64 protein-coding genes, 9 tRNA genes, 3 rRNA genes and 1 other annotated feature (2 of these 77 running past the window's edge) are annotated in these 56,007 nt (G+C 44.4%); of the genes, 73 read left to right on the forward strand and 3 right to left on the reverse strand.

Annotated features, from left to right (window positions below; all coding sequences use genetic code 11):
- The 52 genes from rplK to KH172YL63_RS00930 form a co-directional block, all read left to right on the forward strand.
- A protein-coding gene (gene rplK / locus KH172YL63_RS00675) for a 50S ribosomal protein L11 (protein WP_032085258.1) crosses the window boundary here: on the forward strand, positions 1-52 show its 3' portion. 374 nt of this gene lie to the left of the window's left edge; only the last 52 of its 426 coding nucleotides appear in the window; the start codon falls outside the window, past its left edge; it ends in the stop codon at positions 50-52.
- 126 nt (positions 53-178) lie between these two features.
- Complete coding sequence (rplA, locus tag KH172YL63_RS00680) at positions 179-880, forward strand: 50S ribosomal protein L1 (protein WP_173104347.1); 702 nt, start codon at positions 179-181, stop codon at positions 878-880.
- A gap of 51 nt (positions 881-931) precedes the next feature.
- Positions 932-1,076, forward strand: a sequence feature (ribosomal protein L10 leader region).
- A gap of 42 nt (positions 1,077-1,118) precedes the next feature.
- Positions 1,119-1,619: a 50S ribosomal protein L10 gene (rplJ, locus tag KH172YL63_RS00685; protein ID WP_173104348.1), complete on the forward strand. Its 501-nt coding sequence runs from the start codon at positions 1,119-1,121 to the stop codon at positions 1,617-1,619.
- A 58-nt stretch (positions 1,620-1,677) separates the two neighbouring features.
- Positions 1,678-2,037: a 50S ribosomal protein L7/L12 gene (gene rplL / locus KH172YL63_RS00690; protein WP_173104349.1), complete on the forward strand. Its 360-nt coding sequence runs from the start codon at positions 1,678-1,680 to the stop codon at positions 2,035-2,037.
- A 136-nt stretch (positions 2,038-2,173) separates the two neighbouring features.
- Positions 2,174-2,782, forward strand: a complete 609-nt coding sequence (locus KH172YL63_RS00695; protein ID WP_173104350.1) for a class I SAM-dependent methyltransferase — start codon at positions 2,174-2,176, stop codon at positions 2,780-2,782.
- Positions 2,783-3,014: 232 nt separating this feature from the next.
- Entirely contained in the window at positions 3,015-6,572 is a 3,558-nt protein-coding gene (gene rpoB, locus KH172YL63_RS00700; protein ID WP_173104351.1) for a DNA-directed RNA polymerase subunit beta, read from the forward strand.
- Positions 6,573-6,623: 51 nt separating this feature from the next.
- Positions 6,624-10,223 carry a DNA-directed RNA polymerase subunit beta' gene (gene rpoC, locus KH172YL63_RS00705; RefSeq protein WP_173104352.1) on the forward strand — a complete coding sequence of 1,200 codons (3,600 nt, stop codon included), beginning with the start codon at positions 6,624-6,626 and terminating at the stop codon, positions 10,221-10,223.
- A 161-nt stretch (positions 10,224-10,384) separates the two neighbouring features.
- Positions 10,385-10,633, forward strand: coding sequence for a 50S ribosomal protein L7ae-like protein (locus KH172YL63_RS00710; protein WP_173104353.1), 249 nt, complete (start codon positions 10,385-10,387; stop codon positions 10,631-10,633).
- 99 nt (positions 10,634-10,732) lie between these two features.
- A complete protein-coding gene (gene rpsL / locus KH172YL63_RS00715; RefSeq protein ID WP_048007604.1) occupies positions 10,733-11,152 on the forward strand; it encodes a 30S ribosomal protein S12 in 420 nt (139 codons plus the stop codon).
- Between the two features lie 44 nt (positions 11,153-11,196).
- On the forward strand, positions 11,197-11,667 hold the full coding sequence (rpsG, locus tag KH172YL63_RS00720; RefSeq protein WP_173104354.1) for a 30S ribosomal protein S7: 471 nt from the start codon (positions 11,197-11,199) through the stop codon (positions 11,665-11,667).
- A gap of 51 nt (positions 11,668-11,718) precedes the next feature.
- The gene (gene fusA, locus KH172YL63_RS00725; protein WP_173104355.1) at positions 11,719-13,797 is read left to right on the forward strand and encodes an elongation factor G; all 2,079 of its coding nucleotides are present in this window, start codon (positions 11,719-11,721) and stop codon (positions 13,795-13,797) included.
- Between the two features lie 71 nt (positions 13,798-13,868).
- Positions 13,869-15,059, forward strand: a complete 1,191-nt coding sequence (gene tuf, locus KH172YL63_RS00730; RefSeq protein ID WP_034765989.1) for an elongation factor Tu — start codon at positions 13,869-13,871, stop codon at positions 15,057-15,059.
- Positions 15,060-16,480: 1,421 nt separating this feature from the next.
- Positions 16,481-16,789 carry a 30S ribosomal protein S10 gene (gene rpsJ / locus KH172YL63_RS00735; RefSeq protein ID WP_007085291.1) on the forward strand — a complete coding sequence of 103 codons (309 nt, stop codon included), beginning with the start codon at positions 16,481-16,483 and terminating at the stop codon, positions 16,787-16,789.
- A 35-nt stretch (positions 16,790-16,824) separates the two neighbouring features.
- Entirely contained in the window at positions 16,825-17,454 is a 630-nt protein-coding gene (rplC, locus tag KH172YL63_RS00740) for a 50S ribosomal protein L3 (RefSeq protein WP_173104356.1), read from the forward strand.
- Between the two features lie 30 nt (positions 17,455-17,484).
- On the forward strand, positions 17,485-18,108 hold the full coding sequence (gene rplD / locus KH172YL63_RS00745; RefSeq protein WP_173104357.1) for a 50S ribosomal protein L4: 624 nt from the start codon (positions 17,485-17,487) through the stop codon (positions 18,106-18,108).
- Positions 18,108-18,392, forward strand: coding sequence for a 50S ribosomal protein L23 (rplW, locus tag KH172YL63_RS00750; RefSeq protein WP_098353388.1), 285 nt, complete (start codon positions 18,108-18,110; stop codon positions 18,390-18,392). Before rplD ends, rplW begins: the two co-directional genes overlap by 1 nt.
- Positions 18,393-18,423: 31 nt before the next feature.
- Entirely contained in the window at positions 18,424-19,254 is an 831-nt protein-coding gene (rplB, locus tag KH172YL63_RS00755) for a 50S ribosomal protein L2 (protein WP_173104358.1), read from the forward strand.
- Positions 19,255-19,314: 60 nt separating this feature from the next.
- The gene (gene rpsS / locus KH172YL63_RS00760; RefSeq protein WP_173104359.1) at positions 19,315-19,593 is read left to right on the forward strand and encodes a 30S ribosomal protein S19; all 279 of its coding nucleotides are present in this window, start codon (positions 19,315-19,317) and stop codon (positions 19,591-19,593) included.
- A 19-nt stretch (positions 19,594-19,612) separates the two neighbouring features.
- Complete coding sequence (gene rplV, locus KH172YL63_RS00765; protein ID WP_173104360.1) at positions 19,613-19,954, forward strand: 50S ribosomal protein L22; 342 nt, start codon at positions 19,613-19,615, stop codon at positions 19,952-19,954.
- A gap of 3 nt (positions 19,955-19,957) precedes the next feature.
- A complete protein-coding gene (gene rpsC, locus KH172YL63_RS00770) occupies positions 19,958-20,614 on the forward strand; it encodes a 30S ribosomal protein S3 (RefSeq protein WP_173104361.1) in 657 nt (218 codons plus the stop codon).
- Between the two features lie 2 nt (positions 20,615-20,616).
- The gene (gene rplP, locus KH172YL63_RS00775) at positions 20,617-21,051 is read left to right on the forward strand and encodes a 50S ribosomal protein L16 (RefSeq protein WP_034765971.1); all 435 of its coding nucleotides are present in this window, start codon (positions 20,617-20,619) and stop codon (positions 21,049-21,051) included.
- Entirely contained in the window at positions 21,041-21,244 is a 204-nt protein-coding gene (gene rpmC / locus KH172YL63_RS00780; protein WP_032085278.1) for a 50S ribosomal protein L29, read from the forward strand. Before rplP ends, rpmC begins: the two co-directional genes overlap by 11 nt.
- A gap of 20 nt (positions 21,245-21,264) precedes the next feature.
- The gene (gene rpsQ, locus KH172YL63_RS00785; protein WP_032085279.1) at positions 21,265-21,528 is read left to right on the forward strand and encodes a 30S ribosomal protein S17; all 264 of its coding nucleotides are present in this window, start codon (positions 21,265-21,267) and stop codon (positions 21,526-21,528) included.
- 44 nt (positions 21,529-21,572) lie between these two features.
- On the forward strand, positions 21,573-21,941 hold the full coding sequence (gene rplN, locus KH172YL63_RS00790) for a 50S ribosomal protein L14 (protein WP_060674112.1): 369 nt from the start codon (positions 21,573-21,575) through the stop codon (positions 21,939-21,941).
- A gap of 39 nt (positions 21,942-21,980) precedes the next feature.
- Complete coding sequence (gene rplX / locus KH172YL63_RS00795) at positions 21,981-22,292, forward strand: 50S ribosomal protein L24 (RefSeq protein ID WP_034765969.1); 312 nt, start codon at positions 21,981-21,983, stop codon at positions 22,290-22,292.
- A 26-nt stretch (positions 22,293-22,318) separates the two neighbouring features.
- The gene (rplE, locus tag KH172YL63_RS00800; protein WP_173104362.1) at positions 22,319-22,858 is read left to right on the forward strand and encodes a 50S ribosomal protein L5; all 540 of its coding nucleotides are present in this window, start codon (positions 22,319-22,321) and stop codon (positions 22,856-22,858) included.
- A gap of 24 nt (positions 22,859-22,882) precedes the next feature.
- The gene (locus KH172YL63_RS00805; protein ID WP_044340528.1) at positions 22,883-23,068 is read left to right on the forward strand and encodes a type Z 30S ribosomal protein S14; all 186 of its coding nucleotides are present in this window, start codon (positions 22,883-22,885) and stop codon (positions 23,066-23,068) included.
- A gap of 30 nt (positions 23,069-23,098) precedes the next feature.
- Positions 23,099-23,497 (forward strand): 30S ribosomal protein S8, encoded by a 399-nt coding sequence (rpsH, locus tag KH172YL63_RS00810; RefSeq protein ID WP_060674108.1) that lies wholly within the window; start codon positions 23,099-23,101, stop codon positions 23,495-23,497.
- A gap of 30 nt (positions 23,498-23,527) precedes the next feature.
- Positions 23,528-24,067: a 50S ribosomal protein L6 gene (gene rplF, locus KH172YL63_RS00815; RefSeq protein ID WP_173104363.1), complete on the forward strand. Its 540-nt coding sequence runs from the start codon at positions 23,528-23,530 to the stop codon at positions 24,065-24,067.
- Positions 24,068-24,100: 33 nt separating this feature from the next.
- Positions 24,101-24,463: a 50S ribosomal protein L18 gene (gene rplR / locus KH172YL63_RS00820; protein ID WP_173104364.1), complete on the forward strand. Its 363-nt coding sequence runs from the start codon at positions 24,101-24,103 to the stop codon at positions 24,461-24,463.
- Between the two features lie 23 nt (positions 24,464-24,486).
- Positions 24,487-24,987 (forward strand): 30S ribosomal protein S5, encoded by a 501-nt coding sequence (gene rpsE, locus KH172YL63_RS00825; protein WP_044340531.1) that lies wholly within the window; start codon positions 24,487-24,489, stop codon positions 24,985-24,987.
- Positions 24,988-25,000: 13 nt separating this feature from the next.
- The gene (rpmD, locus tag KH172YL63_RS00830; RefSeq protein ID WP_048007623.1) at positions 25,001-25,183 is read left to right on the forward strand and encodes a 50S ribosomal protein L30; all 183 of its coding nucleotides are present in this window, start codon (positions 25,001-25,003) and stop codon (positions 25,181-25,183) included.
- 32 nt (positions 25,184-25,215) lie between these two features.
- Complete coding sequence (gene rplO, locus KH172YL63_RS00835; protein ID WP_173104365.1) at positions 25,216-25,656, forward strand: 50S ribosomal protein L15; 441 nt, start codon at positions 25,216-25,218, stop codon at positions 25,654-25,656.
- Entirely contained in the window at positions 25,656-26,948 is a 1,293-nt protein-coding gene (secY, locus tag KH172YL63_RS00840; protein ID WP_173104366.1) for a preprotein translocase subunit SecY, read from the forward strand. Before rplO ends, secY begins: the two co-directional genes overlap by 1 nt.
- A gap of 61 nt (positions 26,949-27,009) precedes the next feature.
- A complete protein-coding gene (locus tag KH172YL63_RS00845) occupies positions 27,010-27,660 on the forward strand; it encodes an adenylate kinase (RefSeq protein ID WP_173104367.1) in 651 nt (216 codons plus the stop codon).
- Positions 27,660-28,406: a type I methionyl aminopeptidase gene (gene map, locus KH172YL63_RS00850; RefSeq protein ID WP_173104368.1), complete on the forward strand. Its 747-nt coding sequence runs from the start codon at positions 27,660-27,662 to the stop codon at positions 28,404-28,406. Before KH172YL63_RS00845 ends, map begins: the two co-directional genes overlap by 1 nt.
- Positions 28,407-28,424: 18 nt before the next feature.
- Complete coding sequence (locus KH172YL63_RS00855; RefSeq protein ID WP_442858762.1) at positions 28,425-28,745, forward strand: KOW domain-containing RNA-binding protein; 321 nt, start codon at positions 28,425-28,427, stop codon at positions 28,743-28,745.
- Positions 28,738-28,956 (forward strand): translation initiation factor IF-1, encoded by a 219-nt coding sequence (infA, locus tag KH172YL63_RS00860; protein ID WP_034765945.1) that lies wholly within the window; start codon positions 28,738-28,740, stop codon positions 28,954-28,956. The genes KH172YL63_RS00855 and infA overlap by 8 nt, the downstream gene beginning before the upstream one ends.
- Positions 28,957-28,994: 38 nt before the next feature.
- A complete protein-coding gene (rpmJ, locus tag KH172YL63_RS00865) occupies positions 28,995-29,108 on the forward strand; it encodes a 50S ribosomal protein L36 (RefSeq protein WP_003156543.1) in 114 nt (37 codons plus the stop codon).
- A 24-nt stretch (positions 29,109-29,132) separates the two neighbouring features.
- Entirely contained in the window at positions 29,133-29,498 is a 366-nt protein-coding gene (rpsM, locus tag KH172YL63_RS00870) for a 30S ribosomal protein S13 (RefSeq protein ID WP_173104370.1), read from the forward strand.
- Positions 29,499-29,523: 25 nt separating this feature from the next.
- On the forward strand, positions 29,524-29,913 hold the full coding sequence (gene rpsK, locus KH172YL63_RS00875) for a 30S ribosomal protein S11 (protein ID WP_032085294.1): 390 nt from the start codon (positions 29,524-29,526) through the stop codon (positions 29,911-29,913).
- A 171-nt stretch (positions 29,914-30,084) separates the two neighbouring features.
- Positions 30,085-31,029, forward strand: coding sequence for a DNA-directed RNA polymerase subunit alpha (locus KH172YL63_RS00880; RefSeq protein ID WP_032085295.1), 945 nt, complete (start codon positions 30,085-30,087; stop codon positions 31,027-31,029).
- A 44-nt stretch (positions 31,030-31,073) separates the two neighbouring features.
- Positions 31,074-31,436 (forward strand): 50S ribosomal protein L17, encoded by a 363-nt coding sequence (gene rplQ / locus KH172YL63_RS00885; protein ID WP_034765940.1) that lies wholly within the window; start codon positions 31,074-31,076, stop codon positions 31,434-31,436.
- Between the two features lie 272 nt (positions 31,437-31,708).
- Complete coding sequence (locus tag KH172YL63_RS00890) at positions 31,709-32,545, forward strand: energy-coupling factor ABC transporter ATP-binding protein (RefSeq protein WP_232066084.1); 837 nt, start codon at positions 31,709-31,711, stop codon at positions 32,543-32,545.
- The gene (locus tag KH172YL63_RS00895) at positions 32,521-33,390 is read left to right on the forward strand and encodes an energy-coupling factor ABC transporter ATP-binding protein (protein ID WP_173104372.1); all 870 of its coding nucleotides are present in this window, start codon (positions 32,521-32,523) and stop codon (positions 33,388-33,390) included. The genes KH172YL63_RS00890 and KH172YL63_RS00895 overlap by 25 nt, the downstream gene beginning before the upstream one ends.
- Positions 33,387-34,184, forward strand: a complete 798-nt coding sequence (locus tag KH172YL63_RS00900; RefSeq protein WP_173104373.1) for an energy-coupling factor transporter transmembrane component T family protein — start codon at positions 33,387-33,389, stop codon at positions 34,182-34,184. Before KH172YL63_RS00895 ends, KH172YL63_RS00900 begins: the two co-directional genes overlap by 4 nt.
- Before the next feature lie 14 nt (positions 34,185-34,198).
- Entirely contained in the window at positions 34,199-34,951 is a 753-nt protein-coding gene (gene truA, locus KH172YL63_RS00905; protein ID WP_173104374.1) for a tRNA pseudouridine(38-40) synthase TruA, read from the forward strand.
- A gap of 362 nt (positions 34,952-35,313) precedes the next feature.
- Positions 35,314-35,751, forward strand: coding sequence for a 50S ribosomal protein L13 (rplM, locus tag KH172YL63_RS00910; protein ID WP_034765935.1), 438 nt, complete (start codon positions 35,314-35,316; stop codon positions 35,749-35,751).
- A gap of 22 nt (positions 35,752-35,773) precedes the next feature.
- Positions 35,774-36,166, forward strand: a complete 393-nt coding sequence (gene rpsI / locus KH172YL63_RS00915) for a 30S ribosomal protein S9 (RefSeq protein WP_173104375.1) — start codon at positions 35,774-35,776, stop codon at positions 36,164-36,166.
- A 237-nt stretch (positions 36,167-36,403) separates the two neighbouring features.
- Positions 36,404-36,850 carry a DUF2521 family protein gene (locus KH172YL63_RS00920; RefSeq protein WP_173104376.1) on the forward strand — a complete coding sequence of 149 codons (447 nt, stop codon included), beginning with the start codon at positions 36,404-36,406 and terminating at the stop codon, positions 36,848-36,850.
- Between the two features lie 93 nt (positions 36,851-36,943).
- The gene (gene cwlD / locus KH172YL63_RS00925; protein ID WP_173104377.1) at positions 36,944-37,666 is read left to right on the forward strand and encodes an N-acetylmuramoyl-L-alanine amidase CwlD; all 723 of its coding nucleotides are present in this window, start codon (positions 36,944-36,946) and stop codon (positions 37,664-37,666) included.
- A gap of 301 nt (positions 37,667-37,967) precedes the next feature.
- Positions 37,968-39,017, forward strand: coding sequence for an Mrp/NBP35 family ATP-binding protein (locus tag KH172YL63_RS00930; protein WP_173104378.1), 1,050 nt, complete (start codon positions 37,968-37,970; stop codon positions 39,015-39,017).
- Between the two features lie 54 nt (positions 39,018-39,071).
- Here the strand turns inward: KH172YL63_RS00930 and gerD are convergent, their stop codons facing one another.
- On the reverse strand, positions 39,072-39,707 hold the full coding sequence (gene gerD / locus KH172YL63_RS00935) for a spore germination lipoprotein GerD (protein ID WP_173104379.1): 636 nt from the start codon (positions 39,705-39,707) through the stop codon (positions 39,072-39,074).
- A gap of 145 nt (positions 39,708-39,852) precedes the next feature.
- Between gerD and KH172YL63_RS00940 the strand changes: the two genes are divergently transcribed.
- Positions 39,853-40,488 carry a KinB-signaling pathway activation protein gene (locus tag KH172YL63_RS00940; RefSeq protein ID WP_173104380.1) on the forward strand — a complete coding sequence of 212 codons (636 nt, stop codon included), beginning with the start codon at positions 39,853-39,855 and terminating at the stop codon, positions 40,486-40,488.
- Positions 40,489-40,528: 40 nt separating this feature from the next.
- On the opposite strand, the gene pdaB is transcribed toward KH172YL63_RS00940, so the two are convergent.
- Complete coding sequence (pdaB, locus tag KH172YL63_RS00945) at positions 40,529-41,278, reverse strand: polysaccharide deacetylase family sporulation protein PdaB (RefSeq protein WP_173104381.1); 750 nt, start codon at positions 41,276-41,278, stop codon at positions 40,529-40,531.
- Between the two features lie 140 nt (positions 41,279-41,418).
- Between pdaB and KH172YL63_RS00950 the strand changes: the two genes are divergently transcribed.
- From KH172YL63_RS00950 to rocF, 14 genes are all read left to right on the forward strand, one after another.
- Positions 41,419-41,649 (forward strand): hypothetical protein, encoded by a 231-nt coding sequence (locus KH172YL63_RS00950; protein WP_173104382.1) that lies wholly within the window; start codon positions 41,419-41,421, stop codon positions 41,647-41,649.
- Positions 41,650-42,017: 368 nt separating this feature from the next.
- Positions 42,018-43,564: ribosomal RNA gene (locus tag KH172YL63_RS00955) — 16S ribosomal RNA — on the forward strand.
- Between the two features lie 193 nt (positions 43,565-43,757).
- Positions 43,758-46,693: ribosomal RNA gene (locus KH172YL63_RS00960) — 23S ribosomal RNA — on the forward strand.
- A 150-nt stretch (positions 46,694-46,843) separates the two neighbouring features.
- Positions 46,844-46,960: ribosomal RNA gene (gene rrf, locus KH172YL63_RS00965) — 5S ribosomal RNA — on the forward strand.
- Together the 16S, 23S and 5S rRNA genes with 9 tRNA genes alongside form the textbook arrangement of a ribosomal RNA operon.
- An 8-nt stretch (positions 46,961-46,968) precedes the next feature.
- Positions 46,969-47,043 (forward strand) — tRNA-Asn (locus KH172YL63_RS00970).
- 2 nt (positions 47,044-47,045) lie between these two features.
- Positions 47,046-47,118, forward strand: a tRNA-Thr gene (locus tag KH172YL63_RS00975).
- 19 nt (positions 47,119-47,137) lie between these two features.
- Positions 47,138-47,212: transfer RNA gene (locus KH172YL63_RS00980), tRNA-Glu, on the forward strand.
- Positions 47,213-47,239: 27 nt separating this feature from the next.
- Positions 47,240-47,315, forward strand: a tRNA-Val gene (locus tag KH172YL63_RS00985).
- A 31-nt stretch (positions 47,316-47,346) separates the two neighbouring features.
- Positions 47,347-47,422, forward strand: a tRNA-Thr gene (locus KH172YL63_RS00990).
- Between the two features lie 11 nt (positions 47,423-47,433).
- A tRNA-Tyr gene (locus KH172YL63_RS00995) sits at positions 47,434-47,517 on the forward strand.
- A gap of 68 nt (positions 47,518-47,585) precedes the next feature.
- Positions 47,586-47,660: transfer RNA gene (locus KH172YL63_RS01000), tRNA-Gln, on the forward strand.
- Between the two features lie 5 nt (positions 47,661-47,665).
- Positions 47,666-47,738, forward strand: a tRNA-Lys gene (locus KH172YL63_RS01005).
- 56 nt (positions 47,739-47,794) lie between these two features.
- Positions 47,795-47,870 (forward strand) — tRNA-Ala (locus KH172YL63_RS01010).
- 733 nt (positions 47,871-48,603) lie between these two features.
- Positions 48,604-49,506 (forward strand): arginase, encoded by a 903-nt coding sequence (rocF, locus tag KH172YL63_RS01015; RefSeq protein ID WP_173104383.1) that lies wholly within the window; start codon positions 48,604-48,606, stop codon positions 49,504-49,506.
- 60 nt (positions 49,507-49,566) lie between these two features.
- Here rocF and KH172YL63_RS01020 read toward each other — a convergent pair whose 3' ends face one another.
- Entirely contained in the window at positions 49,567-49,728 is a 162-nt protein-coding gene (locus KH172YL63_RS01020; protein WP_173104384.1) for an aspartyl-phosphate phosphatase Spo0E family protein, read from the reverse strand.
- Positions 49,729-49,893: 165 nt separating this feature from the next.
- On the opposite strand from KH172YL63_RS01020, the gene sigW reads away from it, so the two are divergent.
- The 6 genes from sigW to glmS all read left to right on the forward strand — a co-directional run.
- A complete protein-coding gene (gene sigW / locus KH172YL63_RS01025; RefSeq protein ID WP_173104385.1) occupies positions 49,894-50,457 on the forward strand; it encodes an RNA polymerase sigma factor SigW in 564 nt (187 codons plus the stop codon).
- A 15-nt stretch (positions 50,458-50,472) separates the two neighbouring features.
- Positions 50,473-51,105 (forward strand): anti-sigma factor family protein, encoded by a 633-nt coding sequence (locus KH172YL63_RS01030; RefSeq protein ID WP_173104386.1) that lies wholly within the window; start codon positions 50,473-50,475, stop codon positions 51,103-51,105.
- A gap of 236 nt (positions 51,106-51,341) precedes the next feature.
- Entirely contained in the window at positions 51,342-52,178 is an 837-nt protein-coding gene (gene cdaA, locus KH172YL63_RS01035) for a diadenylate cyclase CdaA (protein WP_173104387.1), read from the forward strand.
- Positions 52,171-53,412 (forward strand): CdaR family protein, encoded by a 1,242-nt coding sequence (locus KH172YL63_RS01040; protein WP_173104388.1) that lies wholly within the window; start codon positions 52,171-52,173, stop codon positions 53,410-53,412. The genes cdaA and KH172YL63_RS01040 overlap by 8 nt, the downstream gene beginning before the upstream one ends.
- Positions 53,413-53,437: 25 nt before the next feature.
- Positions 53,438-54,787, forward strand: a complete 1,350-nt coding sequence (glmM, locus tag KH172YL63_RS01045) for a phosphoglucosamine mutase (RefSeq protein ID WP_173104389.1) — start codon at positions 53,438-53,440, stop codon at positions 54,785-54,787.
- An 846-nt stretch (positions 54,788-55,633) separates the two neighbouring features.
- Positions 55,634-56,007, forward strand: partial view of a glutamine--fructose-6-phosphate transaminase (isomerizing) gene (glmS, locus tag KH172YL63_RS01050; RefSeq protein WP_173104390.1) — the 5' portion only. The gene runs 1,429 nt beyond the window's last position; 374 of the gene's 1,803 nt are visible here — the first part of the coding sequence; it begins with the start codon at positions 55,634-55,636; its stop codon lies off the right edge, out of view.

Below are 56,007 nucleotides of genomic sequence, written 5' to 3' on the forward strand. Positions count from 1 at the left end.
GCGCATGGTAGAAGGAACTGCACGCAGCATGGGTATCGTCATCGAAGACTAATACCAGGCTCCGTTTGCACTCAAGGTTCCTGTTGAACAAGGTTGCGATGATGAAATGTACGTTTCACTCGCAACCTTATTTCGTGGGAGGTTATTCCGCTAAAACCACATATAGGAGGAAATAAAAATGGCTAAAAAAGGTAAAAAGTTTCTTGAAGCTCAAAAGCTTGTAGACCGTTCTACAGCTTATTCAGTTGAAGAAGCAATCGAATTAGTAAAGAAAACAAACTTCGCTAAGTTTGACGCAACGATCGAAGTAGCGTTCCGCTTAGGTGTAGATACTCGTAAAAACGACCAGCAAATCCGTGGAGCAGTTGTACTTCCACACGGAACTGGTAAAACTCAAAAGGTTCTTGTATTCGCTAAAGGCGAAAAAGCAAAAGAAGCAGAAGCTGCTGGCGCTGACTTCGTAGGTGATGCAGAACTAATCAACAAAATCAACCAAGGTTGGTTCGAGTTCGACGTAATCGTAGCAACTCCAGACATGATGGGTGAAGTTGGTAAACTTGGTCGCGTATTAGGACCTAAAGGTTTAATGCCAAACCCTAAAACTGGAACAGTTACATTCGACGTAACGAAAGCTGTCAACGAAATCAAAGCTGGTAAAGTTGAATACCGTGCTGACAAATCAGGTAACGTACACGTTCCTGTTGGAAAGATTTCTTTCGACAACAACAAGCTTGTTGAAAACTTTGCTACAATGTATGAAACAATGCTTAAAGTTAAACCTGCTGCTGCAAAAGGAACTTACATGAAGAACGTTTCTGTAACTTCTACTATGGGACCTGGCGTTAAAGTCGATCCTTCAACTTTCGCAGTTAAGGCATAATTTGGTATTGACTTACTGAGAGCTAGTGATTATAATTAGTTCTGTTGTTAAAAAACAAATACATTTGTACCGTAGACAGTAGGTGCTCTTCAAGAGCTTAATGCCCTGCCGAGGTAATTGCGATAAAATAACCGCTTTTAGCGTGTTTGCAATGCCCTTATGTCTACCTTGATATAAGGGCATTTTTTATTGGATGACGGTATAAATGTTCATCAGTCAATCTACAGGAGGTGTAATGATGAGCAGCATTCTAGAGCAAAAGCAACACATCGTTGGAGAAATCTCTGACAAGCTAAAAAACAGTGTATCTACAATCGTTGTAGATTACCGTGGCCTAGATGTTTCCGAAGTTACTGAACTTCGTAAACAACTTCGTGAAGCTGGTGTCGACTTCAAAGTGTACAAAAACACGATGGTACGTCGTGCAGCAGAAGAAGCTGGTCTTGAAGGGTTAAACGAATTCTTAACTGGTCCAAACGCAATCGCGTTTAGTTCAGAGGATGTAGTTACACCTGCAAAGATCCTTAACAGCTTCGCTAAAGAACACGAAGCGCTTGAAATCAAAGCGGGTGTCATCGAAGGAACGCTTACTTCAGTTGAGGATGTTAAAGCAATCGCTGAACTTCCAAACCGCGAAGGACTTCTTTCTATGCTACTCAGCGTGCTTCAAGCACCAATGCGCAACTTCGCGTTGGCAACAAAAGCCGTTGCAGATCAAAAAGAAGAGCAAGGCGCGTAAGTTAAAGCAAGTCGTTTAAATAAAAAACAAAGCAACCATAACAAGGAGGAAATTTAAAATGAGTAAAGAGCAAATCATTGACGCGATTAAAGAAATGTCAGTTCTTGAATTAAATGATCTAGTAAAAGCAATCGAAGAAGAATTCGGAGTAACTGCTGCTGCACCTGTAGCTGTAGCTGCTGGTGGCGCTGACGCTGCTGCAGAAAAAACTGAATTCGACGTTATCCTTGAGAACGCTGGATCTCAAAAAATCAAGGTTATCAAAGTAGTTCGCGAAATCACAGGTCTTGGCCTTAAAGAAGCGAAAGAAATGGTTGATAACACTCCTAAAGCTCTTAAAGAAGGTATTTCTAAAGAGGAAGCTGAAGAACTTAAAGCTAAACTTGAAGAAGTTGGAGCTGGCGTAGAAGTTAAGTAATGATTGTATAGATGAAAAGCTCGCTATATTGGCGAGCTTTTTTCTTGTCTGACTTCTATCAGAACGTAAACAGGTCCTTGTCGGCTTATGTTTTTCATAGAGTGGACAAAAGGTACCAAAAGATGGAGATGATAACATGACCAATCACTATTATTCCCATAACCCGGATGTAGAAAGTAACCCTCAAACCATTGACTTTGAATTAAGGGGGAACGCCTTCAGGTTCACAACGGACCAAGGTGTTTTTTCGAAGAAAGAAGTTGATTTCGGATCGCGCGTGTTGATTGAAGCATTCCAGTGGCCGGAAGCAGAAGGCGCAATATTGGATATTGGCTGCGGGTATGGTCCGATCGGATTGTCTTTGGCCAAAGAGGCTGAAGAACGGACGGTCCATATGATTGATGTGAACGAACGTGCTTTATCCCTTGCGAGAGAGAATGCAAAAATGAATCATGTTCAAAATGTCAGTATCTATCAAAGTGATCGATATGCCAATGTCGTTGAAAAAGAGTTTGCCGCCATATTGACAAACCCGCCGATTCGGGCTGGAAAAGAAACGGTCCATTCGATCCTTGAGCAAAGTTACGACCATCTGAAGGGGTACGGTGAATTGTGGGTCGTTATCCAGAAGAAGCAAGGTGCTCCTTCTGCGATGGAAAAGATGGAAAAATTGTTCTCGAACGTTGAGATCGTCACCCGGAAAAAGGGCTACTACATCTTGAAATCGGTCAAAGAAATCCGTTGACGTAGCATACTTGCTATGATAACATTATAAAATGCAAAAATATTATTTTCCGGTATTATGTCCACATGTATATATGTTGGATAAATTGGAAAAGATTATAAAATAATAGTTCGTCATTTGAAAATGAGGTTTTATCATTAAAACCCTTTTTCTTTTTGTCTTGTGTAGACTTGTATTTCTACCAAAAGGCATATAGACACAACCAAAACGCTTGATTTGAGGGGTGAATCAGTTGACAGGTCAACTAGTTCAGTATGGACGACACCGCCAACGCAGAAGTTTTGCGCGTATCAGTGAAGTTTTAGAATTACCGAATCTAATCGAAATTCAAACTTCCTCGTATCAATGGTTTCTTGATGAGGGGTTAAGAGAAATGTTCCGTGACATTTCTCCGATTGAGGACTTCACTGGTAATCTCTCTTTAGAATTTATTGACTATAGTCTGGGAGAGCCAAAGTACTCGGTGGAAGAATCAAAGGAAAGAGATGTTACTTACTCTGCACCGCTTAGAGTAAAAGTCCGTCTTGTGAACAAGGAAACAGGAGAAGTAAAAGATCAAGACGTATTCATGGGTGACTTCCCATTGATGACAGACACAGGTACGTTTGTTATTAATGGAGCTGAGCGCGTTATCGTATCTCAGTTAGTACGTTCACCAAGTGTGTACTTCAGCGGAAAAGTAGATAAGAACGGAAAGAAAGGGTTTACTGCTACCGTTATACCAAACCGCGGAGCTTGGCTTGAGTATGAAACAGATGCAAAAGATGTTGTATATGTGCGAATTGATCGAACTCGCAAACTACCGGTAACGGTTCTTTTACGTGCCCTTGGGTTTGGCTCTGATCAAGAAATCATCGATTTGATCGGTGACAATGAGTACATTCGTAACACACTCGAGAAAGACAACACGGAAGGTATCGACAAGGCATTGCTCGAAATTTACGAGCGTCTGCGTCCGGGAGAGCCTCCTACAGTAGAAAATGCCAAAAGTTTACTCGTTTCTCGCTTCTTTGATCCAAAGCGTTATGACTTGGCAAACGTTGGACGTTACAAAATGAATAAAAAGCTTCACATTAAGAACCGTTTATTCGGTCAGACTCTTGCAGAGACACTTGCAGATCCGGAAACGGGTGAGATCCTTGCAGAGAAAGGCACGGTTCTTGACCGTCGCGCGCTTGATAAGGTCATCCCTTATCTTGAAAACGGAATTGGTTTCAAGAAATACCAACAATCCGGCGGCGTATTAGATGAAGACGTCGTTCTTCAATCTATCAAAATCTATTCTCCTAACGAAGAGGGAGAATTTGAAATCAACGTAATCAGCAATGCGTATGTTGAGGAAGAGGTTAAGTACATCACGCCTGCAGATATCATTTCTTCTATTTCTTACTTCTTTAACTTGTTACACGGAGTAGGTCTGACAGATGATATCGATCACTTAGGAAACCGTCGTTTACGTTCGGTTGGTGAATTGCTTCAAAACCAATTCCGTATCGGTTTATCACGTATGGAGCGTGTCGTTCGTGAAAGAATGTCCATTCAGGATACAAATACGATCACACCTCAACAACTGATCAACATCCGTCCTGTTATTGCTTCTATTAAAGAGTTCTTTGGAAGCTCTCAATTGTCTCAATTCATGGATCAGACAAATCCTCTTGCAGAGTTAACGCACAAACGTCGTCTTTCTGCTTTAGGACCTGGTGGTTTAACACGTGAACGTGCCGGTTTCGAAGTACGTGACGTCCATTATTCCCACTATGGCCGTATGTGTCCGATTGAAACACCTGAGGGTCCTAACATCGGACTGATCAACTCACTTTCTTCATTTGCGAAAGTGAATAAATTCGGCTTTATCGAAACGCCGTATCGTCGTGTCGATCCTGAAACAGGAAAGGTGACCGATCGCATCGATTACCTGACAGCAGACGAAGAAGACAACTATGTAGTGGCTCAGGCCAACGCCCGTCTTGGAGAAGATGGTGCTTTCCTTGATGAGGAAGTCATCGCCCGTTTCCGTGGTGAGAACACAGTCATCAAGCGTGAACGCCTGGACTACATGGATGTATCTCCTAAGCAGGTCGTTTCAGCTGCGACAGCTTGTATCCCATTCTTAGAGAACGATGACTCCAACCGTGCTCTTATGGGAGCGAACATGCAACGTCAAGCAGTACCGTTGATGAATCCTGAATCACCGATCGTCGGAACAGGTATGGAACACGTATCTGCGAAAGACTCCGGTGCCGCTGTGATTTGTAAACATGAAGGTATTGTGGAAAAAGTTGAAGCGAAACAGGTTTGGGTACGTCGTGTGAAAGAAATCGACGGTCAGGAAGTGAAAGGTGACCTCGATAAATACCGTATGCAAAAATTCATCCGTTCTAATCAGGGTACATGCTACAACCAGCGTCCGATCGTAAGTGAAGGCGACCGTGTAGTCAAAGGTGAAATCCTTGCCGATGGTCCTTCCATGGAAAAAGGAGAACTCGCCCTTGGACGAAACGTTATGGTTGGATTCATGACCTGGGACGGTTACAACTATGAAGATGCGATCATCATGAGTGAGCGTCTTGTAAAAGACGATGTATATACTTCTATTCATATTGAAGAATATGAGTCCGAATCTCGTGATACGAAATTAGGACCGGAAGAAATCACACGTGATATTCCTAACGTTGGTGAAGATGCACTTCGCAATCTTGACGAACGTGGAATCATCCGCATCGGTGCTGAAGTGAAAGACGGCGATTTACTTGTAGGTAAAGTAACGCCGAAAGGTGTAACAGAGCTGACTGCTGAAGAGCGTCTATTGCACGCGATCTTCGGTGAGAAAGCCCGTGAAGTGAGAGACACTTCCCTTCGTGTACCACACGGTGGCGGAGGAATCATCCTTGATGTCAAAGTCTTCAACCGTGAAGACGGCGATGAACTACCACCGGGCGTCAACCAGCTGGTACGTGTATACATCGTTCAGAAACGTAAGATTTCTGAAGGTGATAAAATGGCCGGCCGTCACGGTAACAAGGGTGTTATTTCAAGAATCCTGCCTGAAGAAGACATGCCGTTCTTACCGGATGGCACACCGATCGATATCATGTTGAACCCACTAGGGGTACCATCACGTATGAATATCGGACAGGTGCTTGAGCTTCACTTGGGTATGGCTGCCAGATACCTCGGAATCCATGTTGCTTCACCAGTATTTGATGGAGCGCGTGAGGAAGATGTATGGGCAACAATTGAAGAAGCAGGAATGGCACGCGATGCCAAGACTGTTCTTTACGATGGTAGAACCGGTGAACCGTTTGATAACCGTGTGTCTGTTGGTATCATGTATATGATCAAACTTGCCCACATGGTTGATGACAAGCTTCACGCACGTTCAACTGGTCCTTACTCACTTGTTACGCAACAGCCATTGGGTGGTAAAGCTCAATTCGGTGGACAGCGTTTCGGTGAGATGGAGGTATGGGCACTTGAAGCATATGGTGCTGCTTACACTCTACAAGAAATTCTAACGGTTAAGTCGGATGATGTTGTGGGTCGTGTGAAAACATACGAAGCCATTGTCAAAGGTGAAAACGTTCCTGAACCTGGTGTTCCAGAATCATTCAAGGTTCTGATCAAAGAACTTCAAAGTTTAGGTATGGATGTGAAGATCCTTTCAAGTACCGAAGAGGAAATCGAAATGCGGGACTTGGAAGATGAAGAAGAAGTACAACAAGCTGACACGCTAAATATCTCTGAATCTAATGCAAAAGAATCCGAGACAGTAGGGTCAAAAGAATAAATTTAGAGCAATTAGGGTTAGAGCCTGTAGATTAAAAGGGAGGTAGGCCCCTTGCTAGATGTAAATAATTTTGAGTATATGAAAATTGGTTTAGCTTCCCCCGATAAGATCCGTTCGTGGTCTTTCGGGGAGGTTAAAAAACCCGAAACGATTAACTATCGTACGTTAAAACCAGAAAAGGATGGTCTTTTCTGTGAACGTATCTTCGGTCCTACTAAGGACTGGGAATGTCACTGTGGTAAATACAAGCGTGTCCGTTATAAAGGCGTCGTTTGTGACCGCTGTGGTGTCGAAGTAACAAAGGCTAAAGTCCGCCGTGAGCGTATGGGTCACATCGAACTTGCAGCCCCTGTATCCCACATCTGGTACTTCAAAGGAATCCCAAGCCGTATGGGTCTTGTATTAGACATGTCCCCTCGTGCATTGGAAGAAGTCATTTACTTCGCATCCTATGTTGTAACAGAACCAGGTGACACGGCTCTTGAAAGAAAGCAATTGCTTTCAGAAAAAGAATACCGTGCTTACCGTGAAAAATACGGCGTGAAATTCCAGGCTGCAATGGGAGCAGAAGCGATCAAAAAGCTGCTGCAGGACATTGATTTGGACAAGGAAGCCGATTTCTTGAAAGAAGAACTGAAAACGGCACAAGGTCAACGCCGTACTCGCGCGATCAAGCGTTTGGAAGTGGTGGAATCTTTCAGAAACTCAGGAAATGATCCGGACTGGATGATTCTTGATGTTCTTCCTGTCATTCCTCCAGAGCTTCGCCCGATGGTTCAACTTGACGGTGGACGCTTTGCGACTTCTGACTTGAATGACCTTTATCGTCGTGTAATCAACCGTAACAATCGTCTGAAGCGTCTATTGGATCTTGGTGCTCCTAGCATCATCGTTCAAAATGAGAAGCGTATGCTTCAAGAAGCCGTGGATGCTCTGATTGATAACGGCCGTCGCGGCCGTCCGGTTACAGGTCCTGGTAACCGTCCGTTAAAATCCCTTTCTCATATGCTTAAAGGGAAGCAGGGACGTTTCCGTCAAAACCTTCTTGGTAAACGTGTAGATTACTCAGGCCGTTCTGTTATCGTTGTTGGTCCGAATCTTAAGATGTACCAATGTGGTCTTCCTAAAGAAATGGCACTTGAATTATTCAAACCATTTGTGATGAAAGAGCTCGTTGAAAAAGGTCTGGCACACAACATCAAGAGTGCGAAGCGTAAAATCGAACGCGTACAGCCGGAAGTATGGGATGTATTAGAAGGCGTAATCAAAGAACATCCGGTTCTTTTAAACCGTGCACCTACTCTTCACAGACTTGGTATTCAAGCATTTGAACCGACTCTTGTCGAAGGTAGAGCGATCCGTCTGCATCCACTTGTATGTACTGCATACAATGCCGATTTCGATGGTGACCAAATGGCGGTCCACGTACCTCTATCTTCTGAAGCACAAGCTGAAGCACGTATGCTTATGCTTGCTGCACAGAACATCCTGAATCCGAAAGACGGTAAACCAGTTGTTACACCATCCCAGGATATGGTATTGGGTAACTACTACCTGACACTTGAGCGTGAAAATGCTGTTGGTGAAGGTATGGTATTTACGGATGCAAACGAAGTCATCCTTGCATATCAAAACGGATATGTGCATCTCCACACCCGTATCGCAATCCATGCCAGCACGATTAACAACAAGACGTTCACTGAAAAACAAAACAAACAATTGCTATTAACGACGGTTGGTAAAGTGCTCTTCAATGAAATCTTGCCAGAAACATTCCCGTTCATCAATGAACCGACAAGTACGAACTTGGAAGTTGCGACTCCTGAGAAGTATTTCGTTGATCCGGCGACGGACGTGAAAGAAGTTTTCCAAAACCGTGAGTTGATCAATCCGTTCAAAAAAGGATTCTTAGGTAACATCATCGCTGAAGTATTCAAGAAGTTCGCAATCACTGAAACTTCCCGCATGCTTGATAAGATGAAAGACTTAGGATTCAAATACTCGACTAAAGCAGGTATTACAGTAGGTATCGCAGATATCGTTGTATTAGCTGAAAAAGAAGAGATCTTAATCGAAGCACAAGGTAAAGTGGACAACGTATTAAAGCAATTTAAACGTGGTCTGATCACTGAAGATGAGAGATACGACCGTGTCATCTCAATCTGGAGTGCTGCGAAAGATACAATCCAAGGTAAATTAATGGCGACACTGGATAAACGCAATCCGATCTTCATGATGAGTGACTCAGGTGCCCGTGGTAACGCGTCCAACTTCACTCAGCTTGCCGGTATGCGTGGACTGATGGCCAATCCGGCCGGTCGTATCATTGAGTTACCGATCAAATCAAGTTTCCGTGAAGGTCTGACGGTACTTGAATACTTCATCTCTACACACGGTGCCCGTAAAGGTCTTGCCGATACAGCACTGAAAACGGCTGACTCAGGTTACCTGACACGCCGACTTGTAGATGTGGCACAAGACGTCATCGTCCGTGAAGAAGACTGTGGAACAGACAGAGGCCTGCTTGTAGGCTCTATTAAAGAAGGCACCGAGATCATCGAACCTCTTGAAGAACGTCTGCTTGGCCGTTATTCACGTAAAACGTTGCGTCACCCTGAAACAGATGAAATCATCATTACAGAAAATCAGCTGATCACAGAAGACTTGGCGAAGACGATCATCGATGCTGGTGTTGAACATGTTTCCATCCGTTCTGCATTCACTTGTAACACCCGTCACGGTGTATGTGAAAAATGTTACGGTACGAACTTGGCAACAGGTCAGAAAGTTGAAGTCGGGGAAGCTGTCGGAATCATCGCTGCACAATCCATCGGGGAGCCTGGTACACAGTTAACGATGCGTACGTTCCATACCGGTGGGGTAGCAGGAGACGATATCACGCAAGGTCTACCACGTATCCAGGAGATCTTCGAAGCGCGTAATCCGAAAGGTCAAGCTGTCATTTCTGAAATCGATGGTGTCATTACATCCATCAGTGAAGGAAAAGATCGTCAGTATGAAATTACCGTTCAAGGTGATGTGGAAACGAGAAGTTACACAGCTCCTTACACAGCACGTTTGAAATTTGCTGTGAACGATAAGGTTATCCGCGGTCAGGAAATCACTGAAGGTTCAATCGATCCTAAAGAACTCCTTAAAGTCCGTGATGTATCAGCCGTTCAAGAATACCTGCTGCGCGAAGTACAAAAAGTATACCGCATGCAAGGGGTTGAAATCGGCGATAAGCACGTTGAAGTAATGGTTCGTCAAATGATGCGTAAAGTTCGTGTTATTGATGCAGGTGAATCTGAGGTACTTCCGGGTACGCTTATGGACATCCATCAGTTCCGTGATGCGAATGAAAAAGCATTGTTCAGCGGCAAGCTTCCAGCAACAGGACGTCCTGTACTGCTTGGAATCACTAAAGCTTCACTTGAAACGGATTCCTTCTTGTCAGCAGCATCATTCCAGGAAACAACTCGTGTGTTAACGGACGCTGCAATCAAAGGAAAACGTGATGAGCTTCTAGGATTGAAAGAAAATGTTATCATTGGTAAGCTGGTTCCTGCCGGTACTGGTATGCAACGTTACCGTAAAGCAGAGCCTGTTCTTGCAGAAGATACTAGTGAAGAAACAGTAACAGTAGAGTAATCTATTTAGGCTAACTCTTAGGCTCGTTTGATTGCTCAAACATTGGCGCTAAGAGTTAGCTTTTATAAATCTTTTTAAATCTATGTTGACATAGAGATTTTAAGATGATAATATATTCAAGGTTGCTCCTATTAATAACCTGTTACTTTGGAGGATATGATATGTCTTATGAAAAAGTAGCGCAGGCTAAAGAAATTATTGTAGGAACAAAGCAAGCAGTGAAAGCTCTTAAAACAGGTCATGTACTAGAAGTTGTAATAGCGGAAGATGCTGATCCCAAAGTTACGACAAAGGTAGTTCAGGCCGCGATCGATTTTCATGTGCCGGTTAACAAAGTGGATTCAATGAAGAAGCTTGGTAAATCGTGCGGAATAGATGTTGGAGCAGCAGCTGTTGCGATTATACAGTAAAATAGTTTTTGTAGAAACGATCTACAAAAACTTTACTTTTACCCAAAAAAGAACCACCTGGATGTGTGGGCTTACCAAATAAGAAGGGAGGAAAACAAAATGCCAACTATTAACCAATTAGTTCGCAAGCCTCGTCAGTCTAAATCAACAAAGTCTAAGTCACCAGCTCTTAACAAAGGTTATAACAGCTTTAAGAAGGTGCACACTAACTTGTCTTCTCCACAAAAGCGTGGGGTATGTACTCGTGTTGGTACAATGACTCCAAAGAAACCGAACTCGGCTTTACGTAAATATGCTCGTGTTCGTTTGACTAATGGAATCGAGGTTACTGCTTACATTCCTGGTATCGGGCACAACCTTCAAGAGCACAGTGTTGTTCTTATCCGTGGAGGACGTGTAAAGGATTTACCAGGGGTACGTTATCATATCGTACGTGGTGCGCTTGATACAGCTGGAGTTGACGGCCGTATGCAAGGACGTTCTAAATACGGAACTAAGCGCCCTAAAGCTAAAAAATAATAAAAATACTATAAATTCATTTCTCGTTGAAAGGAGGAAATCACATGCCACGTAAAGGTCCTGTAGCAAAAAGAGACGTTTTACCTGATCCAATGTACAATTCTAAATTAGTTACTCGTTTAATCAACAAAATCATGATTGACGGTAAAAGAGGTAAAGCTCAAAAGAAATTATACGCAGCGTTTGATATCATTAGCGAGCGTTCAGGTAAAGATACAATGGAAGTATTCGATGCAGCTTTAAAAAATATCATGCCGGTATTAGAAGTAAAAGCTCGTCGTGTAGGTGGTTCAAACTATCAAGTACCTGTAGAGGTGCGTCCAGAGCGTCGTACAACATTAGGTCTTCGTTGGTTAGTAAACTACTCTCGTCTTCGCGGTGAGAAGACTATGGAAGAGCGTTTAGCTAACGAAATCCTTGATGCAGCTAACAACACTGGAGCTTCTGTTAAGAAGCGTGAAGATACACACAAGATGGCTGAAGCGAACAAAGCGTTTGCTCACTATCGTTGGTAATCTGACCTTAATCAAACAAATCATTCTTATATAAGGAAGGAGAAAGACCGCATGCCTAGAGAGTTCTCCTTAGAAAACACTCGTAATATCGGTATCATGGCTCACATCGATGCCGGTAAAACAACTGCAACTGAGCGTATCCTATTTTACACTGGACGTATCCATAAAATTGGAGAAACTCACGAAGGTGCTTCTCAAATGGACTGGATGGAGCAAGAGCAAGAGCGTGGAATCACGATCACTTCTGCTGCAACTACAGCCCAATGGAAAGGCCATCGTATCAACATCATCGATACACCAGGACACGTAGACTTCACTGTTGAAGTTGAGCGTTCCCTGCGTGTACTTGATGGAGCAGTAGCAGTTCTTGATGCTCAATCTGGTGTTGAGCCTCAGACTGAAACAGTTTGGCGCCAAGCAACAACTTACGGGGTTCCTCGTGTTGTGTTCGTTAACAAAATGGACAAAATCGGTGCTGACTTCCTTTACTCTGTTGGTACACTTCATGAGCGTCTACAAGCGAATGCACATCCAATTCAGCTTCCTATCGGTGCTGAGGATGACTTCGAAGGTATCATCGACCTAGTAGAAATGAAAGCTTACTTCTACGAAGATGACCTTGGAACACGCGCTGAAGCTCGCGACATTCCTGAAGAGTACAAAGATCAAGCTGAAGAATACCGCGGAAAGCTGATTGAAGCTGTATCTGAACTTGATGAAGAGCTTATGATGAAGTACTTAGAAGGCGAAGAGCTTTCTAACGAAGAAATCAAAGCTGCAATCCGTGCGGCTACACTTACTGTTGAGTTCTACCCGGTAGTATGTGGATCTGCATTCAAAAACAAAGGGGTTCAATTACTAATTGACTCAGTTATTGATTACCTTCCAGCGCCAACTGACGTTGAAGATATCAAAGGTTTTGTTCCTGAAACAGAAGAAGAAGTGACTCGTCCATCATCTGATGACGCACCATTCTCTGCTTTAGCGTTCAAAGTTGCAACTGACCCTTATGTTGGTAAATTAACATTCTTCCGTGTGTACTCTGGTGTTCTTGAGTCAGGTTCATACGTAAGAAACTCTTCTAAAGGTAAACGTGAACGTGTAGGTCGTATCCTGCAAATGCACGCTAACTCCCGTGAAGAGATTTCCCAAGTGTATGCTGGGGATATCGCTGCAGCAGTTGGTCTGAAAGATACTTCAACTGGTGACACACTATGTGATGAAAAGAACCTTGTTATCTTAGAATCAATGGTGTTCCCAGAGCCGGTTATCTCTCTATCTGTTGAGCCTAAATCTAAGGCTGACCAAGATAAAATGACTACTGCTCTACAAAAACTGCAAGAGGAAGATCCAACATTCCGTGCGCATACTGACCAGGAAACTGGACAAGTTATCATCGCAGGTATGGGTGAGCTTCACTTGGATATCATCGTTGACCGTATGAAACGTGAATTCAAAGTAGAAGCTAACGTAGGTGCTCCTCAAGTATCTTACCGTGAGACTTTCCGTGATACGGCTAAAGTTGAAGGTAAGTTCGCTCGTCAATCTGGTGGACGTGGACAATTCGGACACGTTTGGATCGAATTCGCGCCTAACGAAGAAGGTAAAGGATTCGAATTCGAGAACGGTATCGTCGGTGGTGTAGTTCCTCGTGAATACATCCCTGCAGTACAAGCCGGCCTTCAAGATGCTCTTGAAAACGGAGTATTAGCTGGTTTCCCACTAGTTGATGTGAAAGCAAGACTATTCGATGGTTCATACCATGACGTTGACTCCTCTGAGATGGCGTTTAAGATCGCTGCATCTATGGCACTTAAGAATGCTGCTTCTAAATGTAAGCCAGTTATCCTTGAGCCAATGATGAAAGTAGAGGTTGTTATCCCTGAGGAATACCTTGGAGATATCATGGGTGATGTAACTTCCCGTCGTGGTCGCGTAGAAGGTATGGAAGCTCGCGGTAACGCTCAAGTCGTTAAAGCGTTCGTACCACTTTCTGAAATGTTTGGATATGCAACATCCCTTCGTTCTAATACGCAAGGTCGTGGAACATACTCCATGCACTTCGATCACTATGAAGAAGTTCCAAAATCGATTTCTGAAGAAATCATCAAAAAAAATAAAGGTGAATAATTGATTTATTCGCTTTTATAAAGTATAAATAGCTATACTTATTTTCTTTAAAATCAAAGGAGGATTTTCAAATGGGTAAGGAAAAATTTGATCGTTCCAAGCAACATGCGAATATCGGTACAATCGGTCACGTTGACCATGGTAAAACAACTCTAACAGCTGCAATCACAACTACACTTCACAAGAAGTATGGTCGTGGAACTGCAATGGCTTATGACCAAATCGACGGTGCTCCAGAAGAAAGAGAGCGTGGAATCACAATCTCTACTGCGCACGTTGAGTACGAAACTGATACTCGTCACTACGCACACGTTGACTGCCCAGGACATGCTGACTATGTTAAAAACATGATCACTGGTGCAGCACAAATGGATGGTGGGATCCTAGTAGTATCTGCTGCTGACGGCCCAATGCCACAAACTCGTGAGCACATCCTTCTTTCTCGTCAAGTAGGTGTACCTTACCTTGTTGTATTCATGAACAAGTGTGACATGGTAGACGACGAAGAGCTTCTTGAATTAGTAGAAATGGAAGTTCGTGACCTTCTTTCTGAGTACGATTTCCCTGGCGATGACGTACCAGTAATCAAAGGTTCTGCTCTTAAAGCTCTTGAAGGAGATGCTGAGTGGGAAGCGAAAATCTTCGAACTTATGGAAGCTGTAGATAGCTACATCCCAACTCCAGAGCGTGACACTGACAAGCCATTCATGATGCCTGTTGAGGACGTATTCTCAATCACAGGTCGTGGAACAGTTGCTACAGGTCGTGTTGAACGTGGACAAGTTAAAGTTGGAGACACTATCGACATCATCGGTCTTTCTGAAGAGCCTAAATCTACAACTGTAACAGGTGTAGAAATGTTCCGTAAGCTTCTTGACTATGCTGAAGCTGGAGACAACATCGGTGCACTACTTCGTGGTGTAGCTCGTGAAGATATCCAACGTGGACAAGTACTTGCTAAGCCAGGTACAATCACTCCACACACTAAGTTCAAAGCAGAAGTTTATGTTCTTTCTAAAGAAGAAGGTGGACGTCACACTCCATTCTTCACTAACTACCGCCCACAGTTCTACTTCCGTACAACTGACGTAACTGGTATCTGTAACCTTCCTGAAGGTGTAGAAATGGTTATGCCTGGCGATAACATCGAAATGACTGTTGAGCTTATCGCTCCAATCGCTATCGAAGAAGGTACTAAGTTCTCTATCCGTGAGGGTGGACGTACTGTAGGTGCTGGAGTAGTAGCTACAATCACTGAGTAATCATTGATGATAAAAACAGATGGACCTTGTGTCCATCTGTTTTTTTTTGTGCAATTTTCTATAGGCGATGCGACTGAGAGAAAATGAAATATAACTAAATACTTAATACGGAATCGGATTCCTACACCGCTGTTGATCTCCGTGGAAGACTCCGCTTTCCTCGGGCGGAAGGCGAGCCTCCTCGTCGCTACGCTCCTGCGGGGTCTCACCTATTCCGCTTTTCCCGCAGGAGTCTCCGTCTTCCACTCCGATCAACAGCTGGGGACTGCTAGAATTCCCTTGTGTGTCCCTGGTTATATTTCAAAAACTTTTGTCGGATTCAATATAGAGAATAGAGACTTGAACAAAAGATCGTACATGATCCAGATTGAAATACTGAGTAATCACTGATGATAATAACAGGTGGACCTCGTGTTCATCTGTTATTTTTTGTGTGCAATTATATATGGGCAATGCGACTGAGGGAAAATGAAATATATCTACATGCTTAATACGGAATCAGATTTCTACACCGCTGTTGATCTCCGTGGAAGACTCCGCTTTCCTCGGGCGGAAGGCGAGCCTCCTCGTCGCTATGCTCCTGCGGGTTCTCACCTATTCCGCTTTTCCCGCAGGAGTCTCCGTCTTCCACGGAGATCAACAGCTGGAGACTGCCAGAATTTCATTATGTGCCCTGAATATATGTCAAAAAGATTTATCACTTTCTATATTGATCAGAGAACCTTGAATGTAAGTTCGTGCAATTTAAGGGTTATAATCTCTTACTCCAATTTCAAATTGGTTAGTGAGTATGAACGAACCTACAACTCACAAAAGTGTAGAGGTTTTCGACTTTCTTCTATATAAAGGGATTCATTATACATTAAGAAAATATTAAAGAAGTTAATGACTACATTCATGCTTTCGGCGCTGATATACAATTAATACAAGTACTCTCCATACAACAACGATTTAAAAACCCCATTGTTGATTGTAACGGAAGGCAGCTCGACTCCTGCGGGAAACGTGGGACAGGTGAGACCCCGCAGGCAAAGCCGAGGAGGCTCACCGCCCACCCCGCGGAAAGCGAGCTGCCTGCAGTGGAAATCAACATGCAGTTACTCATCAAAAGATAAGTCTCACTTAACGCGGAATCCCAATCCTTTATATTCAGATTCGTTATATTAAATATTGTGAAAATAACGCATCACCTTGAAAATATCCTCCTTCATTTGTATAATAGAGAAAGTGTGCAAAACATAAAGAAATTGCAAGAAACCCTTGCATCTTCTAGGTGTTTTAGTTATAATAGACAATGTTGGTCTTTGACTGCGATGAAACAGAAGGTTGCTGACACACACGGCCGCTTTGCCATGGCGAGTGTGTGGGAAATTTCTGTGGAGAATGTCTATTCAAAAATAGGCGATAAAGGAGGGAAAATAATGGCAAAACAAAAGATTCGTATCCGTTTAAAGGCTTATGATCACAGAATACTTGATCAATCAGCTGAGAAAATTGTTGAAACAGCAAAACGTTCTGGTGCGGCGGTTTCTGGACCGATCCCACTTCCAACAGAAAAGTCTGTTTACACAATCTTACGTGCTGTGCACAAATACAAAGATTCTCGTGAGCAATTCGAAATGCGTACTCACAAACGCTTAATCGACATTGTAAACCCAACACCACAAACAGTTGATGCGCTTATGCGTTTAGACTTACCATCTGGTGTAGATATCGAAATCAAACTTTAATTCATAAAAACCATAATTATTAGGAGGTGTGACTTATGACCAAAGGAATCTTAGGAAGAAAGATTGGTATGACTCAAGTTTTCGCTGAAAACGGTGATCTTATCCCTGTAACTGTTATCGAAGCTGCTCAAAACGTAGTACTTCAAAAGAAAACTGCTGATGTTGATGGCTACGAAGCTATCCAAGTAGGTTTTGAAGACAAACGTGAAAAGCTTTCTAACAAACCAGAGAGAGGCCACGTTGCTAAAGCAGAAACTGCTCCTAAGCGCTTCATCCGTGAAATCCGCGGTGTAAACGTAGAAGAGTACGAAGTTGGTCAAGAAGTCAAAGTTGATATTTTCGCAGCAGGCGAAATCGTAGATGTAACAGGAGTTTCAAAAGGTAAAGGTTTCCAAGGTGCTATCAAGCGTCACAACCAATCTCGCGGACCAATGTCTCACGGTTCTCGTTACCACCGTCGTCCTGGTTCAATGGGTCCTGTTGATCCAAACCGTGTATTCAAAGGTAAATTACTACCTGGACGTATGGGCGGAGAGCAAATTACAATTCAAAACCTTGAAATTGTAAAAGTTGATGCTGAACGTAACCTTATCTTAGTTAAAGGTAATGTACCTGGACCTAAGAAACAACTGATCAAAGTAAAATCAGCTGTAAAAGCAAACTAATAGAACTTTCTAAGAAAGGAGGAAACAAGAATGCCGAAAGTAGCATTATTTAACCAAAGCGGTTCTAAAGTTGGTGATATCGAACTTAAAGACACTGTATTTGGTATCGAACCAAACAAACATGTATTGTTTGAAGCAGTATTGATGCAAAGAGCTTCTTTACGTCAAGGGAATCACAAAGTAAAAAATCGTTCTGAAGTACGTGGCGGTGGGCGTAAGCCTTGGCGTCAAAAAGGAACAGGTCGTGCTCGTCAGGGGTCAATCCGTTCTCCACAATGGCGCGGCGGTGGTACCGTATTCGGACCAGTTCCACGCAGCTACAGCTACAAACTTCCTAAGAAAGTTCGTCGCTTAGCGATCAAATCTGCACTTTCTTCTAAAGTAGTAGAAGAAAACATCTTAGTTTTAGAAGCATTGTCATTCGACGCTCCTAAAACAAAAGAATTTGCTAACGTTCTTAAAGGTCTTTCAGTTAACGCTAAAACATTAGTGGTTACTGACGGTCTTGATGAAAATGTAGCACTTTCAGCTCGTAACATCCCTGGAGTAACTGTTGTTTCCGCTGAAGGAATTAGCGTTCTGGACGTACTAGGACACGACAAACTAGTGATGACTAAATCAGCTGTTGAAAAAGTAGAGGAGGTGCTCGCATAATGGATGTACGTGAAATCATTAAGCGCCCCGTAATTACAGAGGCTTCAACTGATCTTATGTCTGAGAAAAAGTATACTTTCGAAGTTGATACTAGAGCCAACAAGACTCAAGTAAAAGACGCCGTTCAAGAAATCTTTGACGTGAAAGTAGAAAAAGTAAACATCATGAACTACAAAGGTAAGTTCAAGCGTATGGGTAAACACGCTGGTTACACTAACAAGCGTCGTAAAGCTATCGTGAAACTTACTGCTGACAGTAAAGAAATCGAATTCTTTGAAGTATAAAATTCTTTAATTAAGAAGAGGAGGGAAAAACATGGCGATTAAAAAGTACAAACCTACCTCTAATGGTCGTCGCGGAATGACTAGTTCTGATTTCGCTGAAATCACAACGGATTCTCCGGAAAAGTCACTTTTAGCACCCCTACACAAAAAGGGTGGCCGTAACAACCAAGGTAAGTTAACAGTTCGTCATCAAGGTGGCGGTCACAAACGCCAATACCGTATCATCGATTTCAAACGTGAAAAAGATGGTATACCTGGACGCGTTGCTACGATCGAATATGATCCAAACCGCTCAGCAAACATTGCACTAATCAACTACGTTGACGGGGAAAAACGTTACATCCTAGCACCTAAAACACTTGTTGTAGGTATGGAAGTAATGTCTGGACCTGAAGCAGATATTAAAGTAGGTAATGCATTACCACTTATCAACATCCCAGTTGGTACAATCGTACACAACATTGAACTTAAACCAGGTAAGGGTGGCCAGTTAGTTCGTTCTGCTGGAACATCTGCTCAAGTTCTTGGTAAAGAAGGTAAATATGTTCTTGTTCGTTTGAACTCTGGTGAAACTCGTATGATCCTTTCTGCTTGCCGCGCTACAGTAGGTCAAGTTGGAAACGAACAACACGAACTTATCAACATTGGTAAAGCTGGACGTTCTCGCTGGTTAGGCAAGCGCCCAACAGTTCGTGGTTCTGTAATGAACCCTAACGATCACCCACACGGTGGTGGTGAAGGACGCGCTCCAATCGGACGTAAATCACCAATGTCTCCATGGGGTAAACCTACTCTTGGATACAAGACACGTAAGAAAAACAACAAATCTGATAAATTTATTGTGCGTCGTCGCAAAAAATAACGGGATTGTGCTACGGTTCCTCAAAAGAGCCGTAGGTCAATCACGAAGGGAGGTTCAAACATGGGTCGTAGCTTAAAAAAAGGACCTTTTGTTGATGATCATTTAATGAATAAGATCGAGAAATTGAACGAAACTGAAGGCAAGCAAGTTGTTAAAACTTGGTCTCGTCGCTCAACGATCTTCCCAACATTCATCGGTCACACGATCGCAGTTTACGATGGTCGTAAACATGTACCAGTATACGTCACTGAAGACATGGTAGGTCACAAGCTTGGTGAATTCGCACCATCTCGTACTTACAAAGGTCACGCAAGTGATGATAAGAAAACAAGACGCTAATTGAGAGGAGGGTATCCTAATGCAAGCAAAAGCTGTTGCAAGAACAGTACGTATTGCTCCTCGTAAAGTACGTTTAGTCGTTGATCTAATCCGAGGTAAGCAAGTTGGAGAAGCGGTTGCTATCTTAAAGCACACACCTAAAGCTGCTTCACCAGTAATCGAAAAAGTACTTAAGTCCGCTATTGCGAACGCAGAGCATAACTATGATATGGATATTAATAGCCTAGTGGTAACTGAGGCTTATGTAAATGAAGGACCAACACTTAAACGTTTCCGTCCTCGTGCGATGGGACGTGCAAGTCAAATCAACAAACGTACAAGTCACATTACACTTGTCGTATCAGAAAAGAAGGAGGGATAAGCTGTGGGTCAAAAAGTACATCCGGTCGGACTTCGTGTCGGTATAATCCGTGATTGGGAATCTAAATGGTACGCAGATAAAGATTACGCTAATCTATTACACGAAGACATTAAAGTACGTGAATATATTGCAAAACGTTTAGTAGACGCATCTGTTTCTAAAGTAGAAATCGAACGCGCTGCAAATCGTATTAACATTACTGTTCATACAGCTAAGCCTGGTATGGTTATCGGTAAAGGTGGTACTGAAGTTGAAGCACTTCGTAAAGCATTAAACGAACTTACTTCAAAACGTGTACACATCAACATCGTTGAAATCAAAAGAGCTGACGTTGATGCTAAACTAGTAGCTGAAAACATTGCTCGCCAATTAGAAAATCGTGTTTCATTCCGTCGTGCTCAAAAGCAAACGATCCAACGTGCTATGCGTGCTGGAGCGAAAGGGATCAAAACACAAGTATCTGGTCGCTTAGGCGGAGCAGATATCGCTCGTGCTGAACATTACAGTGAAGGTACTGTTCCACTTCATACACTACGCGCTGACATCGACTATGCTCATGCAGAAGCTGACACAACTTATGGTAAGCTTGGCGTTAAAGTATGGATCTATCGTGGAGAAGTTCTTCCTACAAGAAAGAAATCTGAGGAAGGAGGCAACTAATTATGTTATTACCTAAACGCGTTAAACATCGTCGCGAACACCGTGGAAAAATGCGTGGACGTGCTAAAGGCGGTCAAGAAGTAGCGTTCGGTGAATACGGTTTACAAGCAGTTGAAGCTTCTTGGATCACAAACCGTCAAATCGAATCAGCTCGTATCGCTATGACTCGTTACATGAAACGTGGCGGTAAAGTATGGATTAAAATCTTCCCTCATAAACCTTACACTGCGAAACCTCTAGAAGTACGTATGGGTTCCGGTAAAGGTGCTCCAGAAGGTTGGGTAGCTGTAGTTAAGCCTGGAAAAATCATGTTTGAAATCGCTGGTGTTTCTGAAGAGGTAGCTCGTGAAGCACTTCGCCTAGCATCACATAAACTTCCAATCAAAACGAAGTTTGTAAAACGTGAGGAAATTGGTGGTGAATCAAATGAAAACTAATGAAATTCGTGACCTAACCACTGCTGAAATTGAACAAAAAGTAAAGACTCTTAAAGAAGAGTTATTTAACCTTCGCTTCCAACTTGCGACTGGACAATTAGAAAATACAGCTCGCATCCGTGAAGTCCGCAAAGGGATCGCTCGTATGAAAACTGTAATCCGTGAAAGAGAGATCGGGGTTAACAATCGATAAATGAGAGGAGGTTTGCTTAAATGAGTGACCGCAACCAACGTAAGGTATACACTGGCCGTGTTGTTTCCGACAAAATGGATAAAACAGTAACGGTTATGGTAGAAACTTATAAAAAGCATTCTCTATACGGCAAGCGCGTTAAGTACTCTAAGAAGTTTAAAACTCATGATGAGAACAACGAAGCAAAAGTAGGCGATATCGTACGTATCATGGAGACTCGTCCACTATCTGCTACAAAACGTTTCCGTTTAGTAGAAGTTGTTGAAAAAGCAGTTATTATCTAATATATTTGTTCGGATATTTTAAATTCCGAAGGGAGGTTACCTACATGATTCAACAAGAATCACGTTTAAAAGTTGCTGACAACTCTGGTGCTCGTGAAGTATTAACTATCAAAGTGCTTGGTGGATCTGGACGCAAGACAGCTAACATCGGTGATGTTATCGTGTGTACAGTAAAACAAGCAACACCAGGTGGCGTTGTTAAAAAAGGTGACGTAGTTAGAGCGGTTGTAGTACGTACGAAGTCAGGTGTACGTCGTCAAGACGGTACTTACATTAAGTTCGACGAGAACGCTTGTGTAATTATCCGTGACGATAAGGGACCACGTGGAACTCGTATCTTCGGACCTGTTGCTCGTGAATTACGTGACAGCAACTTTATGAAAATTGTATCTTTAGCTCCAGAAGTTCTTTAATAGATATCAGCATTGGGCCATTCAAGGAGGTGCGATGAAATGCATGTAAAAAAAGGCGATAAAGTAATGGTCATTACAGGGAAAGACAAAGGCAAAACAGGTGTTGTTCTTGCTTCATTCCCGAAAAAAGACCGAGTGCTAGTTGAAGGAATCAACGTTGTGAAAAAACACGCTAAGCCTTCACAGATGAACCCGCAAGGCGGAATCATCAGCCAAGAAGCATCTATCCATGTATCAAATGTTATGCTTCTAGATCCGAAATCTAACGAGCCAACTCGTGTAGGTTACAAGACAGAAGACGGCAAAAAAGTACGTGTAGCTAAAAAATCAGGTGAAGTTCTAGATAAATAGTACGATTAAGAAGGGAGGTATTCTGGATGAACCGCCTAAAAGAAAGATTTCAAAACGAAATCAGTCCATCTCTAGCAAGTAAATTTAATTACAAGTCAGTAATGGAGGTACCTAAAGTTGATAAGATCGTTGTCAACATGGGTATCGGTGATGCTGTCCAAAACTCAAAAGCTCTAGATGTAGCTGTTGATGAATTAACTCAAATCACTGGTCAAAAACCAGTTATCACAAAAGCGAAAAAATCTATCGCAGGCTTCCGTCTTCGTGAAGGTATGCCTATCGGTGCAAAAGTTACTCTTCGTGGAGAGCGTATGTACCAATTCTTAGATAAATTAATTTCTGTTTCACTTCCACGTGTACGTGACTTCCGCGGTGTTTCTAAAAAAGCATTCGACGGTCGCGGTAACTACACATTAGGAGTAAAAGAGCAATTGATTTTCCCTGAGATTGATTATGATAAAGTGTCTAAAGCACGTGGTATGGATATCGTAATCGTTACTACTGCAAACACAGACGAAGAAGCTCGTGAATTATTGACACAAATCGGAATGCCATTCCAAAAGTAATCGCTATATAAGGGAGGCGAAAATGTGGCTAAAAAATCTATGATTGCGAAACAAAAACGCGCGCCAAAGCATAATGTTCAAGCGTACACTCGTTGCGAACGTTGCGGACGTCCTCATTCAGTAATCCGTAAATTCAAGCTTTGCCGTATTTGTTTCCGTGAACTTGCATACAAGGGTCAGATTCCTGGCGTTAAGAAAGCTAGTTGGTAATACCCCATATTGGGAAGGAGGTAAATTATTATGACAATGACAGATCCAATTGCAGATTTGCTAACTCGCATCCGTAATGCGAACATGGTTCGTCACGAAAGATTAGAAGTTCCTGCTTCTAACATCAAGAAAGAAATCGCTGAAATCCTCAAACGTGAAGGTTTCGTACGTGACGTTGAATATGTAGAAGATAACAAGCAAGGTGTTATCCGCATTTTCTTAAAATATGGAGCAAACAACGAACGTGTAATTACTGGATTAAAACGTATCTCTAAACCTGGTTTACGTGTATACGCAAAATCTACAGAAGTACCAAGAGTACTAAACGGTCTTGGGATCGCTCTAGTTTCTACATCTACAGGTGTATTAACTGACAAAGAAGCTCGCGCTCAACAAGTAGGCGGAGAAGTACTAGCTTACGTTTGGTAATATTTTTTATATGAATGGAGGTGCAACAGGATGTCACGTGTAGGAAAACTACCAGTAGAAATTCCATCTGACGTTACTCTAACAGTAGGTGAAGATAACACAGTTACTGTAAAAGGACCTAAAGGGGAACTTTCTCGTACATTCAATTCTGATATTAAAGTAGAATTAGAAGGAAATGTAGCAACAGTTACTCGTCCTTCTGATGCAAAAGAACACCGCGCGTTACACGGTACAACTCGTGCCCTAATCGCGAACATGGTTGAAGGTGTATCTAAAGGATTCCAAAGAAATCTTGAGCTTGTCGGTGTAGGTTACCGTGCTCAAAAACAAGGTACGAAGCTTGTACTTAACGTTGGTTACTCTCACCCAGTTGAGATCGAGCCAGAAGCAGGTATCGAGATCGAAGTACCAGCAAACACAAAGATATCTATCAAAGGTATCGACAAAGAACGTGTTGGCGCATTAGCTGCTAACATTCGTGCTGTACGCTCTCCTGAGCCTTACAAAGGAAAAGGTATTCGCTACGAAGGTGAATATGTTCGTCGTAAAGAAGGTAAAACAGGTAAATAATGCCGCGTAGGCAACAGAAAGGAGTGACCGTAGGTGATTACTAAGCCAGATAAGAACAAAACACGTAAGAAGAGACATGCCCGTGTCCGTTCAAAAATTACTGGAACTGAATCTCGTCCACGTTTGAACGTTTTCCGTTCTAACAAAAATATCTACGCTCAACTTATCGATGATATGAACGGTGTTACTCTAGTGAGTGCATCTTCACAAGATAAAGAATTCAACCTTGATTCAAATACAAACGTTGATGCAGCAGCTAAAGTTGGAGAACTTGTTGCAAAACGTGCAGTAGAAAAAGGATTGAAATCCGTAGTATTTGACCGTGGTGGATATCTATATCATGGCCGTATCAAAGCTCTTGCTGAAGCAGCTCGTGAAAACGGCTTAGAATTTTAATAAAAAAAGGAGGGACAATCCAGATGCGTCGTATTGATCCAAGCAAACTAGAATTTGAAGAACGCGTAGTTACAATCAATCGTGTTGCGAAAGTTGTCAAAGGTGGACGTCGTTTCCGTTTCGCTGCTCTTGTAGTAGTTGGCGACAAAAACGGTCACGTTGGCTTCGGAACTGGTAAAGCTCAAGAAGTACCTGATGCAATCCGTAAAGCGATTGAAGATGCGAAGAAAAATCTAATTGAAGTTCCTATGGTTGAAGGTACTACACCTCACCTAGTAACTGGACGATTTGGTGCTGGTCAAATTCTGATCAAACCTGCTTCTGCGGGTACAGGAATTATCGCCGGTGGACCTGTTCGTGCCGTACTTGAATTAGCTGGTGTTCAAGACATCCTATCTAAATCATTAGGATCTAACACTCCAATTAACATGGTTCGCGCTACAATCGAAGGTTTAAAACAATTAAAGCGTGCTGAAGACGTAGCGAAACTACGTGGTAAATCAGTAGAAGAGATCTTAGGTTAAGGGAGGGATAACGATGGCTAACAAACTAGAAATTACCCTCACTCGCAGCATCATTGGCCGTCCTCAAGATCAACGTAAAACGGTTGAAGCTTTAGGACTTCGCAAAATGCACCAAACAGTTGAGCAACAAGATAATGCTGCAATCCGCGGTATGATCAACAAAGTTTCTCACCTTGTTACAGTAACTGAAAAATAATTTATAACGCTTAAAAAGAAGGAGGTGCCGACATGAAATTACATGAGTTAAAACCTGCTGAAGGTTCACGTAAAGTCCGCAATCGTGTAGGACGTGGTATTGGTTCAGGTAATGGAAAGACTGCTGGTAAAGGTCATAAAGGTCAAAACGCCCGTTCAGGTGGCGGAACTCGTCCTGGCTTCGAGGGTGGTCAAACACCATTATTCCAACGTCTACCAAAACGTGGATTCACTAACATCAATCGTAAAGAATACGCAATCGTCAATCTTGACGCATTGAATCGCTTCGAAGATGGTACAGAAGTTACTCCAGCTCTACTTGTTGAAAGTGGTGTAGTGAGCAACGAAAAAGCTGGAATTAAGATTCTTGGTAAAGGTTCAATCGAGAAAAAGCTTACAGTAAAAGCAAAGAAATTCTCAACCACTGCTAAAGAAGCTATCGAAGCTGCTGGCGGTACAACCGAGGTGATCTAATGTTTCAAACTGTCTCCAATTTTATGCGCGTGGGTGATATAAGAAATAAAATTATCTTCACCCTTCTAATGTTAATAGTCTTTCGTCTTGGTACCTTTATTCCGGTACCAAACGTAGACGCTAATGTATTGAAAATGCAAGACCAGGCAGGAATTCTCGGATTCCTGAATACATTTGGTGGCGGTGCATTACAGAACTTCTCCATCTTCGCGATGGGAATCATGCCTTACATTACCGCTTCGATCATCGTACAGCTCCTGCAAATGGATGTTGTGCCGAAGTTCACGGAGTGGTCAAAGCAAGGTGAAGTAGGTCGCCGCAAATTAGCTCAGTTCACACGTTATTTCACTATCGTTCTTGGATTTATCCAGGCTATAGGTATGTCCTACGGCTTCAACAGAATTTACGGTGGAATGCTTATTCAAAGCCCAGGAGTCAGTACGTACCTACTAATAGCGTTAGTTCTAACAGCTGGTACGGCTTTTCTTATGTGGTTGGGTGAACAAATCACGGCTAAAGGTGTGGGGAATGGAATCTCGATCCTGATCTTTGCAGGTATCGTAGCTGCTATCCCTAACACTGTAAACCAAATCTATGCTCAACAAATCGAAGGTGCAGGCGAGCAGCTTTTCCTTCGTATTGTGGTTCTTGCACTTCTTGTTTTAGCAGTTATTGCAATCGTGGTTGGAGTCGTGTTTATTCAACAGGCACTTCGCAAAATTCCGATTCAATATGCAAAACGTTTAGTGGGGCGTAGTCCGGTTGGTGGACAATCAACACATCTACCTTTAAAGGTGAATGCTGCGGGTGTTATTCCAGTTATCTTTGCGATTTCTTTCATTATCACGCCACAGACCATTTCTTCCTTCTTTGGGGAAAATGATGTGACCAGTACGATTCAGTACATTTTTGATTACACTAAACCAGTTGGTATGATCATCTATGTAGCACTGATCGTTGCCTTTACGTATTTCTATGCTTTCATTCAAGTGAACCCGGAACAAATGGCGGAAAACTTGAAAAAGCAAGGTGGATATATCCCTGGTATCCGTCCAGGTAAAACCACTCAAGAATATCTCACTCGCGTTCTGTATCGTCTAACATTTGTTGGGGCTATTTTCTTAGCTGTTATTTCAGTCCTTCCAGTATTCTTCATTAACTTTGCGGGATTACCTCCTGCAGCTCAAATCGGTGGAACAAGCTTACTGATCGTAGTAGGGGTTGCACTTGAGACGATGAAGCAACTAGAGGCACAGTTAGTGAAGCGTCACTACAAAGGATTTATTAAATAAGAGGGTTTTCGGGAACGTCTTGTTCCTGAAACCATTTTATAGATAATTAGGGGGAGTTCGAGTGAATATCGTTCTTATGGGCTTACCAGGCGCAGGAAAAGGCACTCAAGCTGAAAAAATCGTAGACAAATATGGTATCCCCCATATCTCTACAGGCGATATGTTCCGTGCAGCTATTAAAGAAGGTACTGAACTAGGCTTGAAAGCTAAATCATTCATGGATAACGGCGATCTTGTTCCTGATGAAGTGACAATCGGCATCGTCCGTGAACGATTAAGCAAAGAGGACTGTGAAAAAGGCTTCTTACTGGATGGGTTTCCGAGAACGGTTGCTCAGGCAGAAGCACTTGATAACATCCTTGCTGATCTTGGTAAAAAGATGAATTATGTCATTAATATAGATGTAGATAAGGACATCCTGATGGAGCGCTTGACAGGTCGCAGGATCTGTAAAGAGTGCGGCGCTACTTATCATCTTGTCTTTAATCCGCCAACAGAAAAGGACGTTTGTGATCGCTGCGGCGGTGAGTTATATCAACGCGCAGATGATAACGAAGAAACGGTTCAAAACCGTCTGGACGTTAACATCAAACAATCCCAACCACTATTGGCATACTACGAAGATAAGGGCTATCTGAAAAACATTGACGGTCAACAAGACATCCATAGAGTGTTTGATGACATTGATGAACTACTTGGAGGCCTTTCATAATGATCATTTCTAAGACTCCGCGAGAGATTGAGATCATGCGACATGCTGGAAAGATTGTGGCATTGACTCATGCGGAATTGCAAAAGCATATTTCTCCGGGAATATCGACGAAGGAATTGGATGCAATTGCTGAAAATTTCATTCGTAAACATGATGCAATTCCATCTTTTAAAGGGTATAATGGGTTTCGTGGCAGCATCTGTGCTTCAGTCAACAATGAGTTGGTACATGGAATTCCAGGAGATCGGATCCTGAAGGATGGCGATATAATCAGCATCGATATCGGTGCTAAATATAACGGTTATCACGGGGATTCAGCTTGGACCTATCCAGTTGGAACAATAGATGATGAAACCCAGAGGCTTCTCGATGTCACAGAGGAATCTTTATTCCTTGGACTTAAGGAAGCTAAACCAGGCGAACGTCTGTCGAATATCTCTCATAGTATACAAACTTTTGTTGAAGCAAATGGCTTTTCTATCGTTCGAGAGTATGTAGGGCACGGAGTTGGTCAAGACTTACATGAGGACCCGCAAATTCCTCATTATGGACCACCCAACAAAGGTCCTCGTTTAAAGCCTGGCATGGTACTGGCTATTGAACCAATGGTTAATGCAGGAAGTCGATATGTTAGGACGTTATCAGATAACTGGACAGTTGTCACAGTTGATGATAAAATGTGTGCGCACTTTGAACACACCATTGCAATTACTGAAGAAGGCTATGAGATATTGACGAAAGCCTAAGTGAAGGTGATTGGATTGATCGAGTCAGATTCGACGGCCCCGAGGATTGGCCAGATTGTTCAAACCCTTAAAGGGAGAGAAACAGGATGCTACTCGGTCGTTGTTCAGCAATTGGATGAACGTTTTGTACTTATAGCAGATGGAGATAAACGTAAGTTCGATCGCGCCAAGCGAAAGAACATTGCCCATCTTCACTTGTGTGACTATGTTTCTCCAGAAGTTCAAAACAGTATGATGGAAACAGGTAGAGTGACGAACGGTAAACTGCGTTATGCTGTTTCAAAGTTTGTTAACGAAGTTTTAAATGATGAGAAGAAGGGAGACATGTTCGATGGCTAAGGATGATGTAATTGAAGTTGAAGGTAAAGTTGCCGAGACTTTGCCCAATGCGATGTTTAAGGTAGAATTAGAAAACGGTCATACAGTACTGGCACATGTTTCAGGAAAGATCCGTATGCATTTCATTCGTATCCTACCTGGTGACAAGGTAACAGTAGAACTATCACCGTATGACTTAACTCGTGGTAGAATCACTTATCGTTATAAATAATCTATTGCACTCCGTACTATTAAGGAGGTTAGAATAAGATGAAAGTTAGACCATCTGTTAAACCAATCTGCGAAAAATGTAAAGTTATTCGTAGAAAAGGTAAAGTTATGGTTATCTGTGAAAACCCTAAACACAAACAAAAACAAGGCTAATCTTAAAGGAGGTGCGCTATCACTATGGCACGTATTGCTGGTGTAGACATTCCACGTGACAAACGTGTTGTCATTTCATTAACATACATCTACGGTATTGGTAAAAATACTGCAGCGAAAATCTTATCTGAATCAGGTGTATCTGAGGATACTCGCGTTCGCGATCTTACAGACGACGAACTAGGAAAGATTCGTGATATCGTTGATAAATTAAAAGTAGAAGGTGATCTTCGTCGTGAAGTATCACTAAACATCAAACGTCTTATGGAAATCGGTTCATACCGCGGTCTTCGTCACCGTCGTGGACTACCTGTTCGTGGACAACATACGAAGAACAATGCTCGTACACGTAAAGGTCCTCGTAAGACTGTAGCTAACAAGAAAAAATAATAGGTAAAGGAGGTTACTTCTTAGTATGGCACGTAAAACTAACACTCGTAAACGTCGTGTGAAAAAGAATATCGAAGCTGGTATTGCACACATTCGTTCTACATTCAATAACACAATCGTAACTATTACTGATGTTCACGGAAATGCTGTTGCATGGTCAAGTGCAGGTTCACTAGGATTTAGAGGTTCTCGTAAATCAACTCCATTCGCAGCGCAAATGGCAGCTGAAACTGCAGCAAAAGCTTCTCAAGAACATGGTTTAAAAACTCTTGAAGTAACAGTTAAAGGCCCTGGTGCTGGTCGTGAAGCAGCTATCCGTGCTCTTCAAGCAGCTGGTCTAGAAGTTACTGCAATCAGAGACGTTACTCCAGTTCCTCATAATGGATGCCGTCCACCAAAACGTCGCCGCGTTTAATTTTTCTGTATATATTTTGTATCGTTGTCTATAATGGGATATGATACAAGATACGTTCATTCAGAAAAGTATCCAGTTGTTGTTGCACAATAGGGAACGTAAACATGGGGAATTTCGGACTTTAACTTATTTAGCCCGGAGTTTCGACGTTTTGAAGGAGGGTAAATATTAATGATCGAAATTGAAAAGCCAAAAATTGAAACGGTTGAGATCAGCGATGATGCCACATATGGAAAGTTCGTCGTAGAACCACTTGAGCGTGGATATGGTACAACTTTGGGTAACTCCTTACGTCGTATCCTACTATCGTCACTCCCAGGTGCTGCTGTCACATCTATTCAAATAGATGGCGTACTGCATGAGTTTTCAACAATTGAAGGCGTCGTAGAGGATGTCACATCCATCATTTTGAACATTAAGAAGCTTGCGTTGAAGATTTACTCTGATGAAGAGAAGACGCTTGAGATCGATGTACAAGGTGAAGGAGTCGTAACGGCTGCAGACATTACACATGATTCTGATGTCGAAGTGTTAAATCCTGATTTACACATCGCAACTTTATCAAAAAGTGGTCACTTCCGTGTACGTTTGAGTGCATCCCGTGGTCGTGGGTACAGACCAGCAGACCAAAACAAACGTGAGGATCTTCCTATTGGCGTGATCCCAATCGATTCTATTTACACTCCAGTTTCACGCGTTAACTATCAAGTCGAAAATACTCGTGTTGGTCAAATGACGAACTACGATAAACTTTCCCTTGATGTATGGACTGATGGAAGTATTGGACCAAAAGAAGCGATTTCTTTAGGTGCTAAGATTCTAACAGAACACTTAAATATTTTCGTTGGCCTTACAGATGAAGCGCAGAATGCTGAAATCATGGTAGAAAAAGAAGAAGACCAAAAAGAAAAAGTTCTAGAGATGACCATCGAAGAATTGGATCTTTCTGTTCGTTCTTACAACTGCCTGAAGCGTGCTGGAATCAATACTGTTCAAGAGCTTGCTAACAAAACTGAAGAAGATATGATGAAAGTTCGTAATTTAGGACGTAAATCCCTGGAAGAGGTTAAAGTTAAGCTTGAAGACCTTGGACTTGGACTACGCAAAGACGACTGATAATCTTCTTTCTTATATAGATTCAACAAAGGAGGGAACCCTTAATGGCTTACAGAAAGTTAGGACGTACTAGTGCACAGCGTAAAGCTATGCTACGTGATTTAGCTACAGACCTAATCATTAACGAGCGCATCGAAACAACTGAAACTCGTGCGAAAGAGCTTCGTTCTGTTGTGGAAAAAATGATCACTCTAGGTAAACGTGGTGACATTCACGCGCGTCGTCAAGCTGGTGCATTCATTCGTAAAGAAGTTGCAAACGCTGAAAACAACCAAGATGCTTTACAAAAGTTATTCTCTGACATCGCTCCTCGTTACACAGAGCGTCAAGGCGGATATACTCGCATTATGAAGGTTGGTCCTCGCCGTGGTGACGGTGCTCCAATGGCAATCATCGAATTAGTTTAATAATTCGTGACTTCAAACATTAAGGGCGGGACAGTTAATCCTTAACTGCTTCTTTGCCCTTTTTGTATAAGTGCATGTGATGAAAAGCAGAGCGTTACGATGAGCAGCGCTGTCTGACTCGTCTAGCTCGTGCACCCCTTCCAACTTCTATGTTCATAGAAGCTGTTCAATGGATGAACAAGAAAAGGTTACCTTTTCTTTGGTCGGGGTGCGGGCTTTTTTTTATATGCAAAGAATTTTTAGCAGAGCTGAGCGTAGAGGAGGTAACAACATTGAATGAAATCATTAAAGTGGAAGATGTTCATTTCAGGTATCAGGACCAAACTGATTACGCACTCAAAGGCATCAGCCTGACGGTCCGTCAAGGTGAATGGCTTGCGATTGTCGGTCATAACGGATCTGGTAAATCCACATTGGCGAAAATGTTGAATGGGCTTCATTTTCCGGAAAAGGGTCAAGTGACGGTGGACGGGCTTCATCTTTCCGAAGACACGATATGGGACATCCGCAAGAAGCTGGGTATGGTCTTTCAGAATCCCGATAATCAGTTTGTAGGTGCTACAGTTGAAGATGATGTGGCTTTTGGGTTAGAAAACCATGGAGTACCTTATGAAACGATGGTACAAAGAGTCACCGACGCCCTAAAAAGTGTCCATATGGAAGATTTTCTTGATCAAGAGCCGCACCATTTATCGGGTGGTCAGAAGCAGCGTGTTGCGATTGCCGGTGTCATTGCCCTGCAGCCTTCGATCATCATATTGGACGAAGCGACATCGATGCTTGATCCCAAAGGAAAAAAAGAGGTGCTTGAAACGGTCAGAAAGCTGAAAGAAGAAGAAGACTTGACCGTGATTTCCATCACCCATGACCTGGAAGAGGCAACGAAAGCCGACAGGATGATCGTGCTGAATCAAGGAAATGTCTTTAAAGAAGGGACACCTGAGGAGATCTTCTTACTCGAAGATGAGTTGAAGAAGCTTGGGCTAGATTCCCCATTTACCGTCAAGCTTGCCGGTGCACTAAAAGAGGCGGGGATCCCCCTGTCCAAAACTTATTTCACAGAAGAAGAGTTGGTGAGTGAATTATGCAAATCACATTTCAACAAGTAGAGTACAGATATTCATTCAACACTCCATTCGAGAAGCTTGCCATCCAGGATATCAATCTGTCGATTCCGACAGGTCAGTTCCTTGCGGTGATCGGGCATACAGGTTCAGGAAAGTCCACGCTTCTTCAGCATTTAAACGGACTGCTGAAACCGACGGCAGGCGTCGTCAAGGTAGGGGATTACGAAATCAAGCCGAAGCAGAAAGCGAAGAGCTTAAAGCCTGTCAGGCAGAAAGTCGGGATCGTTTTCCAGTTCCCCGAGCATCAGCTATTTGAAGAAACGGTGCTGAAGGATATCTGCTATGGGCCGATGAATTTCGGTGTATCAGAGGAAGAAGCAATCAGCCGGGCGAAAGAGCTGATCGTCAAGGTTGGGTTATCGACGGATGTATTGCAGAAATCCCCTTTTGATCTATCTGGAGGACAGATGAGGCGTGTGGCGATTGCCGGCGTGCTGGCAATGAACCCTGAAGTCATCGTTCTCGATGAGCCGACAGCAGGACTGGACCCGAGAGGACAGCAAGAGATCATGGACATGTTCTATGACCTTCATAAGGAAAAAGGACTGACCACGATCCTTGTCACCCACAGCATGGAAGATGCCGCTCATTATGCAGATGAGATTGCGATCATGCAGAAGGGACAGTTGAAACGGAAAGGGATACCCCAGGAGATCTTCTCCCATCCAGATGAACTGTTTGAAATGGGACTCGACGTCCCGGATGTCGTCCGTTTTCAATATCAGTTTGAACAGCGAACAGGAAAGAAGCTTCCGAACACCTGTTTGACCTTGGAGGAATTGGCATCTGCCATCGGTCAGATGAAGGATGGGGGTGAAGCGCTATGATGGAGAAAATGATCTTCGGTCGTTACGTCCCGGCGAAATCCATCCTGCATATGATGGATCCACGGGCAAAGCTTCTGTTCATTTTTGGCTTTATATGTGTTGTATTTCTTGCCAACAATGTGATGACCTATGCATTGCTCGGTCTTTTTACGTTTTTTGCACTTATTCTATCCAACCTTTCTATCCGATTCATCATCGGTGGGCTGAAGCCGATTTTATGGTTGATTCTGTTTACATTCTTCCTCCACGTGTTCTTCACGAAGGAAGGACCGGTTGTACTGGACCTGGGATTGTTATCGGTTCATGAGGAAGGCTTGAGGCAGGGGATTTTCATTTCGTTGAGATTCTTTTATCTTATCCTTGTCACGTCACTTCTGACGTTGACAACGTCTCCGATCACCATCACAGACGGACTCGAGACGTTGTTGAATCCATTGAGGAAGATCAAGTTCCCTGTTCATGAGCTTGCTCTAATGATGTCGATTTCTCTTCGGTTCATCCCTACGCTGATGGAGGAAACAGACAAGATCATGAAAGCGCAGATCGCCAGGGGCGCTGAATTTTCTTCTGGCCCGGTGAAAGACCGGATCAAAGCGATTGTCCCTTTATTGATCCCGCTCTTCGTCAGTGCCTTTAAGCGGGCAGAAGACCTTGCGACCGCCATGGAAGCAAGGGGGTATCAAGGGGGAGAAGGAAGAACGAAATACAGGCTGCTGTCCTGGCATAAGAAGGATACGGGTGCGATGATCGTACTTGTCCTCCTGACAGCCGTTCTGCTCATCTTCAGAGGATAATGGGAGTGTAAGCCATGCAAAGAGTGAAATGTACCATTGCATATGATGGGACCCATTTTCATGGGTATCAGGTTCAACCCCGTGAGAGAACCGTACAAGGGGTCATAGAAGAGATCCTGTCGACCATCCATAAAGGAGAACAGATTCGCATCAGTGGATCTGGCCGGACGGATTCAGGTGTCCATGCGAACGGGCAGGTGTTTCATTTCGATACACCGCTGTCCATCCCCGAAGAGAAATGGCCGGTCGTATTGAATACCCGGCTGCCGGATGAAGTGACCGTGAAAGAGGCGGCCTTCGTTTCAACTGACTTTCATTCGAGATTCTCTGTTGTACAGAAGGAATATCGGTACCGTGTATACACCGGTCAGTCGCGCAGCCCGTTCAACAGGCATTTCGCCCTTCATCATCCCCAGCCATTGTCGGTGACGGATATGAAGAGGGCTGCCGCCTCGTTGATCGGTGAGCATGACTTTACGAGCTTTTGCTCTGCAAAGACCGAGGTGGAAGATAAGGTAAGGAAGATCCACCGCATCGACATCCAGGAACATGGTGAAGAAATCATTTTCTCCTTTGTCGGGAATGGATTTCTCTATAACATGGTGAGGATTCTTGTCGGCACTTTGCTGGAGGTAGGTTCTGGTAACAGAGCTGCGGATGATATGGCCCCCATCCTGGAAGCGAGGGATCGTGACCGGGCAGGCAAGACGGCCCCGCCCCACGGATTGTATTTGTGGAAGGTGGATTATGGGTCTGATGAGAATTAGAGGGTGATTCGCATGTCTGAGGAGGGAACCGGTCCCTAAACCTTTTGCCGATTGAAGCGGAAGGTGGGGTGACACCGGGATTGGCGAAGCCTGAGGACGCTCGCTGCCGGGACGGGGAAAGCAAGCTCCCGGAGCGCAAATCAACCCGAACAGACAGTAAGACTAATCTATTTATGTAAGATCATAAACAAGTTTATAAAAAAAATACTAAAACAACTAATCCTGGTGTAACATTCTCTTGACAATAGACTGGGAACAAGATAAGATAGCATATGGTATGTTATTAACCCCACGATAAGCCCCGGAAACTTATTGTGATTAGAAAATAAATACTACGGATTCATTAAATAGGAGGTTAAATCATGCGTACAACGTATATGGCTAAAGCCAACCAAATCGATCGTAAATGGTTCGTTGTAGATGCTGAAGGAAAAACTCTTGGACGTCTTTCAAGTGAAGTTGCTTCAATTCTACGCGGAAAACACAAACCAACATTCACACCACATGTTGACACTGGTGATCATGTGATCATTCTTAATGCTTCAAAAATTGAACTAACTGGTAAAAAGTTAACGGACAAGATCTACTACCGTCACACTAATCACCCAGGTGGTTTAAAACAACGTACAGCATTAGAAATGCGTACAAACTACTCAGAGAAAATGTTAGAGCTTACTATCAAAGGTATGCTTCCAAAAGGTTCTCTAGGTCGTCAAATGTTCAAGAAATTACACGTTTATGCTGGAGCAGAGCATCCACATCAAGCACAACAACCTGAAGTTTACGAACTTCGTGGATAATTAATAAGAGGAGGTTATTATCTTGGCTCAAGTTCAATATTACGGAACTGGTCGTCGTAAGAGCTCAGTAGCTCGTGTACGTTTAGTACCAGGTAACGGAAACATTGTTATCAATGATCGTGAAGTAGAAGTTTATATCCCATTCGCAGCACTAAGAGAAGTAATTAAGCAACCTCTAGTTGCAACTGAAACTCTTGGTAACTATGACGTTTTAGTAAACGTTAATGGTGGAGGCTATGCTGGTCAAGCTGGTGCGATCCGTCACGGAATCGCTCGTGCTTTACTGGAAGCTGATCCTGAGTACCGCGGTACACTGAAACGCGCTGGATTATTAACTCGTGACTCTCGTATGAAAGAGCGTAAAAAATACGGTCTTAAAGGTGCACGTCGCGCGCCACAATTCTCTAAGCGTTAATTATTATTTCAAACAAAAGCTCAGCCGATTCATTCGGCTGGGCTTTTTTGTTGTGCGTTTCTGTGAGGGACGGACCTCCGATTTCACGTCTCGCCCCTCACAAAAACGCTGCTGTGACTGGAATCGATTCTCCGATCAGGGCAATTTCGGAGGTCCGTCCCTCAAAAAATTGGTAACAGTTGAGCGAATGAAGTGGTGTGTTGGGTAGGAAAATACGTTCAAAGGGGTGGATGAAGTTTGAACGTTATTACAACTTTCAATACAAAGAGAAGAGAAAAGCAAATTAAGACGGAAAGAACATTATTGAAGGAAATTTCCATTAAAATGCTTCAGGAGAGTGTGAGGAAGCATTTTGGATATATAAAAGTGCAAGGCGGTGTCTTTATGCAGCAGGGCTTTGACGAGGCGTGTTTCGATGTGGCGATCGAAGCATATCTCCTGGGAGGCAAGGTAAGCAAGTTTGGTCACTCGGGAGAGAACCTTGAAGCGGTAAAGAAGCGGTGTGCCGATGAAATGAAGCACTTCATCGATACGCTCTATAATTTCTGGCTGTACTGGTCCGAGATGGGTGTGTCGAATGAAGTGGACGAGTCCTTCTATTATTGCTGTGAGCATTTTGTGGAAACCTGGTGGAATGAAGGATATGAAAAGGGCATCAAGCGGCTTAAATTACGCCTGCACTAAAATAGGTTCTAAAACTCATTCTTGTCCCATATTTTTTAGTATGGACAACGGAGATGGCACATCACTGTTGAAACTGTAAACAGGAGGACTGGAATGAGTCAGAAACTAAAGGTGATCGGGATTATTTCTGCACTGGCCGTTTTATTATTCATTATTCAATATAAGATACTGGACAGGGATACATGGCATTCATGGAATCTGCCGCTGTCGGGTAAGATCATCTATATCGATCCGGGGCATGGCGGACCGGATGGGGGTGCAGGAGATGAGGCTGCCCTTGAAAAGGACATTGCGCTGAACGTTTCCCTGATGATACGGGATTACCTCCAGGAACAGGGTGCCCTCGTCATCTTGACCCGGGAAAAGGATGAAGATCTCGCAGATGACGGGACCCGGGGGTACAGCCGCCGGAAAGTCGAGGATTTAAAGAAGAGGCTCACGCTCATCAATGAATCACAGGCGGATCTGTTTTTGAGCATTCATTTAAACTCCATCCCGTCTGCAAGATGGAGCGGTGCCCAAACGTTCTATAATCCTAAATACGAAGAAAACAAAGAACTGGCCAAAGCCATTCAAAGCGAATTGATCCGGAACCTGGAAAACACGACAAGGGAAGCGAAAGGTCTTCAAAATGTCTATATCCTTAAACACGCGAAAAAATCAGGTGCCCTCGTGGAGATCGGTTTCTTATCCAATCCAGGCGAAAGGGCAAACCTTCTGAAAGAAGACTACCAGCAAAAGATCGCTGCTTCCATCTATCAGGGCGTACTGAATTACATGACGATGGATACGGAAGAAAAAGCTGATGAGGAATGACCTCTCAGCTTTTTTGTTTGGGTTTTGGAACTTCATTATAGGGAAAAAGGAGTAAGGGGTGTCAGAGCGGTGTTGTTTCATTCGGATAAAGGGTAAGGCCTTGGCTCAGTTTGTTAAGCCAGATGAAGTTGAAGTAAGAAGACAGTCAGTCCTGCGGGCAGCTAATGAGCACCAATGTATAAGCGCACCCATTATTATTCACGAAAAGCATTCAAAACCTTTTGAGCATTCATTCAAGTGAGAATATGTTATACTGTAGGCAGATATTTGAAAACGAATACATAGAAAAGGGTGGATATTCATGGTAACAGAACAACAAGCACGGGAGCTTTTATTTGGATTGAAGGATCCTTTTTTACATAAAACGTTAGAAGAAACAAACGGTGTTGTCGATGTTTCGGTCAAGGAAGAAAAGAGCCATATCAGTGTGAAGGTGGCAATTGCCAAGACAGGTACCGGAGAGCAGATGCAGTTCCAGCAGCAAATTGTACAGCTTTTAAAAGATAACGGTGCGGAATCAGTAGGGATCCGTTTCACTGAACTTCCGGAAGAAGAGCTAGAGAAGCATAGAGGAGCAGGCGGGGAAGGCACGGATTTATTATCTCCGGCAAGTAAGACGACCTTTATTGCTATTGCGAGCGGAAAAGGCGGAGTGGGGAAATCGACGGTATCTGTGAACCTGGCTGTTTCCCTGGCACGTCAAGGCAAGAAGGTTGGACTTGTGGATGCAGACATATATGGATTCAGTGTGCCTGATATGATGGGAATCGTTAAACGTCCGGTCGTCCGTGGGGAAAGCATTATCCCGGTAGAACGATTTGGAGTGAAGGTCATCTCGATGGGCTTCTTTGTAGAGGACAATGCGCCTGTCATCTGGAGAGGGCCGATGCTTGGGAAGATGCTGAACAACTTCTTCTCTGAAGTAGAGTGGGGCGATCTCGATTATCTATTATTAGACCTGCCGCCAGGAACGGGGGACGTGGCATTGGATGTGCATACGATGCTTCCGCATTGTAAGGAAATCATCGTAACGACGCCTCATCCGACGGCTGCCTTCGTAGCGGCTCGTGCCGGCGCGATGGCCCTTCAGACTGATCATGAGATTTTAGGGGTAATCGAAAATATGTCCTATTTCGAAAGCAAGCTGACCGGCGAGAAGGAATTTGTATTTGGTCAAGGCGGTGGCGAGAAGCTCACTGAGGAGCTCCGTACCGATTTACTTGGCAAGCTTCCCCTTCAACAGCCGGATTGGAATGAAGAGGACTTTGCTCCTTCCATATACGGGGAGGATCACCGACTCGGTCAGATTTACGGGGAAATCGCCCATAAAGTCATTGAGAAACTTTCATAATAAACGGCAAAAAAGACAAATGCAGCCTGCATTTGTCTTTTTTACGATTGAGCCCTACTGTCCTCCGCTGCCGGAACCTCCAGAATCACTGGAACTATCCTGCTCACCATCGGAAGAACCGCCGCCTTCACTACTTTTGCCGCCGTCCTTCATTTCTCCGGCAGCCTTCATCAACACATCCTGAAGCTTCGCCTTGAATAAGGGGCTTTCGAACGTTTCGATGACGACTTTTTGCAGATGTTCCCTGAACTCCTGGCTTTTCAATGCTTCAGTCAGTTCTTTCGTGAATTCCGGATCCTTGAGGAGGTCCATCATCATTCCCTGATACTCGGGGTCTTTCATCAGGTCTTTTAATAATTTTTCATTGCCATCCTTCATGCTTTTCGCCATTGCTTCTGCGAACTTGGGATCTTCGAATGACTTTTTCCAGAATTCAGTCCCTTTTTTGGACGTCAAGGTTTTGGAGATGGTTTCGGTCACGACAGTCTGGTCCATGATCAGTTCTGATTTCATTTTGTCATCAGACATCACTTCCTGGATGGCCTTCTTGCCGTCATCGGTCTTCAATATATCTACAACCATTTTCTTGGTTTCTTCATAATCCATTTTGCCACTGCCTGTATCCCCGCCGCCTCCGCAAGCGGAAAGGAGGAGGATCGTCAGTAGTAAAAGCAAGGAATATTTTTTCATGGGTAGGCTCCTTCCATACAAATTCCCTTACCTTTAATATGAGGAAGAATGAAAAAAATATGCACTGAGATATCTGCTGGATTTTTTAAACAGGCGTTGGTACAATCAAGGGAGTGCATATCTTTATATTTGGAGGAAAATCGTAGTGACCATCCGCAATTGGCTTCGTTTATTCATTCATACGTTAGTGGTCGGTGGAGCTGTAACCGGTGTGGCATCTCTCCTCATCCGGTGGGATCAGTTCGGACCCTATTTTCAAGACGGTAACGTGATCGGCATTTTATCAAGTTTATTATGGTTCATCTTCGTCGGATTCACATTCAGTGTCATCAGTCAGATGGGCTATTTCGCTTACTTGACCATCCATCAATTTGGTATGGGCATGTTCAAGAGCCTATGGAACCCTGTGCAGCTCATATTGATCGGCCTTGTCCTGTTTGATTTGATTTATTTCAGATTCAGGGCGTTCGCAACGGACGGCGCATCATATACGCCATATATTCTCCTTGGCATTGGCATTCTCGTGGTCGGGCTGGGTGTGGCTTACATGAAGAACCGTCAATCACAGTCACAGACCAATACTTTTGTGTCAGCGCTGTTTTTTATGATTGTCGTGACCACGCTTGAATGGCTGCCTGTCCTGCTTGTGAATTCAGTGAAGTGGCTTTACCTTATGCTGCTTGCCTTACTCGCCTGTAACGCATTCCAGCTGCTGCGTCTTCCTAAGTACATAGAGAAGTCGCAAATGGAAAGACAACAGAAGCAATCAATCAAAAGCTGATAAGAAGAAAGCCCGCTGATTTTTAAATCAGCGGGCTTTCTTACTGTATGAGCGATGACTTGGCGTCTCCGTTTGAAATCATGTCTGACACTGTAATGAAGGAACCTTTGCCTTTCAGTTCTTTGATGATGGCTGGCAATGCATCTTTTGTCTGCTTCGCAGAGTCAGAAGCGTGCAGGAGGATGATGTCCCCTTTTTTCGCCTTTTGAATATTGTTCAGGATTTCTTCTCTGCCTGGATTGGTCCAGTCTTTTGAATCCACGCTCCAATGGACGACCGACAAGCCGAGTGAATCTGCAACCTTCAACGTTTCTTTGTCAAAATGTCCGGTAGGCACCCGCAATAACTTCACGTCTTTCACATTTAACTTTTTAAAAACCGTATCGGCCTTCAGGATATCCTGTTTGATCTTTGCCGGTTCCATTTCTGTATAGTCGGAATAGGCATAGCCGAGATTTCCGATTTCATACCCTTGCTTCACGATCTGTTCGACAAGGTCAGGATGCCTCTCTGCCCATGCACCGGACAGGAAAAACGTAGCGGATCCGACGTCCAGCTTTTTTAACTCTTCCAGGATCGGCTTGGCTTTTTCATCTCCCCAGCCGATATTAAAGGTCACAGCGACCCCTTTTTCCCCTTTATAAATCGCCTTTGGGCCATCCTTAGTGCTGAAAACAGAAAGGGTCGAAAGGTTGCTGCTGTAAACAAGTAATGCAGTGAAGAAAGAAATCACGATGATCAAACTAATCTGCTTCAATTTACTTGCCCTTACCGTATAAAACGTATTCACGATCCAATCCCTCCGTTCAACCGTCTATCTCTACTATGAATATGCATGTCCTCGGAAAAAATATCTAACTCATAAAAAAATGATTATAAAATCCGTTTAATGGAAAAAACTACAAATACAAACATTAAGGGGTGACATACTTGCTGGGGTTAATGATAAATGACAGAGAGAAGCAAGAAATAGAGTATTTGCTGAAAAGAGAAATGGATGAAATACTGTTTGATCTGAAAGATTCTCGCATTGATCATATCGTTAAAAGAGCAATGGATGAACGATACAAAATTCTGTTTTCCCTTTTTAAGCGGTTTGCAAGCCAGAAGGAATGTTTGAAATATATGAAGACGGCTGCAAATAAAAAAGAAACATACTGATTCACAACAGCTTCTGCTTGGACAAAGGCGGGAGCTTTTAATTTGGGCGGTTCTGCAGGCGGCGGGAGCGCTTAAATAAAGAGCCGTTGTAGTAAATGAAACATTTATGAAAAAAACTTTACAAAATGTATTGACCGAGTTTTGAAATCTTGTTATAGTAGTAAACGTCGCTGAAACACATTGAATTATTTAGAAGAAACACCAATAAATAATTTTTAAAACCAGTTGACAACACATCAGCGGATGTGTTAAATTAATAAAGTCGCTTCTTCGGGAAGAGGACAAACATTGAACCTTGAAAACTGAACAAAACAAGACAATACGTCAACGTTAATTCTAGATTTATTTTTAAAGAGCTATTCAAACTTTTATCGGAGAGTTTGATCCTGGCTCAGGACGAACGCTGGCGGCGTGCCTAATACATGCAAGTCGAGCGGATTGATGGGAGCTTGCTCCCTGATATCAGCGGCGGACGGGTGAGTAACACGTGGGTAACCTGCCTGTAAGATCGGGATAACTCCGGGAAACCGGGGCTAATACTGGATAATTCATTCCCTCGCATGAGGGAATGTTGAAAGGTGGCTTTAGCTACCACTTACAGATGGACCCGCGGCGCATTAGCTAGTTGGTGAGGTAACGGCTCACCAAGGCGACGATGCGTAGCCGACCTGAGAGGGTGATCGGCCACACTGGGACTGAGACACGGCCCAGACTCCTACGGGAGGCAGCAGTAGGGAATCTTCCGCAATGGACGAAAGTCTGACGGAGCAACGCCGCGTGAGTGATGAAGGTTTTCGGATCGTAAAGCTCTGTTGTTAGGGAAGAACAAGTGCCGTTCGAATAGGGCGGCACCTTGACGGTACCTAACCAGAAAGCCACGGCTAACTACGTGCCAGCAGCCGCGGTAATACGTAGGTGGCAAGCGTTGTCCGGAATTATTGGGCGTAAAGCGCGCGCAGGTGGTTCCTTAAGTCTGATGTGAAAGCCCACGGCTCAACCGTGGAGGGTCATTGGAAACTGGGGAACTTGAGTGCAGAAGAGGAAAGTGGAATTCCAAGTGTAGCGGTGAAATGCGTAGATATTTGGAGGAACACCAGTGGCGAAGGCGACTTTCTGGTCTGTAACTGACACTGAGGCGCGAAAGCGTGGGGAGCAAACAGGATTAGATACCCTGGTAGTCCACGCCGTAAACGATGAGTGCTAAGTGTTAGGGGTTTCCGCCCCTTAGTGCTGCAGCTAACGCATTAAGCACTCCGCCTGGGGAGTACGGTCGCAAGACTGAAACTCAAAGGAATTGACGGGGCCCGCACAAGCGGTGGAGCATGTGGTTTAATTCGAAGCAACGCGAAGAACCTTACCAGGTCTTGACATCCTCTGACAACCCTAGAGATAGGGCTTTCCCCTTCGGGGACAGAGTGACAGGTGGTGCATGGTTGTCGTCAGCTCGTGTCGTGAGATGTTGGGTTAAGTCCCGCAACGAGCGCAACCCTTGATCTTAGTTGCCAGCATTCAGTTGGGCACTCTAGGATGACTGCCGGTGACAAACCGGAGGAAGGTGGGGATGACGTCAAATCATCATGCCCCTTATGACCTGGGCTACACACGTGCTACAATGGACGGTACAAAGGGCTGCAAGACCGCGAGGTTTAGCCAATCCCATAAAACCGTTCTCAGTTCGGATTGCAGGCTGCAACTCGCCTGCATGAAGCTGGAATCGCTAGTAATCGCGGATCAGCATGCCGCGGTGAATACGTTCCCGGGCCTTGTACACACCGCCCGTCACACCACGAGAGTTTGTAACACCCGAAGTCGGTGAGGTAACCTTTGGAGCCAGCCGCCTAAGGTGGGACAGATGATTGGGGTGAAGTCGTAACAAGGTAGCCGTATCGGAAGGTGCGGCTGGATCACCTCCTTTCTAAGGAAGATTTACTAAAACGTTTGACAGTCGAAGTTTTGTTCAGTTTTGATGGTTTAATTATCATCAAAACTTTTTGTCTCTTCTGAGACAGAAATTTGTTCTTTGAAAACTAGATAAAGATAAATTGATAGTCAAGAAAATTACCGAGTATCGCCATTTTAGGTTTTAAACCTTATGTAACAACCAATTCGGTTAAGTTATGAAGGGCGCACGGTGGATGCCTTGGCACTAGGAGCCGACGAAGGACGGGACTAACACCGATATGCTTTGGGGAGCTGTAAGTGAGCTTTGATCCAGAGATTTCCGAATGGGGAACCCATTGTTCGTAATGGAACAATATCCATACTTGAATACATAGAGTATGGAAGGCAGACCCAGGGAACTGAAACATCTAAGTACCTGGAGGAAGAGAAAGCAATTGCGATTCCCTGAGTAGCGGCGAGCGAAACGGGATGTAGCCCAAACCAAGAGGCTTGCCTCTTGGGGTTGTAGGACACTCTATACGGAGTTACAAAGGAATGAAGTAGACGAAGAAGTCTGGAAAGGCTCGTCAAAGAAGGTAACAACCCTGTAGTTGAAACTTCATTCTCTCTTGAGTGGATCCTGAGTACGGCGGAACACGTGAAATTCCGTCGGAATCTGGGAGGACCATCTCCCAAGGCTAAATACTACCTAGTGACCGATAGTGAACCAGTACCGTGAGGGAAAGGTGAAAAGCACCCCGGAAGGGGGAGTGAAATAGAACCTGAAACCGTGTGCCTACAAGTAGTCAGAGCCCGTTAACGGGTGATGGCGTGCCTTTTGTAGAATGAACCGGCGAGTTACGATCCCATGCAAGGTTAAGTTGATAAGACGGAGCCGCAGCGAAAGCGAGTCTGAATAGGGCGAATTTTAGTATGTGGTCGTAGACCCGAAACCAGGTGATCTACCCATGTCCAGGATGAAGTTCAGGTAACACTGAATGGAGGTCCGAACCCACGCACGTTGAAAAGTGCGGGGATGAGGTGTGGGTAGCGGAGAAATTCCAATCGAACTTGGAGATAGCTGGTTCTCTCCGAAATAGCTTTAGGGCTAGCCTCATGTGTAAGAGTCTTGGAGGTAGAGCACTGTTTGGACTAGGGGCCCTCATCGGGTTACCGAATTCAGACAAACTCCGAATGCCAAAGACTTATCCATGGGAGTCAGACTGCGAGTGATAAGATCCGTAGTCGAAAGGGAAACAGCCCAGACCACCAGCTAAGGTCCCAAAGTATACGTTAAGTGGAAAAGGATGTGGAGTTGCTTAGACAACCAGGATGTTGGCTTAGAAGCAGCCACCATTTAAAGAGTGCGTAATAGCTCACTGGTCGAGTGACTCTGCGCCGAAAATGTACCGGGGCTAAACGTATCACCGAAGCTGTGGATTGACACCTTTAGGTGTCAGTGGTAGGAGAGCGTTCTAAGGACTGCGAAGCTAGACCGTAAGGACTGGTGGAGTGCTTAGAAGTGAGAATGCCGGTATGAGTAGCGAAAGATGGGTGAGAATCCCATCCACCGAATGCCTAAGGTTTCCTGAGGAAGGCTCGTCCGCTCAGGGTTAGTCAGGACCTAAGTCGAGGCCGATAGGCGTAGACGATGGACAACAGGTTGATATTCCTGTACCACCTCTTTCCGTTTGAGCAATGGGGGACGCAGGAGGATAGGGTAAGCGCACTGCTGGATATGTGCGTCTAAGCAGTTAGGCTGATGATGAGGCAAATCCCGTCATCGTGAAGGCTGAGCTGTGATAGCGAGCGAATTATAGTAGCGAAGTTCCTGATTCCACACTGCCAAGAAAAGCCTCTAGCGAGGGAAAAAGGTGCCTGTACCGCAAACCGACACAGGTAGGCGAGGAGAGAATCCTAAGGTGAGCGAGAGAACTCTCGTTAAGGAACTCGGCAAAATGACCCCGTAACTTCGGGAGAAGGGGTGCTCTGGTAGGGTGCAAGCCCGAGAGAGCCGCAGTGAATAGGCCCAGGCGACTGTTTAGCAAAAACACAGGTCTCTGCGAAGCCGTAAGGCGAAGTATAGGGGCTGACGCCTGCCCGGTGCTGGAAGGTTAAGAGGAGTGCTTAGCGCAAGCGAAGGTGCGAATCGAAGCCCCAGTAAACGGCGGCCGTAACTATAACGGTCCTAAGGTAGCGAAATTCCTTGTCGGGTAAGTTCCGACCCGCACGAAAGGCGTAACGATCTGGGCACTGTCTCAACGAGAGACTCGGTGAAATTATAGTACCTGTGAAGATGCAGGTTACCCGCGACAGGACGGAAAGACCCCGTGGAGCTTTACTGTAGCCTGATATTGAATTTTGGTACAGCTTGTACAGGATAGGTAGGAGCCTTGGAAACCGGAGCGCCAGCTTCGGTGGAGGCATCGGTGGGATACTACCCTGGCTGTATTGAAATTCTAACCCGCGCCCCTTATCGGGGTGGGAGACAGTGTCAGGTGGGCAGTTTGACTGGGGCGGTCGCCTCCTAAAGAGTAACGGAGGCGCCCAAAGGTTCCCCTCAGAATGGTTGGAAATCATTCGCAGAGTGTAAAGGCACAAGGGAGCTTGACTGCGAGACCTACAAGTCGAGCAGGGACGAAAGTCGGGCTTAGTGATCCGGTGGTTCCGCATGGAAGGGCCATCGCTCAACGGATAAAAGCTACCCCGGGGATAACAGGCTTATCTCCCCCAAGAGTCCACATCGACGGGGAGGTTTGGCACCTCGATGTCGGCTCATCGCATCCTGGGGCTGTAGTCGGTCCCAAGGGTTGGGCTGTTCGCCCATTAAAGCGGTACGCGAGCTGGGTTCAGAACGTCGTGAGACAGTTCGGTCCCTATCCGTCGTGGGCGCAGGAAATTTGAGAGGAGCTGTCCTTAGTACGAGAGGACCGGGATGGACGCACCGCTGGTGTACCAGTTGTCTTGCCAAAGGCATCGCTGGGTAGCTATGTGCGGAAGGGATAAGTGCTGAAAGCATCTAAGCATGAAGCCCCCTCGAGATGAGATTTCCCATCACGTAAGTGAGTAAGATCCCTAGAAGATGACTAGGTAGATAGGTCAGAGATGGAAGCATGGCGACATGTGGAGTTGACTGATACTAATCGATCGAGGACTTAACCACAAAGAGTCATATTTATATGAACAATCGGCTGATATTCGGCTTTCTTGACATCAATCCTTTATCTAGTTTTCAGGGAATAAATTTTTAAATTTAGCCCTTGAAAATTTCACAAAATATTATATAATAATATTTGTCATTGTAAGCAATTAGTCTGGTGACTATGGCGAAGAGGTCACACCCGTTCCCATGCCGAACACGGAAGTTAAGCTCTTCAGCGCCGATGGTAGTTGGGGGATCTCCCCCTGTGAGAGTAGGACGTCGCCAGGCAATATCATTCCGCAGTAGCTCAGTGGTAGAGCTATCGGCTGTTAACCGATCGGTCGCAAGTTCGAATCTTGCCTGCGGAGCCATTGCTTCCATAGCTCAGCAGGTAGAGTGCTTCCATGGTAAGGAAGAGGTCACCGGTTCGAGCCCGGTTGGAAGCTTTTATTCTTTTTATAGTAAGGCCCATTGGTCAAGCGGTTAAGACACCGCCCTTTCACGGCGGTAACACGGGTTCGAATCCCGTATGGGTCACCATTTTCTTTTCTAAACGAATTACATACCGGAGGATTAGCTCAGCTGGGAGAGCATCTGCCTTACAAGCAGAGGGTCGGCGGTTCGATCCCGTCATCCTCCACCATCTTTACTTATAATGTTTGATAACCATATATGCCGGTGTAGCTCAACTGGTAGAGCAACTGACTTGTAATCAGTAGGTTGGGGGTTCAAGTCCTCTTGCCGGCACCATTTTTTTAGCTGGAGGGGTAGCGAAGTGGCTAAACGCGGCGGACTGTAAATCCGCTCCTTCGGGTTCGGCAGTTCGAATCTGCCCCCCTCCACCATTTTGTATATTCATGTGTAAAATGGACATCCTATAAATGTCCCTTTTTTATGCCATTCAAGTCAATATTGGGCTATAGCCAAGCGGTAAGGCATCGCACTTTGACTGCGACATGCGTTGGTTCGAATCCAGCTAGCCCAGCCATTTACGAGCCATTAGCTCAGTTGGTAGAGCATCTGACTTTTAATCAGAGGGTCGAAGGTTCGAATCCTTCATGGCTCATCACAGAATTTCTCACATCGTTTGGTGTGGGAATTTCTCTATACATTGATATTTATGGGGCCTTAGCTCAGCTGGGAGAGCGCCTGCTTTGCACGCAGGAGGTCAGCGGTTCGATCCCGCTAGGCTCCACCATACATACGACATGATTAAGCCTTGAATCTCTCAGGAGATTTGAGGTTTTTTTGTTTATATAGGTTTAAACGGGGGAGTTATCTGCAGTTTTTGTGCTCGCTGGTGGAGATGAGTGCTGATTGTTATTGATTTGTAGGTGTTTGTTTTCAAAAGGGAGAGGCTTCTCTCTTAGAATCAGAGTATATTTTCAAAAACGAGGAACTTCTTTTCAAAAATCCGGATTTATTTTCAAAACGAGGGACTTATTTTCAAAAATACAGATATATTTTCAAAAGGCTCTGTTCGCATAGATTGTTGCTATTATTAGACGAACATGTGAGCATCTTCGGGAATTTGAGACTATGGAATGAAAAAATTCCCATAGCAATGAATCAAGGGCAATGTGCTTCATTGACGTTAATCACTACTCTTCAAAAAATGAATAAGCAGTTAATTCATTGAATTTCCGGTTTTTATCCTCGATGGTTGATTGGAGCGGAAGATGCTCATCGCCAACCCCGCGGAAAGCGAGCATCTGGAGCGGAAATCAACCGCATCTGACTTTTTTAAAAGCCACAATGTTTACGAAAACAGCCTTTCAAAACCGCCACCGCCAACCCAATCCCTTTTAAAAAAGCATCAGTTTATGTAACCCCCACTCCCGCATATATATACACAATCTTGTCCAGTTGAGTCATCGAGCCATATATGGATACAATAGAGGTAGATATATTTAGAATAGGGGGAATTTTTGATGAAGAAAAATATTTCAATTATCGGTGTGCCGATGGATTTGGGGCAAATGCGAAGAGGTGTCGACATGGGGCCGAGTGCGATCCGTTATGCCGGGATTGTCGAGCGTCTGGAGAACCTTGGTTATGAGATCCGTGACCTTGGAGATATCGAAATCGGTCAGGCTGAACGAGTACATAATAACCCGGATACAAACCTGCGTAATTTGAAAGCGGTTGCTGAAGCGAGTGAGACGCTTGCAGGCAAGGTGGATGATGTTATTGGAAGCGGGGAGTTCCCACTGATCTTTGGCGGGGATCACAGTATCGCAATCGGGACGCTTGCAGGCGTTTCACCACATTATGAGAACCTCGGGGTCATCTGGTACGATGCCCACGGTGATTTGAATACAGGGGATACATCTCCTTCTGGAAACATCCACGGGATGCCGCTTGCGGTCAGTCTTGGCATCGGTCATGAAGCTTTGACGGGGATCGGGCAGCAGTCACCTAAGATCAAGCCTGAGAACATCGTCATCATAGGCGCACGCTCGCTGGATGAAGGTGAAAGGGAGTTGATCAAGGAAAAGGGCATCAAGGTATATACGATGCATGAGATTGACCGTCTTGGCATGACAAAGGTGATGGAGGAATCGATTGATTACTTGAAGGGCCGGACAGACGGGGTTCATTTATCACTGGATCTGGACGGCCTGGATCCAAGTGACGCTCCTGGTGTCGGTACACCAGTACTTGGAGGCATCAGCTACCGTGAGAGTCATCTTGCGATGGAGATGCTCGAGGAGTCGGGAATGATCACATCGGCAGAGTTCGTGGAGGTCAATCCGATCCTTGATGAGAAGAATAAGACGGCGACAGTGGCCGTTGCCTTGATGGGGTCATTATTCGGAGAGAAACTTTTATAAAACGGATAAACAAAAAAGGCTGGGAACCATTCTGGGTTTCCAGCCTTAATGCTTGTCCGATCAATGATGTTTGACCACTTGGTATTGGTTTAATAGGTCGTCAAGACGAGTACTCAAATCAACGACTTGTTCATCGGCAAATGATGATTTGAGGGCGAGTTCGACCATTTGGCGACGACAGTCTTCAATCTGAAATAATAAATCATTTAACCTTCCACTCATTTTGACCCCTCCCGCAAAAGAAATATTAGTCCCTTTATACCCCTTTTCTAATAAATGTAAACACACATCCGCAAAAATTTGTTAGGATTATATTATAAAAAAAATGAAACCTTTTAATAGGGTATTGCGTATATAAATATAGCCGCATAGAGCGGAGGTTGTGAAATGGAAGCATTAGTGAAAAAGCGGATCAAGCAAGTGTTGAAAGGTGATCAGAACGCCTTTGCAGAATTAGTTGAACTTTATAAGGATAAAGTGTTCCAAATCTGCTACAGGATGCTAGGGAACCGTCATGAGGCGGAAGACATTGCCCAGGAAGCATTCATCAGGGCGTTTGTGAATATTGAAACCTTTAATCAGAAGAGAAAGTTTTCTACGTGGCTGTTTCGGATTGCGACGAATCTTTGCATCGACAGGATACGGAAGAAGAAGCCGGACTATTTCCTGGATGCAGAAGTCGCAGGTACGGAAGGTTTGACGATGTACTCGCAGGTCGCTGCGGATGTACAGCTCCCTGAAGATGAAGTAGAGAATATGGAGCTGCAGGAAACGATTCAGATGGAAATTTCGAAGCTGCCGGAGAAATATCGATCGGTCATCGTTTTAAAATACATCGAGGAGCTGCCTCTTCAAGAGATAAGCGAGATATTGGACCTGCCCCTTGGCACGGTCAAAACACGGGTACATAGAGGGCGTGAAGCTCTCAGAAAACAATTACGATCACTGTAGAGAGGGTGAGTGAATATGAAACCTTGTCCTGAAGAAATCATCGAGTATATGCACGATTATTTAGATGGAGATTTAAATAGAGAGAAAGAAGAAATGTTGAAGCATCATTTGCAGGAATGCAGCGAATGCCAGCATCACTTCCATGAGTTGAAAAAAGCGATTGCGTTCGTGCAGAGCACATCCCATATCAGTGCGCCTGCAGATTTCACCGATAAAGTCATGTCCAGATTGCCGAAAGAGAAGAAAAAGGTCGGGGTGCAAAGATGGTTCCGCCATCACCCGCTGCTCACTGCAGCCGCCTTATTCCTGTTCTTCATGACCGGAAGTTTCCTTACTTCATGGAATGATGATCAGGATTTCTCCTTTACGAAAAATGCGAAATTAGTCGTGGAGGATCATACGGTGGTCGTCCCTGAAGGGGAAGTCGTAAATGGGGACCTCATGGTACGTAACGGCGATGTGAAAATAGAAGGAAAAGTGACCGGGAATGTCACAGTCATCAACGGAAAGCAGTATTTGGCTTCAGCCGGGAGTGTGACAGGCGAGATCCATGAAATCGACGAAGCGTTCGAGTGGCTTTGGTACCAGATTAAAAAAGGGGCTAAAGATACGTTGGATTGGGGAAATTCGCAACTTGAAGAAAAGTAAGATAAAATAAGGGGGATGGAAACGAAGGTCCGTCCCCAAAAGGGCTGACACTTTAGATTTCCGTGTCAGTTTTTTTATGCAAAAACGTGAGTCCATGATAGAGAAAGAAAGAGTCATGGGGCCGTGGGTGTCTTTCATTTGAGTGTGATGAAATGTGCTATAATAGGAACGTTACGAAAATGGAGAAGCCACACATGGCGGCTTACGCTTTCGATTAAGCTATTGGAGGATGTAATATGCCGTTTATCGATATTTTTTCGGATTACTCCGCGCTGGATTATGTCTCTGATATTGTAGATATACTCGTGGTATGGTTTGTAATCTATAAACTGATCATGCTGATTAAAGGAACGAAAGCAGTACAGTTATTAAAAGGTATTTTTGTCATCATCATCGTCAGGGGCCTGAGCAGTATCTTTGGACTTGATACGCTGGGCTGGATGATGGAACAAGCCCTCACATGGGGTTTCCTTGCCATCATCATCATCTTCCAGCCTGAACTCCGCAGGGCGCTTGAACAGCTCGGCAGGGGGCGCCTGTTCTCAAGATCGGGCCTTCAGGAAGAGGAAGAGCAGGAACAGATGATCGAATCGATGACAAAAGCCGTAAGTTATATGGCAAAGCGCCGGATCGGGGCACTCTTGACTCTTGAAAGGGAGACAGGGATGAGTGATTATATCGAAACCGGTATCCCGCTCGATGCGAAGATCACGTCGCAGCTGCTCATAAACATCTTTATCCCCAACACACCTCTCCACGACGGAGCGGTGATCATACAGAAGAACCAAATCGCAGCGGCGGCCTGCTATCTGCCTTTATCGGAAAGCCCTTTTATTTCAAAGGAGCTTGGAACGAGGCATAGGGCGGCGCTTGGTGTGAGTGAAGTGACCGACAGTATCACGATCGTTGTTTCAGAAGAAACGGGAGCCATCTCCATTACAAAGAATGGAGAGTTGCATCGCGACCTCTCTTTGGAGCGCTTCAAAGAAATCCTGACTGTAGAGCTCATTGGCGATAAAACGAATGCTTCCTCAACGAAATGGAGCTTTAGGGGGAAGAAAGAAAATGGATAAATTCATGGAAAGTCGTTGGTTCATGCGGATCGTCGGACTGTTATTGGCGTTCATCCTCTATTTATCGGTCAACTTCGATGATATTCAGAAGACTGCCAACAATGGGAGCGGGAACGCTCAGAATGCGATTGAAACGATCCAGGATGTGCCGCTTGAGGTGTTCTATGACAGTGAGAATCTTGAAGTGTCCGGTTTGCCTGATACGGTGAATGTGACCATTGAAGGCTCTAAAGCCATCGTACAGCAAACGAAGACGTTGAAGGATTTTCAAGTATATGTGGACTTGAATGATATTGAGATCGGTGAACACAGAGTCGAACTCCAGATTCAAAATATGAATGAAAAACTGGAAGTGAAGCTTGATCCCGATTTTGCCAACATATCCGTAAGGGAAAAAGTGACAGAGGAATTCACGATCGAACCTAAGTTCAACGACAGCAGCCTCTCAAACGGTTATGAAGCAGAAGGCCTTGCCGTTGATCCGAAGACAGTGAAAGTGACTGGCTCCAAGGAAGAAGTGGAGCGGATCGCCTATGTGATCGCCACACTTGATCTTGATGAGGAGATCAATGAAAATGTGACACGGGAAGCCCGCGTACAGGTGCTAGACCGTGAATACAATAAGCTGAATGTGAAGATTGAGCCTGAAGTGGTGGATGTGACGGTATCGGTTGTCAACCCGAGCAAGAGTGTACCGGTGACCGTGAAACAAATCGGCAGCCTGCCAAAAGGCACGACGTTGAAATCCATCTCCGTGGAACCGAAAGAGGCAACGATTTTCGGAAGACAGGAGATTCTCGACAAAGTCGATGAATTGCTGGCTGAGATCGACCTTTCCAAAATCAAAAAGGATTCAACCATCACGGTTCCTCTTTCCCTGCAGGAAGGCTTGAATAAAGTCGCTCCTGAGGAAGTGAAGATCAAGGTGGATGTGGATACGACCGAAGAGAAGAATCTATCAGGGCTTGAAATCAAACCTGAAGGACTGGGCGACGATTATGACTATATGATCATGTCACCTGAAGGCGGCGTCGTCGACGTGGCACTGAAAGGTCAGAACGGGGAAGTGGACAATGTCACGAAAGAAGACTTCTCCCTCGCCCTCGACCTTTCTGGGCTTGAGCCTGGTGAACATGAAGTCGAAATAGATGCAGATGGACCGGACAATATAGAATGGACCCTATCGCACAAAACCGTAAAAATAGAAATCAAAGAAAAGAACACATCAGCATAAGGGCTGTAAAAAGGAGAGAATGACAATGGGTAAGTATTTTGGAACTGATGGAGTAAGAGGTGTAGCGAATACGGAACTGACACCGGAATTAGCATTTAAGCTTGGACGATTCGGTGGATATGTTCTGACAAAGGATGCTACACGTCCCAAAATATTGATTGGTCGGGATACCCGGATTTCCGGACATATGCTTGAAGGTGCACTGGTAGCGGGACTTCTATCAATCGGAGCTGAAGTCATGCGTCTTGGCGTCATCTCAACGCCGGGTGTGGCATATTTAACAAAAGCATTGGGGGCTCAGGCAGGAGTCATGATCTCCGCGTCCCATAACCCTGTTGGAGATAACGGAATCAAATTCTTCGGTCCGGACGGCTTCAAGCTGTCGGATGCACAGGAATATGAAATTGAAGACCTGCTGGATCAGGCTGAAGACAAGCTTCCACGTCCGATCGGAGCCGACTTGGGTCAGGTAAGCGACTATTTCGAAGGCGGCCAGAAATATCTGCAATATTTAAAGCAATCAGTCGACGAAGATTTCGATGGTTTACATATTGCGTTGGATTGTGCACACGGTGCAACATCCGCCCTTGCGACACATCTGTTTGCTGACCTTGATGCAGACATCTCCACGATGGGGGCGTCTCCAAATGGATTGAACATCAATGAAGGTGTGGGATCGACTCACCCTGAAACTCTTGCTGAGATGGTGAAGGAAAAAGGAGCGGACGTTGGATTTGCCTTTGACGGAGACGGAGACCGCATCATCGCCATCGATGAGCACGGTGAAATCGTCGATGGAGACCAGATCATGTACATTTGCGGTAAATACCTGAAATCACAAGGTCAACTGAAGCAATCGACGGTCGTATCCACGGTCATGAGCAACCTCGGTTTCCATAAAGGACTTGAGGAAAACGGCATCCAAAGCATCCAGACGGCTGTCGGTGACCGCTATGTAGTGGAAGAAATGAAGAAGCATGGCTACACGCTCGGCGGAGAGCAATCTGGCCACATCATCTTCCTTGACTACAACACAACCGGTGACGGACTGTTGACGGGCATCCAGCTTGCCAACATCATGAAGGTGACAGGTAAGTCACTATCAGAACTGGCAGGGGAAATGCAGAAATTCCCTCAGAAGCTTGTGAACGTACGGGTGACAGACAAGCATCACGTGACCGACAACGAAACCGTCAAACAAGTGATCGAGAAGGTTGAAGAAGAAATGAACGGAAACGGCCGCATCCTGGTACGCCCTTCAGGAACCGAGCCACTTGTCCGCGTCATGGCTGAAGCGCCTACAGAAGAACTGTGTGAGCGCTACGTCAATGAAATCGTACAAGTCGTCGACCAAGAAATGGGTCTGAACGAATAGCTGAATTTATATGCATAAGGGGTCAATACGTGCCCCTTATGCATATTTAATTAGTAGGGTTTTTTGATGATGTGGTAGTCGTATCGGCTGCAGGGTGTGGAGATTTTTCGACAAAGTGCTCATATATTTGAAATGGAGATCATATTTCAAAATCCCGGATCATAAACGTCTGAAAGCGGCTCATATATTGAAAAAGCGGATTATAAATATGGAAAGCCGGCTCATATATCAGTCCAGCAGGAAGATTGATCGAGTAAACGTACCACGGAGACCTTCATTTGACCCGTTCCAGATGATATATTGAAGAAAAGCAGCTCGATTTCGGTTTTTTTGAGAGGAAAATAAAGAAAAAACCATTTTTTTTCTGACTGGAGATCTCATCAAGCCGCTCTTCATTCTTTTAACAAACGGGTTTAACACCATTCTGTGTCGGGAACATGACAATGTGATGACAACTGTTTGATATTGTCAGGTTTTTATTGACTGGGGGAATCGTGCTGGTGTATGATGATTTTGTTTTCATTTTTGAAATTTAATGGAAATGTGAGTCAAGCAGGAAAGGTGGATTGTAAGGTAACGATATATAAAGCGCCAGGACTGGATGATGGATACGAAAAGGATCATCTAGTTGACGAGGTGGAGGTTTATCGAGCATTCGGCGGATGCCTCCCGGTTCGTACAGTCACCGGACCGAAAGTTTCTTTCTTAAAACGTTGAGGCAACTTGACGGACAAAGGGAAGAAAAAAGTGACAAACGTAAATACTAATGACAAACAGAGATAAGGGGGCAAGTTCGCCCCAAAAGAGTTCTTGCCCCCTTGCATGTTCAGGGAGGATAAATTAATTATGTGTGGAATTGTTGGATATATTGGAAATTCAGATACGAAAGAAATTCTTTTAAAAGGTCTTGAGAAGCTTGAGTACCGCGGATATGATTCTGCCGGTATCGCCGTTCAAAACGATGAAGGCATCCATGTGTTCAAGGAGAAGGGCCGCATTGCAGACCTTCGCGGAATCGTGGATAACAGTGTAGCTAGCAACACAGGAATCGGACACACCCGCTGGGCTACCCACGGCGTACCGAGCCAGGTGAACGCTCACCCTCATCAAAGCAACTCAGGCCGCTTCACAATCGTTCACAACGGAGTCATCGAAAACTACTCCCAGCTTAAGCGTGAATATTTAACAGACGTCACGTTCAAGAGTGATACGGATACAGA

Origin of the sequence: Bacillus sp. KH172YL63, assembly GCF_011398925.1 — a bacterium.
Classification (GTDB): domain Bacteria; phylum Bacillota; class Bacilli; order Bacillales; family Bacillaceae_B; genus Rossellomorea.

Bases quoted from the DNA above. Each gene is read 5' to 3' on its own strand.
- KH172YL63_RS01030 (WP_173104386.1), top strand. From the start codon at position 50,473: ATGAAACCTTGTCCTGAAGAAATCATCGAGTATATGCACGATTATTTA.
- rpsK (WP_032085294.1), top strand. From the start codon at position 29,524: ATGGCACGTAAAACTAACACTCGTAAACGTCGTGTGAAAAAGAATATC.
- KH172YL63_RS00695 (WP_173104350.1), top strand. From the start codon at position 2,174: ATGACCAATCACTATTATTCCCATAACCCGGATGTAGAAAGTAACCCT.
- rpsL (WP_048007604.1), top strand. From the start codon at position 10,733: ATGCCAACTATTAACCAATTAGTTCGCAAGCCTCGTCAGTCTAAATCA.
- KH172YL63_RS00880 (WP_032085295.1), top strand. From the start codon at position 30,085: ATGATCGAAATTGAAAAGCCAAAAATTGAAACGGTTGAGATCAGCGAT.
- KH172YL63_RS00895 (WP_173104372.1), top strand. From the start codon at position 32,521: ATGCAAATCACATTTCAACAAGTAGAGTACAGATATTCATTCAACACT.
- rpsM (WP_173104370.1), top strand. From the start codon at position 29,133: ATGGCACGTATTGCTGGTGTAGACATTCCACGTGACAAACGTGTTGTC.
- rplC (WP_173104356.1), top strand. From the start codon at position 16,825: ATGACCAAAGGAATCTTAGGAAGAAAGATTGGTATGACTCAAGTTTTC.
- sigW (WP_173104385.1), top strand. From the start codon at position 49,894: ATGGAAGCATTAGTGAAAAAGCGGATCAAGCAAGTGTTGAAAGGTGAT.
- map (WP_173104368.1), top strand. From the start codon at position 27,660: ATGATCATTTCTAAGACTCCGCGAGAGATTGAGATCATGCGACATGCT.
- infA (WP_034765945.1), top strand. From the start codon at position 28,738: ATGGCTAAGGATGATGTAATTGAAGTTGAAGGTAAAGTTGCCGAGACT.
- gerD (WP_173104379.1), bottom strand. From the start codon at position 39,707: ATGAAAAAATATTCCTTGCTTTTACTACTGACGATCCTCCTCCTTTCC.
- KH172YL63_RS00710 (WP_173104353.1), top strand. From the start codon at position 10,385: ATGTCTTATGAAAAAGTAGCGCAGGCTAAAGAAATTATTGTAGGAACA.
- rocF (WP_173104383.1), top strand. From the start codon at position 48,604: ATGAAGAAAAATATTTCAATTATCGGTGTGCCGATGGATTTGGGGCAA.
- KH172YL63_RS00930 (WP_173104378.1), top strand. From the start codon at position 37,968: ATGGTAACAGAACAACAAGCACGGGAGCTTTTATTTGGATTGAAGGAT.
- rplO (WP_173104365.1), top strand. From the start codon at position 25,216: ATGAAATTACATGAGTTAAAACCTGCTGAAGGTTCACGTAAAGTCCGC.
- cwlD (WP_173104377.1), top strand. From the start codon at position 36,944: ATGAGTCAGAAACTAAAGGTGATCGGGATTATTTCTGCACTGGCCGTT.
- rpmC (WP_032085278.1), top strand. From the start codon at position 21,041: ATGAAAACTAATGAAATTCGTGACCTAACCACTGCTGAAATTGAACAA.
- rplV (WP_173104360.1), top strand. From the start codon at position 19,613: ATGCAAGCAAAAGCTGTTGCAAGAACAGTACGTATTGCTCCTCGTAAA.
- fusA (WP_173104355.1), top strand. From the start codon at position 11,719: ATGCCTAGAGAGTTCTCCTTAGAAAACACTCGTAATATCGGTATCATG.
- rpsJ (WP_007085291.1), top strand. From the start codon at position 16,481: ATGGCAAAACAAAAGATTCGTATCCGTTTAAAGGCTTATGATCACAGA.
- rplE (WP_173104362.1), top strand. From the start codon at position 22,319: ATGAACCGCCTAAAAGAAAGATTTCAAAACGAAATCAGTCCATCTCTA.
- KH172YL63_RS01040 (WP_173104388.1), top strand. From the start codon at position 52,171: ATGGATAAATTCATGGAAAGTCGTTGGTTCATGCGGATCGTCGGACTG.
- rpsS (WP_173104359.1), top strand. From the start codon at position 19,315: ATGGGTCGTAGCTTAAAAAAAGGACCTTTTGTTGATGATCATTTAATG.
- rplA (WP_173104347.1), top strand. From the start codon at position 179: ATGGCTAAAAAAGGTAAAAAGTTTCTTGAAGCTCAAAAGCTTGTAGAC.
- rpsQ (WP_032085279.1), top strand. From the start codon at position 21,265: ATGAGTGACCGCAACCAACGTAAGGTATACACTGGCCGTGTTGTTTCC.
- rplW (WP_098353388.1), top strand. From the start codon at position 18,108: ATGGATGTACGTGAAATCATTAAGCGCCCCGTAATTACAGAGGCTTCA.
- glmM (WP_173104389.1), top strand. From the start codon at position 53,438: ATGGGTAAGTATTTTGGAACTGATGGAGTAAGAGGTGTAGCGAATACG.
- rpsE (WP_044340531.1), top strand. From the start codon at position 24,487: ATGCGTCGTATTGATCCAAGCAAACTAGAATTTGAAGAACGCGTAGTT.
- rpmD (WP_048007623.1), top strand. From the start codon at position 25,001: ATGGCTAACAAACTAGAAATTACCCTCACTCGCAGCATCATTGGCCGT.
- cdaA (WP_173104387.1), top strand. From the start codon at position 51,342: ATGCCGTTTATCGATATTTTTTCGGATTACTCCGCGCTGGATTATGTC.
- rplX (WP_034765969.1), top strand. From the start codon at position 21,981: ATGCATGTAAAAAAAGGCGATAAAGTAATGGTCATTACAGGGAAAGAC.
- rpmJ (WP_003156543.1), top strand. From the start codon at position 28,995: ATGAAAGTTAGACCATCTGTTAAACCAATCTGCGAAAAATGTAAAGTT.
- tuf (WP_034765989.1), top strand. From the start codon at position 13,869: ATGGGTAAGGAAAAATTTGATCGTTCCAAGCAACATGCGAATATCGGT.
- KH172YL63_RS00900 (WP_173104373.1), top strand. From the start codon at position 33,387: ATGATGGAGAAAATGATCTTCGGTCGTTACGTCCCGGCGAAATCCATC.
- rplD (WP_173104357.1), top strand. From the start codon at position 17,485: ATGCCGAAAGTAGCATTATTTAACCAAAGCGGTTCTAAAGTTGGTGAT.
- rplF (WP_173104363.1), top strand. From the start codon at position 23,528: ATGTCACGTGTAGGAAAACTACCAGTAGAAATTCCATCTGACGTTACT.
- rpsH (WP_060674108.1), top strand. From the start codon at position 23,099: ATGACAATGACAGATCCAATTGCAGATTTGCTAACTCGCATCCGTAAT.
- rplP (WP_034765971.1), top strand. From the start codon at position 20,617: ATGTTATTACCTAAACGCGTTAAACATCGTCGCGAACACCGTGGAAAA.
- rpsG (WP_173104354.1), top strand. From the start codon at position 11,197: ATGCCACGTAAAGGTCCTGTAGCAAAAAGAGACGTTTTACCTGATCCA.
- rplM (WP_034765935.1), top strand. From the start codon at position 35,314: ATGCGTACAACGTATATGGCTAAAGCCAACCAAATCGATCGTAAATGG.
- rplJ (WP_173104348.1), top strand. From the start codon at position 1,119: ATGAGCAGCATTCTAGAGCAAAAGCAACACATCGTTGGAGAAATCTCT.
- rplN (WP_060674112.1), top strand. From the start codon at position 21,573: ATGATTCAACAAGAATCACGTTTAAAAGTTGCTGACAACTCTGGTGCT.
- rplL (WP_173104349.1), top strand. From the start codon at position 1,678: ATGAGTAAAGAGCAAATCATTGACGCGATTAAAGAAATGTCAGTTCTT.
- KH172YL63_RS01020 (WP_173104384.1), bottom strand. From the start codon at position 49,728: ATGAGTGGAAGGTTAAATGATTTATTATTTCAGATTGAAGACTGTCGT.
- truA (WP_173104374.1), top strand. From the start codon at position 34,199: ATGCAAAGAGTGAAATGTACCATTGCATATGATGGGACCCATTTTCAT.
- secY (WP_173104366.1), top strand. From the start codon at position 25,656: ATGTTTCAAACTGTCTCCAATTTTATGCGCGTGGGTGATATAAGAAAT.
- rplQ (WP_034765940.1), top strand. From the start codon at position 31,074: ATGGCTTACAGAAAGTTAGGACGTACTAGTGCACAGCGTAAAGCTATG.
- rplB (WP_173104358.1), top strand. From the start codon at position 18,424: ATGGCGATTAAAAAGTACAAACCTACCTCTAATGGTCGTCGCGGAATG.